Here is a 57,256-nt window from a genome sequence, read left to right on the forward strand (position 1 = left end):
GATCGGCACAGGAGAGGAGGCGAGACCCCATGATGATCCAGCGAATCCAGTCGCCCACTCGCGCGGCGGTCGCCTTCCTCGGCGCACCGTTCGCGGCCTGCTGACTCGCGCCCTACCGCGCTGACCGCGAAGCCATGACGGCTCGCAGCAGGCCTACCGCCTGACGAGGCACGCCCGCGACGCGGGCCAACGCCCGTCCAATCGGCATCCGGTCCCCGGATCACGCGTCCCCGACGGATGCGAGCAGCTCGCCGATCCTCTCCCGCCACGCCTTCCGCGTCTCGCACCGTGTCGCCTCATCGGCGACGGATGCCGCGACGCGACGTTCCGGGAGCCACCACCACGTCACCTCCCGGCGCGTCGCACCCGCGCGCGCCATCCGCCCCACCCGATGAAGGAACACACCGTGAACACCACACTCACCGCCCGCCGTTCGACCTCGCAACAGGTCGCGGCCGGAGCCGGCCGCCTGCAGGAACGCCTCGCACGCCGAGCCGGCCTGGCGCTGCTCGCCTGGAGCCGCGCCGAATCGGAGCGCCGAGCGAGCGCCGAGCGAGCCCTCGCCGGCGAACTCGAGCGAATGTCCGAGCTCCGCAGGGAGGCCGATCGCCTCCGCGACGGGAACTTCAGCACCCTCGCACTCGTGGCCCGGACGCTCTGATCGTCATGAACGCCGCATCCGGACCGATCTCGACGGCCTCGTCCGCTCGCCGGGCGGGGCCGTCGCCCGTCTCCGGTGCCGGCGTCGCTCAGGCGCGCGACGGCGCGCCGTCCGCCGGCTCCTCCGAGTTCATCCGAAGCGCGATCTCGAGCAGGCTCACGCGCTTCAGCGAGGCGACCTCGCCGAGCGGGAACCACCTCGCCTCGTCGCTGGAACCGTCGACCTCGTTCGCCAACTGCCCGCCGACGACGTGCGCGCGGTACACGATGCGCATCGCGTACAACGGCGCCGACCCGTGGTGGCGCTTCGCCGCCGGCACCACCATCGTGTCGATCCCGAGCAGCTTGTCGATCTCGGCGTCGTAGCCGGTCTCCTCACGGATCTCCCGCCGGGCCGCCTCGAGCGGATGCTCCGCCCCCTCGATCCCGCCGCCGGGCAGCGTCCAGGCCGACCGGCCGTGCTCGTTCCAGTGGGAGAGCAGGATCTCGCCGTCCCGGATGATGACCCCGTACGCGGCGATGCGGATGTCCATCCCGCCACTGTATTACCCGGCGATGAGCTCGAGCACTCCCGTCCGCGACTCCGTCGGGGGATGCACCCGAGTGCGCCACCCCGCGCGGCGGGCCTCCGTGGCCGCGACGGGGAGTTGCGCGGCGTGCAGTTCGACGAGCACGGACCCGCCGCGCGCCATCCACCCTCGAGCGGTGCCGATGAGCCGGCGGACCTGGTCGAGGCCGTCGGGTCCGCCCCCGATGAGCGCCTCGGCCGGCTCGTGCTCTCGCGCCTCGCGCGGCATGAGCGCCAGCTCCGGCTCCGGGACGTACGGGGGCACGGCGGCGATCACGGTGCACCTGCCGAGCAGCCGCTCCGGCAGCCCGTCGAGTCCGTCCGAAACGTGCACGCCCGCGCCGGCCGGCAGGTTGCCTCGGGCGATGACGAGCGCGGTCGGCTCCCGGTCCGCCGCGTGCACCTCGACCCCGCCCACGGACGCCGCGACCATCGCCGCGAGGGGCGCGACGCCGCAGTACGCCTCGACCATCACGGGTGTGCGAGCCGCGCGCACACGCCGCACCGCCAGACGGGCGAGCCGCAGGCTGCGCTGGCGCGGGACGAAGACCCCCGATCCGACCGCGAGCCGGAGCCGGCCGAACCGGACCCATCCGACGATCGGCTCCAGCGGCTCGCCCGACGCGCGACGACGCACGAACTGCTCGAGCTCGGCGTCATCCGTCGCGGCATCGACCAGGATCGCCGCCTCGTCCTCGGCGAAGACGCTGCCGGCCGCCCGGAGTCGCGACGCGATGAGGTCGATCCGCGGATCGGAGCGAGGAGGCACTCCCCCAGTCTGGCGCGTCCGGTCGCCGTCCGTGCGAGCGTGGCCGGGGACGCAGGCGGCGGCCCGGAACCGGGTTCCGGGCCGCCGCCGACGGTGCTGAGAAGCCCCGGGCGTCAGTCGCCGCAGAGGCCGCGAGCGATCTCGTTCTTCATCTGCCCGCCGACCGCCTTGACGACCTCGCCGACTCCGGAGAAGCCGAGGGCGCCCTCGGTGTTGATGGTCTTGTGGATCTGGCCGAAGCACGCGGCGTCGTTGGGCGCGGCGTTCGCGGGCGCTGCAGCGAGACCGACCGCTGCGAGACCGACGATGAATCCGGTGGCGAGAATGCGCTTCATTGGACTTCCCCTTCTGTCTGCGGGTGTTCCACCCGATATCCGTTACTTCCGGGATCGGAGCGCGATCGGATGCAGCATCGCCGAAATTCTTCCGACGGGGGGCGACGACAGGGGGAGCGGCCGACGATCGGCGTACCGATCAGGGGACTTGACTGTGGAGCCTAGGAGATTCGAACTCCTGACATCCTGCTTGCAAAGCAGGCGCTCTACCAACTGAGCTAAGGCCCCGTGTCGGATGCCGTGGGCACCCGGTTGTGGAGTTATCGGAGTGGGGATACGAGGACTTGAACCTCGGACCTCTTCGTTATCAGCGAAGCGCTCTAACCGCCTGAGCTATATCCCCGAATTTCGGCCGAAGGACAGACTACCCGAAGGGTTCGGGATCGTGAAATCGAGCCGAGGACGACGTCAGTTGTTGGTGAAACCGACGAGGATGCCGCCCGTGATCTTGACGCTGAGGTTGTACAGCACGGCCACCACCGCGCCGAGCGCGGTGGTCACGACGAGGTTCAGCAGCGACGCCACCACGGCGAAGCCCATGACGTTGCCGACCGACAGGATCGAGCGCAGGTCGGTGCCCGCACCGGCGACGTCCTGCACCAGGCTGTTGAGGTTCTCGAAGAGGCCGGTCGACTGAACGATCGTGAAGACGAGGAACGTCGCGACGATGTTCACGACCGAGAGGCACACGGCCACCAGGAAGGACAGCTTCACCGCCGACCAGAAGTCGATGTACACCAGGCGCAGGCGCACCTGCTTGGCCGGCGGCTTCCGGTTGGACTTGCCGGCAAGTTTCTCGGCGACACTGCTCATGACGCTCACTCCTCTCCCGCGGTCTCCGCCGCTTCGGACTCAGCGGCCTCTTCCACCAGGTTCCGCTCGGAATTCTTCGCGATCGCGATGATGCGATCGTCCGCGACGAACTTCGCGAACACGACGCCCATCGTGTCCCTGCCCTTGGCCGGGACCTCGGCGACGTCAGAGCGTACCACCTTGCCGCTGGCAAGAACCACGAGGACCTCGTCCTCCCGCGCGACGGTCAGTGCGCCCGCGAGGTCGCCGCGATCGTCGCTCAGCTTGGCCACCTTGATGCCGAGACCGCCCCGCTGCTGCTTGCGGTACTCCTCGATCCGGGTGCGCTTGGCGTACCCGCCCTCGGTCACGATGAAGACGTACGTGTTCGCCGCGCTGTGCTTCTGCCCAGACTCGTCCGCCGTCGCATCGGCTGCGTCGTCGCCGTTCGAATGGGGCACGACGGATGCCGCGAGCAGCTCGTCTCCGGATCGGAAGCTCATGCCCTTCACGCCCGAGGTCGAGCGCCCCATCGGGCGGAGCGCGTCATCCGTCGCCTCGAAGCGGAGCGACATGCCCTTCTTCGAGACGAGGAGGATCTCGTCGTGCTCGTCGACCAGCATCGCGGAGACGAGCTCGTCGCCCTCGCGGAGGTTGATCGCGATGACGCCGCGCGAGCGGTTGGTGTCGTATGCGGTGAGCTCGGTCTTCTTCACCAGGCCGTCTCGCGTGGCGAGCACCAGGTAGCGCGCGACCTCGTAGTCACGGATGTCGAGGATCTCGGCGATCTCCTCGTCGGGCTGCAGTTCGAGGAGGTTCGCGACGTGCTGGCCCTTCGCGTCGCGGCCGGCCTCCTGGATCTCGTAGGCCTTCGCGCGGTACACGCGGCCCATGTTCGTGAAGAAGAGGAGCCAGTGGTGCGTGGTCGTCACGAAGAAGTGGTCGACCACGTCGTCGGCGCGCAACTGCGCGCCCTTCACGCCCTTGCCGCCGCGGTGCTGCGAACGGTAGTTGTCGCTGCGCGTGCGCTTGATGTACCCGCCGCGCGTGACGGTGACGACCATCTCCTCCTCCGGGATCAGGTCCTCCACCGACATGTCGCCGTCGAAGCCGGGCACGATGTGCGTGCGGCGCTCGTCGCCGAACTTGTCGACGATCTCGCGGAGCTCGTCGGCGATGATCGTGCGTTGGCGCTCCGGCGTCGCGAGGATGTCGCGGTAGTCGGCGATCTGGCGCTCGAGCTCGGCGGCCTCGTCCATGATCTTCTGGCGCTCGAGTGCGGCGAGGCGGCGCAGCTGCAGCTCGAGGATGGCGCGAGCCTGGAGCTCGTCGATGTCGAGGAGTTCGATGAGGCCGTCGCGCGCGTCTTCCGCGGTCGCGGAACGGCGGATCAGCGCGATGACCTCGTCGAGCGCGTCGAGCGCCTTGAGGTAGGCGCGCAGGATGTGCATCCGCTCCTCGGCCTTGCGCAGCCGGAACTCCGTGCGGCGCACGATGACCTCGACCTGGTGGTCGACCCAGTGCGAGATGAACCCGTCGATCGACAGCGTGCGAGGCACCCCGTCGACGATCGCGAGCATGTTCGCGCCGAAGTTGTCCTGCAGCTGCGTGTGCTTGTACAGGTTGTTCAGCACGACCTTGGCGACGGCGTCGCGCTTCAGCACGATCACGAGGCGCTGGCCGGTGCGGCCCGACGACTCGTCGCGGATGTCGGCGATGCCCGCGAGCTTCCCGTCCTTCACGAGGTCGGCGATCTTGATCGCGAGGTTGTCGGGGTTCACCTGGTACGGCAGCTCGGTGACGACGAGGCAGGTCCGACCCTGGATCTCCTCGACGTTCACGACCGCGCGCATCGTGATCGAGCCGCGGCCCGTCCGGTACGCGTCGTGGATGCCCTTGACGCCGAGGATCTGCGCGGCCGTCGGGAAGTCGGGACCCTTGATGCGCTGGATCAGCGCGTCCTGCAGCTCCTCCCGGGTGGCATCCGGGTTCTCCAGCGCCCACAGTGCGCCGTCGGCGACCTCGCGCAGGTTGTGCGGAGGGATGTTGGTGGCCATGCCCACCGCGATGCCCACCGAGCCGTTGACGAGCAGGTTCGGGAACCGGCTCGGGAGGACCGTGGGCTCCTGCGTGCGGCCGTCGTAGTTGTCCTGGAAGTCGACGGTCTCTTCCTCGATGTCGCGCACCATCTCCATGGCGAGCGGCGACATCTTCGTCTCGGTGTACCGGTGGGCGGCCGCGCCGTCGTTGCCGGGCGAGCCGAAGTTGCCCTGGCCGAGCGCGAGCGGGTACCGCATCGACCACGGCTGCACGAGACGGACGAGCGAGTCGTACACGGCACTGTCGCCGTGCGGGTGGAACTGGCCCATGACGTCGCCGATGACGCGCGTGCACTTCGAGAAGGCACGGTCGGGGCGGTACCCGCCGTCGTACATCGTGTAGATCACACGGCGGTGCACCGGCTTGAGGCCGTCGCGGACGTCGGGCAGCGCGCGACCGATGATGACGCTCATCGCGTAGTCGAGGTACGAGCGCTGCATCTCGAGGTGCAGGTCGACCTGGTCGATGCGTCCGTGGATGCCGAAGCCCTCGCCGTCGCCGATGCCCGGGTCGATGGTGTCAGATGTCAAGGAAACGCACGTCCTTCGCGTTCTTCTGGATGAATGCGCGGCGCGACTCGACGTCGTCGCCCATCAGGGTGGAGAAGATCTCGTCGGCCGCAGCGGCGTCGTCCATCGTGACCTGGAGCAGCGTGCGGGACTCGGGGTTCATCGTCGTGTCCCAGAGCTCCTGGTGGTTCATCTCGCCGAGTCCCTTGTAGCGCTGGACGCCGTTCTCCTTCGGCAGCCGACGCCCGGCCGCCTGCCCGTCGGAGATCACCGCATCGCGCTCGCGATCGGAGTACACGTAGTCGTGCTCGGCGTTGGACCACTTGATTCGGTACAGCGGCGGCTGCGCGAGGTAGACGTAGCCCATCTCGATGAGCGGCCGCATGTAGCGGAACAGCAGCGTGAGCAGCAGCGTGGTGATGTGCTGGCCGTCGACGTCGGCGTCGGCCATGAGCACGATCTTGTGGTACCTGGCCTTCTCGGGGTTGAAGTCCTCGCCGATGCCGGTGCCGAACGCGGTGATCATCGCCTGGATCTCGGCGTTGCCGAGCGCCCGGTCGAGGCGGGCCTTCTCGACGTTCAGGATCTTGCCGCGGAGCGGCAGGATCGCCTGCGTCTCCGGGTTCCGCCCGGTCTTGGCCGAACCGCCTGCCGAGTCGCCCTCCACGAGGAAGATCTCCGACACCGTCGGGTCCTTGCTCGTGCAGTCGCTGAGCTTGCCGGGCATGCCGCTGGACTCGAGGAAGCCCTTCCGCCTCGTCGCCTCGCGCGCCTTGCGCGCGGCGATCCGCGCGGTGGCGGCCTGTTGCGCTTTCCGGATGATGTCGCGGCCCTGGTTCGGGTTGCGGTCGAACCAATCGCCGAGCTGGTCGCCGACGACCCGCTGAACGAACGACTTCGCCTCGGTGTTGCCGAGCTTCGTCTTCGTCTGGCCCTCGAACTGCGGTTCGGAGAGCTTGACCGAGATGACGGCGGTGAGGCCCTCGCGCACGTCGTCGCCCGAGAGGTTGTCGTCCTTCTCCTTGAGGATCCCCTTCTCGCGCGCGTACCGGTTCACGAGCGTCGTGAGCGCCGCGCGGAAGCCCTCTTCGTGGGTGCCGCCCTCATGCGTGTTGATGGTGTTCGCGTAGGTGTGGACCGACTCGGTGTACGCGGTCGTCCACTGCATCGCGACCTCGAGGGCGATGTTTCGCTCGGTGTCCTCGGCCTCGAACGAGATGATCTCGTCGTTGACGAGTTCGGCCTTCTTCGACTTGTTGAGGTACTCGACGTAGTCGACGAGCCCGCGCTCGTAGAGGAAGGTGTCCGTGCGCTGGACCGGGATGGCGATGGCGCCCGTCGTCGGCGTGTCCTCCGGGTCGATCTCGACGTGTCCGGCGCGCAGGTCGGTCAGCGTGATGCGGAGGCCCTTGTTGAGGAAGGCCATCTGCTGGAACCGTGCGCGGAGGGTCTCGTAGTCGAATTCGACCGTCTCGAAGATCTCGGCACTCGGCCAGAAGATCGTGGTGGTCCCGGTCTCGGTCTCGGGGATCGCCTCGCCCTGGGCGAGCGGTGCGTCGGGCACGCCGACCGTATAGGTCTGACGCCAGACGTGGCCCTGTCGCTTCACCGCGACGTCGAACCGACTCGAGAGCGCGTTCACGACGGACGCGCCGACGCCGTGCAGGCCGCCCGAGACCGCGTACCCGCCGCCGCCGAACTTGCCGCCGGCGTGGAGGACGGTGTGCACGACCTCGACCGTCGACCGGCCCTCGGTGCGGTGCACGTCGACCGGGATGCCGCGGCCGTCGTCGACGACGCGGACGGCGCCGTCGTCGAGGATCGTCACGTCGATGTTCGTCGCGTAGCCCGCGAGGGCTTCGTCGACCGAGTTGTCGACGATCTCGTAGACGAGGTGGTGGAGTCCGCGTGGCCCGGTCGAGCCGATGTACATGCCGGGGCGCTTCCGAACCGCTTCGAGGCCCTCGAGAACCTGGATCGCGTCGGCGCCGTATTCAGGCGCACCCTGGGCCTTCGTCGGTTCCGCTGTCATGGGTGAATCGGGCTCCAAACCGTCGTTCTGGCGACTCTCGATCCTATCAAGGTCCGGTCGTCGCCCGAGCCGCTCCGCGCCGATCTGAGGCCTCGAGAGAGGCGAAGTGACCGATTTTGCCGTCTCAGCCGTAGGTGTCGCGCGGACCGCGCCCTGGAACCGATCTGGGACCCTTTTTCCAGGTGGGGGCATCCGGGCCTTGGAAACGGATGGTGTCGACCCCCGCCCTCGGGTGCCGTTCGAGGATGGCGCGGATCAGCTCCTCGCGCATCATGCGCAGCTGCGTCGCCCACGCCGTCGATTCGCATCGGACCTGGAGCACGCCGCCCTCGATCGCGATGGGCTCGGAGTGGCGGGCGATGTCCTCGCCGGCGATCTCGGGCCAGGCGGAGAGCAGTTCCTGTTGCGACAGCGCGCCCGTCCAGCCGAGCTGGGCGGTAAGCGCGTCGATCGCGGCGCCGAGGGGCTTGGGGTCGCGGCCGGGCGTGAACGGCTCGCTGCCCTCGACGTCGCGGACGCGCGTGCGAGCCCGCCCGGGGCGGATCCGCGGCTCTCCGCCGAAGATCTCGCGGAAGTGCTGGTAGGTGCGGGCGGCCTCAGACACCGGATGCCTCCGACGGCACGGGTTCGACGGATGCGCCCGATCGCCCGGCGCCCCGGGGATCGCCCGTCGATCCAGGCGCGTCGACCACCTCGCCCGCCGCGATGCGGATCACGCGGTGCGAGAGCGGTTCGGGGACGTCCTCGAGGACGGCGGCGGTGATGAGGACCTGCTCGTACCCGCCGACGGCGGCCGACAGCCGCTCGCGACGCAGGCGGTCGAGTTCGGCGAACACGTCGTCGAGGAGCAGGACCGGATCGCCCGTCGTCGAGTCTCGGCGGAGGAGCTCGGCCGAGGCCAGTCGCAGCGCCAGCGCGAACGACCAGGACTCGCCATGGCTCGCGTATCCCTTCGCCGGCAGGCCGTTCAGCAACAGCAGCACGTCGTCGCGGTGCGGCCCGGCGAGGGTGACGCCCCGCTCGAGCTCCTTGCGACGGAGCGAAGCGAGCGCCGTCGCGAACCGCTCGGCCGTCGGTACGCGGCCGGCCGTCGCCACGCCCGACTCGCCGCTGCCGGGAGCGGATGCGGCATCCGTCGACTCGTCATCGGGATCGGCACCGTCGATCGAGAGGACGGACCGGAGCTCCGGCCGATGGTCGTCATCGACGATCGAGCGGTACGCGGCCGCGAGCGGTTCGCGGAGCTCGGCCACGAGTTCCTCCCGACGGTCGACGATTTCGGCGCCGAGTTCGACGAGTCGTTCGTCCCAGATGTCGAGCGTGGTCAACTGCGATACGGCGAGCCCGCGCGCCCGGGCGCTCTTCAGCAGCGAGTTGCGTTGCTTGAGCACCCGGTCGTAGTCGGCCATCACGCCCGCGAGCCTCGGGATCCGCTGCACGAGCAGCCCGTCGAGCAGGCGGCGCCGCACCGAGGGCTCGCCGCGCACGATGGCCAGGTCTTCGGGCGCGAAGAGGACCGTGTGCGCGTAACGGGGCAGATCGCGGGGCTTCGCCGCGGCACGGTTCACCTGGGCTCGATTCGCACCCTGCCGGTTCAGTTGGAGCTCGAGGAGCACCTCGCGACCGCCCGATGAGAGCAGGGTCCGGACGATCGCGGCATCGGCACCGGCGCGGATCAGGGCCTGATCGCTCGAGACCCGGTGCGATGAGAGCGTGGCGAGGTAGCCGATCGCCTCGACGAGGTTCGTCTTGCCCTGCCCGTTCCGGCCGACGATGACCGTCGCACCGGGCTCGAACGACAACTCGGCGGACCGGTAGTTCCGGAAATCGGTGAGCGAGAGCCTCGCGACGTGCACGGTGCGGCTCCCTTCTCGCGAACCACCACGGTACCCGCCCGCGCCGACATCGCGGCGCGGTGCGACGGCCTACCGGAGGAGCAGGTTCGGCTGCAGGAGGTAGCGGTAGGTGTCGGCCCCCGCCTGCTCGCGCGAGGTCTGGCTCGTGATGAGCACGGGACCCGGCTTGTTCGGGTTCTCGGTCTTGGTGAACGAGATGCGCACGAACTCGCTCGGCACCGCCTGCAGGCCGTCGAGCAGGAACTGCGGCTTCAGGGAGACGACGGTCTCGTCGCCCGTGAGGATCGCGTCGATCGACTCCGAGGCCTGGGCCTGCTCGCTGCCGATGGCCTCCAGCGTGAGCCCGTCGGCCGTGAAGGAGTACCGCAGCGCGGCCTCGCGCTCGAGCACGAGCGCCACGCGCCGGGTCGCCTCGATGAGCTCGGCGGTGTTCATGACGGCGTAGTTGTCGACGGTCTCGGGGAAGAGCCGGCGGACGGGCGGGAAGTTGCCCTTGATCAGCAGGCTCGTCACGGTCTTGCGGTCTGCCGAGAAGGCGATGAGCTCCCGGTCGTCACGACTCGTGATCGCCACCGAGATCGTGCCCGAGTGACCGAAGGTCTTGCCGACCTCCTGCAGTGTGCGCGCCGGCACGAGCGCGGTGCTCGCCGCATCGCCCTCGCCCGCGACGCCGCCGCCGTCCCAGTCGATCTCGCGGATCGCGACGCGATAGCGATCGGTGGCGACGAGGCTCAGGTTGGTCTCGCGGACCTCCAGCTGCACGCCGGTGATGACCGGGGTCACGTCGTCGCGGGACGCCGCGACCGCGACCTGCGCGACGGCCGACGCGAACTCCTCGGCGGGGACGACCCCGGTCTGCTCCCCGATCTCGGGGATCGACGGGTACTCCTCGACCGGCATCGAGAGCAGCGTGAAGCTGGCCGAGCCGCAGGTCACCGAGATGCGCGACTCCTCGGTCGAGACGCGCACGGGCGCGTTCGGCAACCGGCCGGCGATCTCGGCGAGGAGTCGACCCGACACGAGCACCGTGCCCGGTTCCTCCACGTCGGCCTGGATCTCGGTGCGCGAGGACACCTCGTAGTCGAAGGAGGAGAGCACGAGGCCGTCGCCCTCGGCCTGGATCAGCACCCCGGAGAGGATCGGGAGGGTGGTGCGCTGCGGCAGCAGCTTGACGGCGAAGGACACGGCCTCACTGAAGACGTCGCGATTGACCTGGAACTTCACGGTTCTCCCGTCGTGGAGGTGCTGGGTGGCTCCCATGCTATCCGGACGCCCGTTTCCGACGCGGTGTTTTCGCGTGCTCCGATGCGCCGTCGCCGCCCGCCCGGCCCGACCGAATCCAGGTTGCCGAACGCCGTGGGTTAATCCATCTATCTCTTAACGGTGTTAACCGGTGTGGAAACTGTGGATGGCGTGCGGAGATCCGCGAGATGGCGCCGATCGGAGGCCGTCGAGGCTGTGCACGGTGTGTGGAAACCCGTGGGGGCGGCATCCGTCGCCATCGAGCGCCGTTCGGAGTTGTACACAGGCCGATCGGCCGTCTCAACAGTCGTGGCGCGGTTGCTCGTTAACAATCCACAGATTTTCCACACCTGTGCGGAATCGTGTCGGCGGGCTCTCAGGAACGGTCGGCCGGCCGCCACGACGCGCGCTGATGGGCCGCGCGGGATCCGTCACCTGCCGGGCTCAGCGATAGCGTGCGGTCTGCTTGATCCGCGCCGTCAGCTCGGTGACCTGGTTGTAGATCGAGCGGCGCTCCTTCATGAGCTCCGAGATCTTCTTGTTCGCGTACATCACGGTCGTGTGGTCGCGGTTGCCGAAGAGCTGCCCGATCTTCGGCAGCGAGAGGCTCGTCAGCTCGCGGCAGAGGTACATCGCGATCTGGCGCGCCGTCGCGACCGCCTGCGACCGGCTCGACCCGTACAGGTCGTCGACGGTCAGCTTGAAGTAGTCGGCCGTCGCCGTGATGATGTCGACCGGCGCCACGACGTTGTCGGTGTCATCCGTGATGAGGTCCTTCAGGACCGTCTGCACGAGCGGCATGTCGACCGGCGTGCGGTTCAGGCTGGCGAAGGCGGTGACGCGGATCAGCGTGCCCTCGAGCTCGCGGATGTTGCTCGAGACCTTCGACGCCATGTACTCGAGGATGTCGTCGGGCACCTGGAGGTGCTCGTTCTGCGCCTTCTTGCGGAGGATCGCGATGCGCGTCTCGAGGTCGGGCGCCTGCACGTCGGTGATCAGGCCCCATTCGAACCGGCTGCGCATCCGGTCCTCGAACCCGGTCAGGTGCTTCGGCGGCACGTCGCTCGTGATCACGACCTGCTTGTTGTGGTCGTGGAGCGTGTTGAAGGTGTGGAAGAACGCCTCCTGCGTCTCCGCCTTGCCCTGCAGGAACTGGATGTCGTCGATCAGCAGGATGTCGATATTGCGGTAGCGCTGCTGGAACAGCGAGCCGCGGTTGTTCGCGATCGAGTTGATGAAGTCGTTCGTGAACTCCTCGGAGCTCACGTACCGGACGCGGATGCCGGGATACAGGCTCATCGCGTAGTGGCCGATGGCGTGCAGGAGGTGGGTCTTGCCGAGCCCGGAGTCGCCGTAGATGAAGAGGGGGTTGTACGCCTTCGCCGGCGCCTCGGCCACGGCGACCGCCGCGGCGTGCGCGAAGCGGTTGGACTGGCCGATGACGAAGCTGTCGAACGAGTACTTCGGATTGAGTCGCGCGTCTCGCGGCCGGTCGACGCTGCCGCTGCCGCTGTCGAAGATCGGCTGCGGACCGGCCGGAACGTCGTCGCCGTCGAGGCCCATCGGCCCGGCGGCCATGCCGACGCCGCCCATTCCGGGTGCGGTCGTGCCGACGGATGCCGCGGCGCCCATGGGCCCGCCCGCGTCGGGTTCGGCCGGGCGCAGCTGCTCGAGTTCGGGGTTCACGACCACGTAGAAGGAGGTCACCGGCGACGGTGCCTCGATCGCGCTCATCGCGGAGAGCAGCGACACCCGCATGCGCTGGTTCAGCATGCTGGCCGTGAAGTCGTTCGGCACCTCCAGGTAGAAGGTGCCCGCCGCGATCCCCTTGGGCTCGACCAGGCTGAGGAAGCCCTGGAGCATCGGCGTGATCGCCTCGTCGTCGGAGAGTCGCTCGAGGACCGTCGCCCACGTCTCGCTGATGGGCTGTTCCGTCATCGCTCCCCGCAATCTCTCGCACCGTTCGCCGGCCGCTCGTCGCTCCCCCGAGCGATTCGGTGGAGCGGCCCGAAGGCGTCTGTTCACAACGTTCTCCACCGCCTGTGGGCAGACTTGCGAGAACCGCGGGATTCCGCCGCACAGGCTGGGGATAACTGGTGTCACACGCTAGCGAATCGGACCTGCTCGGACAAATGCCCATCCGAGGATCCGGCACGCCGTCGGCGTGTCGTTCCGCCCGGGAACCTGTGGATCGGTGGAGAATGTCCCTTCCGTGGTCCGCTCGGTTTGACCGTGGCATCCGCAGGCCGTAGTTTTAATCAGTTGACCGCAGCCCTTTCGGGCACCGAGTTCTCCCCGCCGGCGCACCTGTGACGCGTCCGTGCGCGGAATTTCCCAGCCGGAGAAGAAGATGAGCAAGCGTACGTTCCAGCCCAACAACCGCCGTCGCGCCAAGAAGCACGGCTTCCGCGCCCGCATGCGCACGCGTGCCGGCCGCGCCATCCTCTCGGCCCGCCGCTCCAAGGGCCGCACCGAGCTCTCCGCGTAAGTTCCTCGGTGCTCGCCAAAGCCAACCGCATCACGAGCGCCGATGACTACCGGTTCATCGTGCGCCGTGGTGCGAAGGTCGCCGGTGCCCACACCGTGAGCTACATCCGCTCGCGGGAGGCGGGTACCGACGCGCGCTTCGGCTTCATCGTGTCCAAGAAGGTCGGCACGGCCGTACGCCGCAACCTCGTCCGCCGACGGTTGAAGGCGGCCGGTCGCGAATTCGTCGACGGCGGCGCGTCCGCCGTCGACGTCGTCGTCCGTGCGCTGCCCTCGGCCTCGCTCGCCGGGTTCGCGGAACTCCGCGACGAGCTCGGCGAGGCCCTGGTCGCTCGAACCGGCCGGCGTCGTCCGGCCGATGCCTCAGCCGCTGAATCGTCGAGCCCAGGCTCCGGCGCCTCGGTCACCGCCGGTCCACTGGAAGAGCGCTGACGTGGAGAACCTCGCCTGGTTCGTCTGGCTCCTGCCCCGCAACGCGGGAGTGCTGCTCATTCGCGCCTACCGGGCCGTGATCTCCCCGCTCTACGGCGACGTCTGCCGGTACTACCCCTCATGCTCGGCCTACGGACTCGGCGCGGTGCAACACCGCGGTCTCGTGGTCGGATCAGTGCTCACAGCGTGGCGCATCGTCCGGTGCAACCCATGGTCGGCCGGTGGCATAGACGACGTGCCCCTGCCTCGTGTCCGCCGGTTCCGGGTGACCCGATTCGGCCTCGTGATCCCCGCCGGCTGGGCCGGAGCAGAGGAATCCCGCGACCGGGCTCAGGCACGCAGTGGTCGTCGACGGGTCGGCGTCCCGATCGCGGCCGACGCCGATGGCGGGCACACCCACGTGTCGCATCACGAGACCGAGGCGCACACGCACGACCACTCCCGGCCCGTCGACTCCGCGGCATCCGTGCCACTCCGCCTCGCGGAACCCGATTTCTCTGCAATCACGTCCCGGAAGGACTGACCCGCCCCAATGGACATCTTCAGCATTCTCCTGTGGCCCATCAAATGGGTCATCGAGCTGATCCTCGTCGCGTTCCACTCGCTCTGGACGTTCCTCGGTCTGCCCTTCGACGCCGGCGTGACGTGGGTCCTCTCCATCGTCGGCCTCGTCGTGGTCGTCCGTGCCGCGCTGATCCCGATCTTCGTCCGCCAGATCAAGAGCCAGCGGCGGATGCTCGAGGTCGCTCCGCAGCTGAAGAAGATCCAGGACAAGTACAAGGGCAAGAAGGACCAGTTCTCGCGCGAGGCGATGTCGCGCGAGACCATGGAGCTCTACAAGCGGACCGGCACCAACCCGCTCTCGTCGTGCCTGCCGCTCCTGCTCCAGATGCCGATCTTCTTCGGGCTCTTCTCGGTACTGAACGATGCGTCCCGCAACGCGGAACGCGGCGGTGTGGGCGTCCTCACCCCGGCACTCGCCGAGTCGTTCTCGAACGCCACGTTCCTCGGAGCCCCGCTGAACTCGACCTTCATCGGCGAGTGGAATGCGATGATCGCCGGCGACCCGTTCAGCGCTTCGACGATGTTCGTGGCCATCACGATGATCATCCTGATGACCGCATCGCAGTTCATCACCCAACTCCAGATCGTCTCGAAGAACATGTCGCCCGAGACCAAGGCGAGCCCGATGTTCCGCCAGCAGCGGATCCTCCTCTACCTGCTCCCGCTGGTCTTCGCGTTCTCCGGTGTCGCGTTCCCCCTCGGCGTGATGTTCTACTGGCTCGTCTCGAACTTCTGGACCATGGGGCAGCAGTTCATCGTCATCCGCAACATGCCCACCCCCGGCAGCGAAGCGGCGAAGGCCCGCGAGGCGCGCCTCGCCCGCAAGGGGAAGCTGGTCGTCGAGTCGAAGGACGACGCCGAGGACGGGCAGCCGCCGAAGCCCGTGACGACCCAGCGCCAGCAGCCGGTCAGCAAGAACCGCGCGAAGAAGCAGAACAGGAAGTGACCCCGATGACGGACGTCCAGCACGACGCCGCGACCCGATCCCTCGCGCAGCTCGAGGAGGAGGGCGACATCGCGGCCGACTACATCGAGGAGCTCCTCGACATCTGCGACCTCGACGGCGACATCGACATCGATGCTCGCAACGGCCGCGCATACGTCTCGGTCCACGCGGCCGATGCCGCGAACCTCGCCGTGCTCTCCCGGCCCGACACCGTTACGGCGCTGCAGGAACTCACGCGCCTCGCAGTGCAGACGAAGACCGGGGCGTTCTCGCGCCTCATCCTCGACGTGGGCGGGTCCCGCGATGCGCGTCGCGAGGAACTCGGTCGACTCGTCACGCGAGCCGCCGAGCGCATCGAGTCGGGCGCGGCAGAGGCCGCATTGCCGCCGATGTCGTCGTACGAGCGGAAGCTCGTGCACGACCTGGTCGCCGAGCGCGGCCTGCATTCCGAGTCGCGCGGTGAGGGCGCGGACCGTCATACGGTGATCACCCGCGCCGGCTGAGCGCCCGCCGCCGTTTCACGTGAAACATGACTGACCCTGTCGACCGCCCGGCCGGTCTCGAGCCGGAGCCCGCATCCGCTGCGGTCGTGTTCGGCGAACGCCTGGAGGTCGCGCGCGCGTACACCGAGAACCTCGCCACGCACGGCGAGGAACTCGGGTTGATCGGACCCCTCGAGCTCCCGAGGCTGTGGTCCCGGCACGTCGTGAACTCCGGACTCGTCGCTCCCCTGCTCCGTGCAGGGCGCGTCGGCGACGTCGGATCCGGAGCCGGCCTCCCGGGCCTGGTGCTCGCGATCGCACGCCCGGACGTCCACCTGACGCTGATCGAGCCGATGGAACGTCGTGTCGCATGGCTTCGACGACAGGTCGCCGAACTCGAGCTCGGAAACGTCGACGTCGTGCGTGCCCGAGCGGAAGAGGTCAAGCTGAAGGGCCAGCTCGACCAGGTGACGGCGCGCGCGGTCAGCGCCTTGCGCACGCTGATCCCGATCACCGCCCCCCTGCTCCGCCCCGGCGGCGAGCTCGTGCTCATGAAGGGCAGCGGCGTGGAGGGCGAGATCGGCGCCGCTGAGAAGGCGATCCGCAGGTTCCGGCTGACCGACGTCGAGGTCATCGTGCTCGGGGAGGGCGTGGTCGACGACGTCACCCGCGTGTTCCGGGCTCGGGTTCCTTCGGCGTAGGCACGCACCCCCCCCCGCGTTCCGGAGACCCGCGACGTCGCGGACCGATGTAGGTGCCGCCCGACGGCGTGGCGCACCTCGCGGTGGTGCGAGATGATCTGCGGATGGCGCCGCACCGAGTGACCCAGCCCCCCAAGGCACGACCGGGCGATCGAGTCGCGGTGCTCTCGCCGGCGTGGGCAGCACCGGCTCACTTCCCCGCGATCCACGAACAGGCGATGCGGCGCCTCACGGAACTCACAGGCCTCGTCCCGGTCGAGTACCCGACCACCCGGCGCGCGGATGCATCCGCGGCAGACCGCGCTGCCGACCTCATGTCGGCATTCGCCGACCGGTCCATCCGAGGCGTGCTGGCCACGATCGGCGGCGACGATCAGATCCTCGTGATCCCCCACCTCGACGCCGCGGAGATCAGGTCCGATCCGAAGCCCTTCGTCGGCTACAGCGACAACACGAACCTCCACAACTGGCTCTGGGCGAACGGAATCGCCAGCTTCTACGGGGGCAGCACCCAGGTACACCTCGGGGCGGGTCCACGTGTGGACGAGGTGCATGCGCGGTCGTTGCGCGCGGCCCTGCTCGACGGCGGTGTGCTCGAGGTCGTCGATCCGGGCGAGTCGGAGGACTTCGGGCTGCCCTGGGACGACGTGCGTTCGTTGACCGAGTGGGGTCGGCGCGAGCCCACCGAACCGTGGGTGTGGGCCGGCGGTTCGAGGCGGGTGACCGGCCCGACATGGGGCGGATGCCTCGAGGTCATCGAGCAGATCTTGGTGGCCGACCGGTTTCGGTTCTCGCCGCAGGCGCTGGAGGGCGCCGTGCTCATGATCGAGACGAGCGAGTTGCTGCCCCCGGCCGACTGGGTCTCGCGGCTCCTGCGTGCGATCGGCGAACGTGGCCTCCTCGAGCCGCTCGCCGCGGTGATCGCGGCACGTGCCCCGACGAGTTCCCACGAGGAGATGTCCCCACCAGCTGAGCGGATTGCTCGTCGAGCGGCGCAGCGGGACGCCATCGTCACCGAAATGGCTCGGTACAACCCGCAGGCCGTGGTCTGCGTGGGCCCGCCGTTCGGACACACACGCCCGCAGTGGATCCTGCCGCACGGCGGTCTGCTGACGCTCGATCCGACGAACGGGTCGATCATCGCCGACTACGGTCCGGCCGCCGCCCGGTAGCCCGGACGTTCTCGATGTTTCACGTGGAACATCGGGGCGAGACATCGACGATTCGGTTGACGGCGGTCCTTCGAGTTCTCCTCCGCCGCAGGGGGGCGACCGAGGCTCCTCTTGCACGTGAGCACCGACCCCATGGACCCGACGATGGGGTGTTCCCGATCGCGACACGGATTCCGGCCGCGACATCGACCGCGTGCCGGCAGACCTGCCCAATCTTCAACGTCGGACTCCCCCGAACCCCCCTCCGGGTCGGCTGGAGTCGACTGATCGACGTGTTGTGCCCAGGCCGTGCCTGGGCTTGCCTGGAGTCCTCCTCCACGCCGAGGCTCCACGCCCCGGGCTCTCGTGCTGCACCGCCCGGCTGGGGACCTGTTCGCGGCGTTCCCGTGAGCTGAACGAGGCCTCGCCGCCGTGCGTGGAACTCCGAGCCGCTGCGTCGCCTCACCGATGCATTCCGAGAGGCCGTTCCACGTGAAACATGCTCGGCGAGGCGCGTGCCTCGGTCAGGTCGGACCGAGCGGGAACGGCGCGCAGGTCGCCGTTGATCGGCCCGGGCAGATCGACGATCGCCAACGAGCGCGCTGATCGCCACACGAGGCCGGGACCTCTTCTGCGGTGCTGCGGGGAGGGCCCCGGCACCAACGGTGCGGTGGGGCCCGGATGGCGAACACCGGATTGCTCGGTCGGACCGATATTCGTCCGATGACTGGTGCGCCCACGTGTCAGCCACCAGCGCCGCGACTCGCATGTGCGGATCGACTGGGCGTTTCACGTGAAACATCACACGGCGACCTCGGGCGAAGTGGACGAAGCGGACGAGGCGGTCGGAGCGACGCAGGTGAATGATCGGGTGGCGTCTCTTGCGGACGGGTCGGTGCACCCAGCGACTGCGCGGACGTGCCGCCGGCGTAATCGCCGGCCCGTCGCCCGATTCACTTCTGCCGAACCCGTCGGCTGAGACATTCGTCGCTTCGATCCGACGTCTCCCTCGCCTGTCGACACCGCCGAAGACGTTCCGAACCTGGTCGAATCACGGCCAGGGGTGGGGAACGAATGCCGAGGAGCTTCACTGGCCCATCGCCGCAGTGTCCGGATGGATCACGGTGGCGATCGCACGACCGTGGAGCGCGGTCGCCGTTCGCTCGCGGACCGCGCGCCCGAGCCGCCGTCGGCCGGGCCTCGCTCCGTGCACGACTCCCCACCTGTCCGGGAGCCAGGTCGACAGGGCGACGGAGAGCGAAGCGCGCTCGAGTGGATGGCCCGCCCGCGGCTGGGAGAGCGTTGGAACGCGATGACGTCGGACCTCGTGTCCTTGCGGCCTGGACGCTCGGTGAGCGCGGTCGACGACGTCCTCTCGTCGTCGCGCCGCATGATCGCGAGCGCTGCGACCAGCGAGCCTGCAGTCGGCACGAGTTCCGAGCCTGCAGCCGGCACGAGTTCTCGGGGCGCGCCGATGTGCATCGATGCACGGTCGGTCGGATCGGATACCCCGTCGCGCTCGCAACTGGTCGCACCGCGATTCCGTCGGAGCGCGGATCGTCGCCGGTATCGGAGCGCGCGGTCTTGGCGCGCCTCGAGTGCCGCTGTGGACCACCCGCAGCGACCAGAACGAAGACTTGGCCACGACCACATCCCCGACGGTGCCACGACGGCCGACACGAGACGCAGCTCTCGGGTGTACCGGGGCCGCGGTGTCCGTGCTCGACCGACCGTCAGATTGCGCGTGGACCTCGGAAAGGCAGCTCGCCCGAACACTGGGACACTGCCCGTGGTCGCACTGCTCGAGAAGATGAACCCGCCGAAGCCATGGCCCGTGAGGAGCGCGGCCGACTGCACGCGCCCGGTCGGATCGAGCAAGTTGCCACCGCGAGCGACGCCCGTGGACACGATCACTCGATCGATCAGAAGCTCGTGCAGGTCACCCGACCGATAGAGGTGTTTCACGTGAAACGGGGCATCTTCCTGAATGCCTGACTCGGTACCGTCGAGTTCGTCGATCCTCGGCGGGACGCTGCTTCGGCGTCGGTCCCGACGATTAGGCTGGGGGTTCGAAGCGATCGCAGGACGATGCACAGAAGGCGATCTCGCGACTGGTCAGGAGTGGGGCATGGCGAACGGTGGCCGGGGCTGGTTTCAGCGGAGGAAGCCGCAGTCCGACCCGATGCAGCCAACGCCCGAGAAGCGGGTGACCGAACCCACTCGTATCGAAGCCCATGAGGCACAGCGCCGTGCCGAGGCAGCGCGGAACCAGACGTCGCTGGATGGACAACCCGACTTCGATTCGCTCCTGCGACCGACCGCGCCGACCGCGCCGACTCCCCCGAACAACGCGGCACCCGCGAACCGAGCGCCATCACCGCCGGCTCAGGGAGATCCGAGGCGAGCATCTCGCGAAGCATCCGTTGCCGAGTCCGACCAGCGCTGGGCCCCGCCGGCATCGGCGCCGCAGGCCGCCGACGATTCCGGGCCGACGTCGACGGTCGACGCTTCGACGACCGGGCAGGAGTCGTCTCGCCCGGACCCCGCCCCGCAAGTCGCGGAGATCGCACCGGATCCGGGCGGGCAATCCTCGGGCCGGAGCGCGGCAGGGGGCGAACCGAGCGGGCGACCCGCGACCGCACGATACGACTGGGATGCGGCGACCGCCGCCGCACTGTCCGACGAGTCGGCACCACAGGCCAGCCCATCGAGCCATCCGCTCCCCCACAGCGACCCGGACAAGCTGCTCGAGGACATCATCCGCGAGATCGTGGGCGACGCGACCGCGGAGACGGTCTCGAGCCTGCATCAGCCGCGAACCGCGACCGAGAGCGAAGCCAGGACATCCGTCGTGGATGCGAACGGATCCGAACCTCGCTCGGCACCGGAAGCCGAGCGATCACCGGCTCCGGACGCTGCAGAGGCGATCGCGGAATCCGTCGAGAACTCCGGGAACGTCAGGGTGGGTGATGACCTCGCCGAGCCCGCTTCAGATGGGGGTCTCGAATGGGGATCAGCGCGTGCGGAGACGTATGCTGTCGGGGCGGGTGATGAGCAGCCTGACGAGTTCCGTGCGGTCGGCGCCGGACGAGCCGAGTCGGCCTTCCATCCGTACGCTGCTGCGACGAGTCACGCCGTCGCCGCCGGTCCGCAAGGGTCGGTTTCACGTGAAACATCAGAATCACACGGAGGAACTCCACTGGCCGATCAGCTTGCCGACGAGACCCGGCGCCGTCTCGCTCTCGACCAGGCCGTGCTCCCGCTCCCAGACAGCACGCGCGTCTTCACGATCTCCAACCAGAAGGGCGGAGTCGGCAAGACGACCTCGGCCGTCAACCTTGCGGCGGCGCTCGCCCGGGGTGGAGCGCACGTGCTGGTCATCGACCTCGACCCGCAGGGCAACGCATCGACGGCCCTCGGCGTCGACCACCGGTCGGATCTCCAGAGCGTGTACGAGGTGCTCGTCTCCGACCTCCCGATCGCCGAGGTCGTGCAGCCGTCAACGGAACACGAGAACCTCGACTGCGTGCCGGCGACCATCCACCTCGCGGGTGCCGAGATCGAGCTGGTCTCCCTCGTGGCCCGCGAGCAGCGCCTGCGCCGCGCGCTCGACGTACACCTGGCCGCGATGGAGCATCCCTACGACTACGTCTTCATCGACTGCCCGCCGTCGCTCGGCCTCCTCACCATCAACGCGTTCGTCGCCGCGCGTGAGGTCCTGATCCCGATCCAATGCGAGTACTACGCACTCGAGGGCTTGTCGCAGCTGCTGAGCAACATCGAGCTCATCGAACGTCACCTGAATCCCGAGCTGCGCCTCACCACCATCCTGCTCACGATGTACGACTCGCGGACGAACCTCGCCCAGCAGGTGGCCCAGGAGGTGCGCGACCACTTCCCCGCTCAGACCCTCGACACGATCATCCCTCGCTCGGTCCGCGTCTCGGAGGCACCGAGCTACGGGCAGAGCGTGATCAGCTACGATTTCGCGTCCACCGGCTCGCTCTCCTACCGCGAGGCCGCGGCGGAGATCGCATGGCGCGGGACGCGGGACGCGTCCGAACAGAAGGAGTCCGACTGATGGCGACGAAGCGCACTGGACTCGGCCGAGGAATCGGCGCCCTGATCCCGACGACGGAGGATGCGGCGCCGAGGGCGACGCGACCCGTCGACGTGTTCTTCGCGGACAGCGAGGCGCCGAAGACCGCGGTCGCCGCCGTCGAGAACGCCGTCGAAGCGAACCTCGTGACGGTCCCGGGTGCCCATCTCGCTCGGCTGAACCCCGACGACATCGTCCCGAACGCGCAGCAGCCGCGGTCGGTGTTCGACCCGGAGGACCTCGAGGAACTCGTCCACTCGGTCCGCGAGTTCGGCGTCCTCCAGCCGATCGTCGTCCGCCCGCATCCCGACGAGCCCGGCAAGTACGAGCTCGTCATGGGCGAGCGCCGCCTTCGGGCGACGAAGGCCGCCGGCCTGGACACCATCCCCGCCGTCGTCAAGGACACGGCGAACGAGGCGATGCTCCGAGACGCGCTCCTCGAGAACCTCCACCGCTCGCAGCTGAACCCGCTCGAGGAGGCATCCGCCTACCAGCAGCTGCTCGCCGACTTCGGAATCACCCAGGAGGAACTCGCGTCGCGGATCGGGCGGTCGCGGCCCCAGATCTCGAACACGCTGAGACTCCTGAAGCTCCCCGAGCCGGTCCAGGTGCGGGTGGCTGCCGGGGTGCTGAGCGCAGGGCACGCCCGCGCGATCCTCGCAGCGGGCGACCCGGCGGCGATGCAACGGCTCGCGGACAAGATCGTGAACGAGGACCTCTCGGTGCGCGCTGCAGAGGCGATCGTCTCCGCAGCGCCGAAGGCCGCACGAGTGAAGCCGGCCGCAGGCAAGCGCCAGGAATTCCTCGACGACCTGTCGACACGACTGGGCGACCGGCTCGACACCCGCGTGAAGATCTCGCTCGGTGCTCGGAAAGGCCAGATCAACATCGATTTCGCAACGGTTCAGGACCTGCGCAGGATCTTGTCGGAGCTCGGCGAGAACCTCGAAGGGCTCTGAACGTCCGAGTCGACCGGGCCGATCCGCCCGGTAGCGGGTGTCGCCGCGTCGGGAACTCAGGCGCCGCGGCGCACCGCCGTGCGCACCAGCCCGTCGTAGACCGACGCCGCATCGGTGTCAGAGGCCTCGATCGCGAGGGGGACGAGCGAGGTCTCGGTGAGTCCGGGGAGCACGTTCGCCTCGAGGAACCACGGGGTCCCCTCGTCGTCCACGATGAGGTCGACGCGCGAGATGTCGCGGAGTCCGAGCGTGCGGTGCGCCGCGAGCGCCGCGGCCGTCGCACGCTCGACGGCTTCCTGGGGCAGCCGGCACGGCGAGAAGAACGTGGTTTCCCCCGCGTTGTACCTCGCCTGGAACGAGTACACGCCGGCGGACGGCACGATCTCGACCGCCGTGAGCGCGCGCGGCGCGCCATCCGTCTCGACGACCCCGATCGCCAACTCGGTGCCGACCACGCGCCGTTCCACGACGGCGGTGTCGGCGTAGGTGAAGGCGTCGACCATCGCGCGCGGGAGGTCGGCCGGCGCTTCGACGATGGTCACGCCCTGGGCCGAACCGCCCGAGCCGGGCTTGACGACGAGGTCGCCGGGCAGCGCGTCGCGGACGACGCGGAGCACGCTTGCTGCGCCGAGTTCCCGGAACGCCTCGTGCGAGAGCACGATGGAGTCGGGGACGGCACCGCCGGCAGAGGCCACGAGGGAACTCGCCACCGGCTTCGACCACGCCCGTCGCGCCGCCGCGCCGGTTGAGCCGACGGTCGGGATCCCGAGCGCGGCGAGCAGTTCGAGCAGCGTCCCGTCCTCGCCGCTCGAGCCGTGCAGTGCGGGGAACACGACGTCGGGACGGTGCTCGGCGAGGTACGGCAGGAGGGCGGCGTCGGGATCGCGCAGTTCGACGCGATGACCGGCTTCGGTCAGGGCGTCGGCGACGCGTCGGCCGGAACGCAGCGAGACATCGCGCTCGTGGGAGATGCCCCCGGCGAGCACGACGACGGAGAGGCCGGTGGAATCGCTCATGATCAGGGGTTCTCCACTACTTGAGGTCGGTGGGCGGGGCGAGCTCGATGCCGGGGCGATCGGGGAGTTGGAGGGTTCCGGTGCCGGCGAACGTGTCGAGGAGGTCGAGTTCGCCGTTGACGACCGTCGCGAGGCGACGGATGCCGAGACGGATGGCCTCGGGCGTCGGATAGCAGAAGGAGAGCCGCATCGCGTGCCGGCCGCGGCCGTCGGCGAAGAAGGCCGTGCCGGGCGTGTAGGCGACGAGCTCGCGGACGGCGCGTGGAAGCATCTGCTTCGAGTCGAGCATGTCGGGCAGCGTCACCCAGACGTAGAACCCGCCGTTGGGGTTGGTCCACGAGAGCTGTGGCAGGTACTCCCCCAGTGCCTCGATCATCGCGTCCTTGCGTTCGCGGTAGACGCCGCGGAATGCGTCGATCTGCCCGCGCCAGTCGGCTTGGGACAGGTACTCCGACACGACGAGCTGGCTGAACGACGACGGGGAGAGGATGGCCGACTCGGCCGCCAGGATCAGCTTCTCGCGGATCGCGTGCGGTGCGAGCGCCCAGCCGACCCGGAAGCCGGGAGCGAGCGTCTTCGAGAACGAGCCGAGGTAGACGACACCCTCGGGATCCATCGATCGGAGCGCATCGGGCGCCGGCTCGTCGAAGTGCAGGAGGCCGTACGGGTTGTCCTCGAGCACCAGGATCTCATTGGCCCGGCAGATCTCGAGGATCTCGGGTCGTCGCGCCGCGGACAGCGTGACGCCGGCGGGGTTGTGGAAGTTGGGGATCGTGTAGAGGAACTTGATGCGTCGACCCTGGCCCCGCAGATGCGCGATGGTCTCGCGCAGCGCCTCGGGGATGAGGCCCTCGTCGTCCATCGCGACGTGCACGACGGACGCCTGGTACGAGCGGAAGACACCCAACGCACCGACGTATGACGGCGCTTCGGCGAGCACCACGTCGCCGGGGTCGAGGAAGAGCTTGGCGACGAAGTCGAGGGCCTGCTGCGATCCGGTCGAGGTGACCACGTTGTCGACCGAGGCGCGGATGCCCTCGAGCGACATGACCTCGAGGATGTGCTCGCGGAGCGAGGGGACGCCCTGCCCGGAGCCGTACTGCAGGGCGACCGGCCCCTGCTCGCGCATCGTCCGCTCGAACGCCGAAGTGATGAGCTCCTGCGGCAGCGCCGAGACGAACGGCATGCCGCCCGCGAGCGACACGACCTCGGGCCGGGATGCGACGGCGAACAGGGCGCGCACCTCGGAGGCGGCGAAGCCGGCGGCTCGTTCGGCGTAGTTCGCGTACCACGGATCGAGGTTGTTGCCGGCCCGCTCGGGCGCTCCGTCAGAGGTCACTGCTGGATTCCGTTCTGCTCAGGCTCTCCATGCTAGCCAGCCGCGTCGGGGCGCCCGAACCGGATGCCGCACCGTGACGACCCGCGGAAGCGGGACGACGACGAAGGCCCGTAACCGTTAGATACAGTTACGGGCCCTCGGGTCGATCGGGTGGCGCTCAGCCGATGAACTCCGCCAGGTCCTGCTCGAGGATCGGCTTCGGCTTCGCACCGATGACGGTGCGGACGACCTCGCCGCCCTTGAAGACCTTCATCGCCGGAATGGCGGTGATCTGGTACTTCATCGCGAGGCCCGGGTTCTCGTCGACGTTCAGCTTGACGATGTCGAGCTTGTCGGAGTGCTCGGTCGCGATCTGGTCGAGGATCGGGCTCACCGCGCGACACGGGCCGCACCACTCGGCCCAGAAGTCGACGAGGACGGCCTTGTCGTTCTGCAGCACCTCCTGCTCGAAGGTGGCCTCGGACACTGCACGTGCAGTCATGGATATCTCCTTTGGTGGAAGCGATGGGTCGGAGCGGCCGCCGTCATATGTCGATGCCGGCATCCGATCCGGAAAGCGCGGGTCAGCGGGCGGCGTCGGCGAGGTCGACGGCGACGAAATCGTCCACCTCGGCGGCCTCCTCCGCCGCCGCGGCGGGCTCGCCGTGGGTGTCCTCGAGCGCCGCGAGGTAGTGCTCGGCGTCGAGTGCGGCGACCGTGCCGGAACCGGCGGCGGTCACGGCCTGGCGGTAGGTCGGGTCGATGACGTCGCCCGCGGCGAACACGCCGGGCACCGACGTGCGCGATGAGCGTCCGTCGACGGCGATGGTGCCCTCGGAGGTCAGGTCGAGCTTGCCGTGCACCAGGTGGGTGCGGGGGTCGTTGCCGATCGCGACGAACAGGCCGTCGAGGTCGAGGGCGCTGACCTCGCCCGAGACGGTGTCGCGCAGCGTGACACCGGTCACGGCGGTGTCGCCGTGGATGGCGTCGACCGCGGCGTTCCAGACGAACTCGATCTTCGGGTTGTCGAAGGCGCGCTGCTGCATGATCTTCGACGCCTTGAGCTGGTCGCGCCGGTGGATCACGTAGACCTTCTCGGCGAAGCGGGTGAGGAACGTCGCCTCCTCCATCGCCGAGTCGCCGCCGCCGACGACCGCGATGGTCTTCTCGCGGAAGAAGAAGCCGTCGCAGGTCGCGCACCACGAGAGTCCGTGGCCCGAGAGGCGCTCCTCCTCGGGCAGGCCGAGCTTGCGGTAGGCCGAGCCCGTCGCGAAGATGATCGACTTCGCCTCGTGCTCCCCGCCGTTGCCGAGCTTGACGCGCTTGACCGGGCCGTCGACATCGAGTTCCACGACGTCGTCGTAGACGACCTCGGTACCGAAGCGCTCGGCCTGGGCCTGCAACTTGCCCATGAGGTCGGGACCCATGATCCCCTCGGGGAAGCCCGGGAAGTTCTCGACCTCGGTCGTGTTCATGAGCTCGCCGCCGATCTCGACGGAGCTGGCGATGAGCAGCGGCTTCAACTCGGCGCGGGCCGCATAGATTGCGGCGGTGAATCCCGCCGGACCTGACCCGATGATGATGATGTCGCGCAAACCCGCTCCTGTCGTTCCGTGCGATGCCGCGGCACCCTACTCACGGGATGCCACGACATGGTGAACACAGTCTAAGCGGCGCCTATTCCGGCCCCGACGGCGCTCACGGGCGGGTCACAGGCTGGACAGCGACCGGGCGGATGCCGCAGGCGCGAGCCCCGCGTCATCCGCCGTCATCGGCGCCGGAGACGGGCGAGCACGGGCCCGGCGAATCCGCGCAGCTCGGGCGAGCGGAGCAGCCACAGGATGCCGCCGTACAGCAGGGCCATCACGGTGGCCGCGAGGGCCATGACGAGGATCGCCCCCCAGCGGTCGGCGATCGCGAAGCCGCCCTCGGCGAAGGCGCCGAACGCCCAGACGATCGCGAAGCCGGCGACGACGGGCACGATGACCGCGGCGATGTCGCGCGCGAGGCTCGCGAGCACTCGCGTGGCGTCGAGTCGTCCGAGCTTCGGCCGCAGCAGCAGCAGGGCGAGGCCGAGCTGGACCGTGCTGGAGATCGTGGTCGCCAGTGCGACGCCGACGGCGGTCCACTCCACCGGGAGCAGGAGGGCGGTCAGCGCGAGGGCCGTGAACACGACCACCTGGACGAGCGTGAACACGAAGGGCGTGCGCGTGTCGCCGAGGGCGTAGAAGGTCCGTTGCACCACGAAGAGGATGCTGAAGCCGACCAAGCCGATCGCGAACGCGACGATGACGTTGCCGAGCGCCGCCGCGTTGGCGAGGTTGCCGGGCTGGAAGACGGCCGCGAACGGATACGCGACGACGACCAGCACGGCCGACGCGAGCACCAGGATCAGCGCGACGGCCCGGACCGCACCCGAGAGGTCGTCGCGCACGCGGTCGAGGAATCCGTCGCGTGCGTGCTCGCTCATCCGGGTGAAGTAAGCGGTCGCGATCGAGACCGTGATCACCGAGTGCGGGAGCATGAAGATGAGCCAGGCGTTCTCGATGGCGGCGACCGACGCCCCCTGCTCGGAGGCGGTCGCGGCGACCCGGGTCTGCACGATCCCGGCGAAGGTCGTGAGCAGCAGCATCCCGAACGTCCACGCCGCCATGCGGCCCGCCGAGCCCAGCCCGACACCCCGCCAGCGGAAGTCGGGGCGGTACCGCAGGCCGATCCGGCGCCAGAACCAGAAGAGCACGACGGCCTGCGCGGCGATGCCGAGCGTCGCCGAACCGGCGAGCAGGGCGATCATTCCGGGCGTCCAGTCGGAGGCCGCGCGCGTGCCGTCGGGGTCGAAGCCGAACAGCAGGCCGAAGGCGACGAGGCCAGCGAGGGCGACCACGTTGTTGAGGACCGGTACCCAGGTGAAGGGTCCGAAGCTGCGGCGCGCGTTCAGGACCTCGCCGAGCAGCGTGTACAGGCCGTAGAAGAAGATCTGCGGGAGGCACCAGAACGCGAACGCCGTCGCGAGCGCGAGCGTGTCGGGCGGGAAGCTCCCGCCGTAGATCCACGCGAGCACCGGCGCGAGCGCCGTCGCGACGATCGTCGCCGCCCCGATCACGACCAGCGCGAGCGTGACGAGCTTGTTGATGTACGCGCTGCCGCCGTCGACGTGGGCGCTCGCGCGCACGATCTGCGGGACCAGCACCGCCGAGAGGACTCCACCGGCGACGATCACGTACACCGTGTTCGGGAGGCCGTTGGCGACGGCGAAGGCGTCGGCGCTCGCCGAGCCCACGACGCCGATGGTCGCGGCGAGGACGATCGCCTTCAGGAACCCGAGGATGCGCGAGACGATCGTGCCCGACGCGAGGAACAGGCTCGCGCGGGCGATGCGGTCGTCAGCCATTCGGGGGATCCTCCGGTCGGGATGGGGTGTCGGACTCACGGTCGCTCGCGTCGGCGGGCGCCGCGTCGGGGTGCGGCGCGTCGTGCGGCGCCGCGACGCCGGACCCGGCCACCGGGGCGGCATCCGTCGTCGCATCGGCCTCGGCCCGCTGGCGGCGACGGCGGAGGATGGTGCGCAGGATGCCCGCGCCGAAGACGCCCACCGCGAGCACCGCGAGGATCGTGGCCCCCACGCCCTCCCAGTCGGCGTGCACGTTCGCCGGGATCCGGACGACCGAGCCGAGCGGGGTGCCGCCCGGCGATGCGAGCGAGACCTCGAGGGTGACCTCGCCGCTGCCGACGCCGGCCGCGACGGGCACCTGCACCGTGCGGCGGCTCACGCCCTCGACGGTCGCCTCGACGGTGTCCTCGACGAGCAGTCGTCCGTTGGACGGGTCGACCGTGAGGACGACGTTGACGGCGTACGGCAGATCGTTCTCGATCGTGATCGGGATGCCGGTCTCGCTCGCGACCACCAGCACGCTGCTCGTGGGGACGACCGAGACGGACCCGGTGATCGCGCGCTGGTCGATGAGCCAGCGACCGACCGCCTCGCTCCACTCCGTGGGAAGGTCCAGCCACCCGACGGCGAGCAGCCCGAGCAGGTCGCGCCGAGTCGGCGCGGTGAGCACGAGCGGGTCGTCGAGCACGTCGGAGAACTCGCCCACGGCCGACTCGGCGCTCAGCAGGCGGTCGACGTTGTCGAGGCGCTGGGCGTCTTCGGGGAGCGAGACGAGGGTCCGCGACACCGGCGGCGCACCCACGGCCTCGGTGAGCGTCGCGGTGCGCGACCACTGCGAGCCGTCGAGCGCGGCGAGCGTCTCGCCGATGCGCTCGGCGTCCGCGCCGGCCGAGCGCGCGAACGAGCCGAGGAACGTCGTGGAGCCCTCGCCCGGGCCGACCGCCAGTTCGGCGAGCAGGCGGGAGGCGGCGCTGCGCCACTCGGCGTCCGTCTGGGCGGCGGCCGCGAGGCGCAGCGGGACCTGGAGTCGGGCGTCGGCCACGACGGCCCCGCGCCCGTCGACCGTGGCCGCCGCGTTCGACGCGCCACCCGCCCCCTCGACGTTGCCGGGAGCGAGGATCGCCGTGGTGAGTCCGCCCGCCGCGAAGCGGTCGAGGTCGCCGGACGCCACGGTGTCGTCGGCCGGCCATGCGAGGTCGGTCCGCGTGAAGTCCCAGTCGGCCAAGTCGGCATCGGTCGGCGCCTCGCCCGGGGTGTTCGTCGCTCCGGCGGGGTTCTGGCCGTCGGCGAAGTCGGCGTCGTCGACGACGTCGCCGAACCCGAGCGGCTCGAGGGGCGCGTCGAGTCCGGCCTGCGCCTGGACGGCGAGGTCGGCGTCCGCATAGGCCAGGGGGAACACCTCGTTCGGCATCTTGGCGAGGGCCTCGAGCCACGCCACCGCGGACTCGGGCGCCGATGAACCGAGGGCGCGGATCGAGACGGGGATCCGCGGATCGATGCCGATGGCGACGCCGGCGCCCGAGACCGCATCGAGCTGGCGGGTGAGCAGGCCCGTCGGCCCGGTCCAGGACGCCAGTCGCTCGGCGGGCAGCACGCCGCCCTCGTTCACCGGGACCGTGAGCGGGTACACCAGCGCGAGGCCCGGACCGTCGCCGTCGGTGACGAGCGCGTTCGCGACGGCGGTGGTTCCCCACGCGACATCCGCCCCGCCCGATTCGAGTGACGCGGCGAGGCCGACCGCCGGATCGGCCGCGTCGGTCGCGCCGGCCGGCAGCGTGAACTCGAGCGTCGCGACCGCGCCGATGGGGAGCGCGGCGGTCGCGCGCTCGAACACGGTGCGTGCCGATGCCGGCAGGCCGCTGTCGCTCGTCCACGAGTCGAGGTCGTCGACGTCGTCGAGCCCCGACGCGGCCACCCCGAGCGAGAGCGTGCCCGCCTCGATCGCGGCGTCGCTGCCGTTGACGATCTCGACGACCACGCCGATGGGCGCACCGGCCGTCACCGAGGTGCCGTCGGCCGGGGCGACGCTCACGCTGACTCCGGCCACGGGCTCGGCCGCGCGGGCGGCCGGGGCGCCTGTCGGACCGTCGAACGGCGCGACCGCGCCCGCGACCCCGAGGGCCACGGACGCGGCCCCTGCGGACAGGAAGGCGAGGAGTCGGCGCAGGCGTCGAGGAGTGGTCGACTCGGCCGGCATGGAGGCGATTCTACGGGGACCGACCCGGGAGGTCGCGGGGCGTCGCCGGGGTGCCGACGGGAGGTCGCCGGGCCGCCGGCGCCGTCGCGGGCGGCGCCGCTCGCGGTGGCCTGCCTAACATGGAGCAATGCAGAGTGTCGCGGAGGCCCTCGACCGGCTCGCGGGTCTGGCGGCCTCGCCGACGGTCGCCACGCTCGCCGACGCCTTCGAGGCGGCCGGCTTCGAGCTCGCCCTCGTCGGCGGTCCGGTCCGCGACGCGTTCCTCGGCCGGTCGACCAACGACCTGGACTTCACCACCGACGCCACGCCCGACGAGATCCTCGCCGTCGTGAAGCCCGTCGCCGAGGCGCACTGGGACATCGGGCGCGCCTTCGGAACGATCGGCGCGATCGTCCAGGGGCACACCGTCGAGATCACCACCTACCGCGCCGACGCCTACGACGGCACGTCGCGCAAGCCCGAGGTGGTCTTCGGCACGTCGCTCGAGGACGACCTCGTGCGCCGCGACTTCACCGTGAACGCGCTCGCGCTCCGCCTGCCCCAACGAACGCTCCTCGACCCCTCGGGCGGCGTCGAGGACCTCATCGCGAAGGTGCTGCGCACGCCCGCGGCGCCCGAGGTCTCGTTCGGCGACGACCCGTTGCGGATGATGCGCGCCGCGCGCTTCTCGGCGCAGCTCGGGTTCGAGGTCGAGCCGGGCACCCTCGCGGCGATGTCCGCGCTGGCGCCCGAGATCGACCGGATCTCGGCCGAGCGCGTGCGCGACGAGCTGTCGAAGCTCCTGTGCACGGAGGCGGCGAGCCGCGGCATCCGCCTGCTCGTCGACAGCGGGATCGCCGCGCGGGTGCTTCCCGAGATCCCGGCGCTGCGCCTCGAGATCGACGAGCACCACCATCACAAGGACGTCTACGAGCACAGCCTGACCGTGCTCGACCAGGCGATCGACTACGAGGTGTCGCGCGGGGTACTCGACTCCCCCGACCTCGTCGTGCGCCTCGCGGCGCTGCTGCACGACATCGGCAAGCCCGCGACCCGGCGGCTCGAATCGGGCGGTGCGGTCTCGTTCCACCACCACGACATGGTCGGCGCGAAGCTCGCGCGCAAGCGACTTCGGGCGCTTCGCTTCGACAACGACACCATCAAGGCCGTGTCGCGGCTCATCGAGCTGCACCTGCGCTTCTTCGGGTACACGGACGGCGCGTGGTCCGACTCGGCGGTGCGCCGCTACGTGCGCGACGCCGGCGACCAGCTTGAACGCCTGCACATCCTGACCCGGGCGGATGTCACGACCCGCAACCGGCGCAAGGCCGACCGCCTCGGCTTCGCGTACGACGACCTCGAGGAGCGCGTCGCGCGCCTCGCCGAGGAGGAGGAGCTCGCGGCGGTGCGCCCCGAGCTCGACGGGCAGGAGATCATGGCGGCCCTCGGCATCCGCCCCGGGCCCGTGGTGGGAGAGGCGTACAAGTACCTGCTCGACGTGCGGCTCGACGAGGGCCCGATCGGGCCGGATGCCGCGCGCGAGCGCCTGCTCGCCTGGTGGGCCGCCCGCGGCGAGGCCTGACTCCCGCAACCCCCGCCGCGCCGTATCGCGCCCGACCGCGGCCGGCACCGTTCCGATCAACTGGTCGGGCGGCGGCGGCGGCGGTGCCACGGAGCGGTTCATCGTCACCCTCGGACCGGTGATGTCGAACACCGAGTTCGTCCGGGGGATCGCGTCCGCGTGGATCACCGCGTTCTCGTTCGTGTCGGGCGACCCGACGATGGCCGGCGCGAACGTCGGGCTCTCGGGGGTCGAGTCCTCGTGGCGCATCACGGACGTGGATGCCAGCCACGACGACGACACCGGCCGCGTCCGGCTCGCATTCGAGCTCTGGGCGATGGCCTCATTCGGGAACGCCCAGGTCTCGGCCGTCTCGTTCGAGGTCACGATCCTCGCCGCGATCTGACACCGCGCCGCCGATGTGCGCTGCCGCGAGGCATCCGTTACACTTGGCAGGTTGTCTGCGTGCCCGATTCCGGGCCTCCGCAGTACGACGCATGAACACCCTCCTGTCACAGACCGTCTGTGACCGCCGAGTCCGAAGGAGGTGGGTCTGTCATGCACCAGTACGAGCTGATGGTCATCCTCGATCCGTCGATCGACGAGCGCACCGTTGCTCCGAGCCTCGACAAGTTCCTCAACGTCATCCGCAACGATGGCGGCACCGTCGACAACGTCGACATCTGGGGCAAGCGTCGCCTGGCGTACGAGATCGACAAGAAGTCCGAGGGCATCTACGCCGTCGTCGACTTCACCGCCGAGTCCGCGACCACCAACGAGCTCGACCGCCAGCTGAACCTCAGCGAGGCCGTCATGCGCACCAAGGTGCTCCGTGCCGAGGAGGCGATCGCCCAGGTCGCCGCCCACAAGAAGGCCGAGGAGGCGAAGGCCGCGAAGAAGGCCGCCGCCGCCGCGAAGGCCCCCGCCAAGAAGGACGCCTAGTCCCCATGGCCGGCGAGACCGTCATCACCGTGGTGGGCAACCTCACCGCCGACCCCGAGCTGCGCTACACGCAGAGCGGGCTGGCTGTCGCGAACTTCACGATCGCGTCGACGCCCCGCACGTTCGACCGTCAGGCGAACGAGTGGAAGGACGGCGAGGCCCTCTTCCTGCGTGCGAGCTGCTGGCGTGAATTCGCCGAGCACGTCGCGGGATCGCTCACCAAGGGCACCCGGGTCATCGCTTCCGGTCGTCTCAAGCAGCGCTCCTACGAGACGAAGGAAGGCGAGAAGCGCACCAGCATCGAGCTCGAGGTCGATGAGATCGGCCCGAGCCTGCGCTATGCCACCGCGTCCGTGACGCGCGCCCAGTCCAACCGCGGCGTCGGCGGAGGCGGCTCCTTCGGGGGCGGCAGCCAGTCCGATGACGCGTGGGCGCCCAGCGCCCCCGCCCAGTCCTCGGGCGGCGGCGACGTCTGGAACACCCCGGGCACCAACTACGGCGACGAGACGCCCTTCTAGGCCTTCAGGCCGGCGGCGGATGCCACGCGGCATCCGCTCGCACCCGAAACTCACACACGATTAGGAAAGAACCATGGCTGGAAAGAGCAGCGGCGACCGCCGCAAGCCTCGCGGCGGCAAGGGCGCGAAGAACGCCGCCCCCGCGAAGTCCGTCAAGGTCGGCGTCATCGACTACAAGGATGTCGCGACCCTTCGGAAGTTCATCTCGGAGCGCGGCAAGATCCGCGCCCGTCGCATCACCGGTGTCTCCGTGCAGGAGCAGCGCCTCATCGCCCGCGCCGTGAAGAACGCGCGCGAGATGGCGCTCCTGCCCTACTCGGGCTCCGGCCGCTAAGGAGCACGGAAATGGCAAAGATCATCCTCACGCACGAGGTCTCCGGTCTCGGCGAGGCCGGCGACGTGGTCGAGGTCAAGAACGGGTACGCCCGCAACTACCTCGTCCCCCAGGGCTTCGCGACCCCGTGGACCCGTGGCGGCCAGAAGCAGGTCGACCAGATCAAGGCCGCGCGCGCCGCGCGCGAGCTGCACTCCCTCGAGGACGCGCAGGCCCTGAAGGCCAAGCTCGAGTCGGCCAAGGTCAAGCTGGCCGTCAAGGCCGGCCTCGGCGGTCGTCTCTTCGGCTCGGTCAAGCCCGCGGATGTCGCGTCGGCCGTCGCCGACGCCGGCCTCGGCGAGATCGACAAGCGCAAGGTCGAGTTCACCGCACCGGTGAAGTCGGTCGGCGACCACGAGGTCACCGTCAAGCTGCGCGACGAGGTCACCGCGACGATCACCCTCCAGGTGGTCGCGGCGAAGTAATCGCTTCCGACGCAACGACGACGCGGCGGTGGGCTGAGGCCCCCGCCGCGTCGTCGTTTCCGGGTGTCGGGACGGGCTGTATTACACCCGCCGACGCGGGCGCCGCAAGTCCACACTTTGGGGTGCTGTCCTCAGGTTTGTACACAGGACCCGCCGAGGCCCGGTCGAGAAACGGAAGAATTTTCCCCCCACAGGTGTGGATTCGCGAAGGCCCAGTTCAGGGCCGAATTCAGGCCATGTCATTCACAACATTTCCACAGTTCTCCACAGGGTCTGTGCACATGTTGGACGGCGTTTCGCCCACGTCTTCCACAGAGTTATCCACAGGCTGGCTTGTGCTGTGGGAACCCCTTCCTTATGGTGAGTCAGTCTCCTTCGGAATGACGCCGTGAACGGGCCCCGCCAACGCCGTTCGACGAGGTGTCGGGGGGTCCGGCGAGACTGGTCGCGGGGCGATGGAACATGCCCGGCGGGCGAGCGGAGGTAGCAAGTGTCGATCGCGCACATCGGGATCGCCGACCCCGTCGACGAGTCCGAGGCCCGCCGAGGCGAGCGCACCCCTCCGCACGACCTCCTCGCGGAGCAGAGCGCGCTCGGCGGCATGATGCTCTCGAAGGACGCGGTCGCCGACGTCATCGAGACGCTCCGCGGCATCGATTTCTACGTGCCCAAGCACGAGGTCGTGTTCAATGCGATCCTCGCGCTGTACTCGCACGGCGAGCCGACCGACGTCATCGCGGTCACCGACGAGCTCACGAAGAACGGCGAGCTGCAGCGAGCCGGCGGCGTCGAGTACCTGCACACGCTGACGAGCCTGGTGCCGACCGCGGCGAACGCCGGCTACTACGCATCCATCGTGGCCGAGCGGGCGCTCCTGCGCCGCCTCGTCGAAGCCGGCACGCGCATCGTGCAGATGGGCTATGCGGGCGAGGGCGAGGTCGTCGAGCTCGTCAACAACGCCCAGGCCGAGATCTACTCGGTGACGGGGTCCGTCGAGAGCGAGGACTACGTCCCGCTGACGGACGCCATCGGCACCGCGATCGACGAGATCGAGGCCGCGAAGCACACCGACGGCAAGATGACGGGCGTGCCGACCGGCTTCGCCGATCTCGACGACCTGACGAACGGCTTCCACCCCGGGCAGATGATCATCGTCGCCGCCCGCCCCGCCATGGGCAAGTCGACGCTCGCGCTCGACTTCGCGCGCTCGGCCGCGATCACGCACGACCTGCCCACCATCTTCTTCTCGCTCGAGATGGGGCGAAGCGAGATCGCGATGCGCCTGCTCTCGGCCGAGGCATCCGTGCCACTGCAGAACATGCGCAAGGGCACCGTCGACACCCGCGACTGGACGACCATCGCCTCGACCCGGGGCCGCATCAACGACGCGCCGCTCTACATCGACGACTCCCCCAACATGACGCTCGTCGAGATCCGCGCGAAGTGCCGGCGGCTCAAGCAGCGGGTCGGCCTCAAGATGGTCGTCATCGACTACCTGCAGCTCATGACGAGCGGCAAGCGCGTCGAGAGCCGGCAGCAGGAGGTCTCGGAGTTCTCGCGTGCGCTGAAGCTGCTGGCCAAGGAGCTCCAGGTTCCGGTGCTCGCGCTGTCGCAGCTGAACCGTGGTCCCGAGCAGCGCGCCGACAAGATGCCCGCCCTCTCCGACCTCCGCGAGTCGGGCTCGATCGAGCAGGACGCCGACATGGTGATCCTGCTGCACCGCGAGTCGGCGTACGAGCGCGACAGCCCGCGCGCCGGCGAGGCCGACCTCATCGTCGCCAAGCACCGCAACGGTCCGACCCGCACCGTGACCGTGGCGTTCCACGGCCACTTCTCGCGGTTCGCCGACATGGTGCAGGTGTAGCCGAGCTGCCCCCACTGCGCGCGGCCCGTCCCCCGACGGGCCGCGCGCGTCACGGATTCGCTTCCGCCAGAGTCGTGCTCCGTTGGATTCATCGGCTCACGGGCTCTCCTCTGTAGAGCCAGCTGATGAGGAGGTCCGGATCTCGAGTGAGCCCGAGGATCGATCCCCAGAGAACTGCTGCTCTCGCGGGCTGCCCATCTCGGAGTGCGAGGTTGAAAAGGTCCACATGGCGCAGGGTCGTGCGGTATGCCTCGACGACTCCGCGACGCACTTCGGCAGTCCACGCGGCCTCGGACACCATGTAGTCGAGCCCGGGATTCTCGAGGAGCGAGGGGGGCAGGCCGCGGTGTTGGAGCGCATGGTCCATGACGAGGCGGGTGACGCGCCCGTTGCCGTCGACGAATGGGTGGATCGAGATGAGCTCGCGTTGTGCTGCCGCCGCGAAGGTGGTCGGATCGCCTGACGATCGTTCTCGTGCGAACCAGCTGAAGAACTCGTCGAGCTTCGCCTGAACCGACGCGCCTTCCGGGTACCTGATGTGTGCGGTCTCGAACCGCTGCGCGATCTGCTCAGGTGTGAGGGAGGCGTTCAGCATTCCTCGCAACTCGAGGCGAAGATGCGGATTCCGCTCGAGGACCGCGACCTGTTCGGCTGAGAGGACGGTGAAAATACCGTTCGGCCCCAGACTTCCTCCGGCCCAGACGTCCTGTCCCGCCCTGCGTGCTTGACCGGCCTCACCGGGGAGGTTCCGGGCTGCGGCTCCGTGCGCGGCCTCGACCTCGGCTTGCGAGAGTGGCCGCCCTGTCCGAGCGTGCGCGTCAAGCATCGCCGCAGCCTCGCTCCAGTTGCGATAGTTCGGCGCACCGTATCGATGGGCGGGCGGCATCGAGGATGCCCCGGACTCATGCGCGGCCGCTGCCGGTTCGTAGTGCTGACGATCGATGAATCGTCGGCCCCGCATCTCGGTGTCCCAGGCAGCTCGCTGTTCCGGCGTCAGGCCCTCGACCAGGGTGCGATAGCGGCGGGCGAATTCGTCGGGCTCTGAGACGAGGATCGACTGCAGTTCGGATATCTCCGCAGCAAGGCGCGCCTTGGTTCGTCCTTCGAACGCGCCGCCGGCTCCGCCGAGGACCGTGCCGGCCAGTCCTCCCAACTCGAAGCCCTGGAGCATCGCGGCCTGCACCTCGACCATGGTCTTGCCCTCGAGCGCTGCCTTGATGCCAGCGTCGAGCGCTCCGATGACGGAGCCCGACGCCCCCCCGGTGATGGCTCGGTTCAACGAGGTGCGAAGGACCTGCGCAAGGGTGCTAGCCCCCTCCTGGCCTAGGACTCTGGTCAATGCGACACTCGTGCCTTTCGCGAGGATTTTGTCGAATCCGAGCGCCGCGTACGCCAGGACGCCGTCGACGAACCCGCGCTTTATCCCTTCCCACGTGTTGTTCTCGACCACCGACCAGTCGAAGCCGGCCGCCGCATCTCGCCAGGTACGGCCCTCGACGATCAGGTCGTTCAGGAGACCCACGCTCTCGACGACGAGCGCTGGCAGGGCCTGACCGCCACCTTCGATCGCCGATCCCATCGCACCCATCGTGAGAGCGGTGCCGCCGTACGTGGCGACCGTGGCTGCGGTGCCCGTTAGACCGACACCCGCTGCCACGGCGCCGGCGGATGCTGCGACGGCGGGCGCCGCGAGCACCACCGCGACGGCGACGGCGGCGGCGAAGGAGACATCACGAACGACGACGGCAACGGTGTACACGCCTTCGGCCGAGTGACTGAATCCCTGGAGGTATCGGGCGAACTCCTCGCGCGTGCGTTGATCCAGCTGATACACGCGGTCGAAGTGCTCGAGGCTCTCGTGACTGCGGGTCCCTGCGTCGCGAATGGTACCCGAGGAGATCGGGAGGCGGAGGACGCGATCGAAGTCGGCTCGCACGTCCTCCCACTGACCCGGAATCGTGTCCCAACGGGTGGGATCGGTCCGTGGGGCGCTGTTGAAGAGGTCGATGAATCGGCCTGCCAGGTCGAGACCGCCGTACCACTCCGTTTCTTGGAGCTTGGAGTCCTCGCTCATGCGCTTGAAGGAGTCGAGTCGCGATCTGTAGCGTCCGACTCGCGCTCGAAGGTCCTGGCCGACCTCGCCCACCCCTCGGCCGTTCACGGCAGGGTCAGGGGAGGACAACACTGGCTCGACCCGCGAGGCGGTCGCTCCACCTCGAGTCGCCGTCGTGGATGCCGGCGGAGCGGCTCCGGGGTGGTGCTGGCGTTGCGCCGTGATCGCCTGACTAACTGCGGCATTGCCGGCGGATGACTGCAACTGCAGGACTCCGACCGTCCCTCCAGGCGGCTTCGGACTCGTCGGAGCCAGCGGCGACGGCGGACCGGTACGCCGCTCGACCCGCACACCTACGGAGGGGTGGCGAACGCGCTCCATGAGTGCAACATAGACGGAGCGACGACACCGGCGTTGCCCGCACGGGCAGGAATCAGGGCAGGCTCACCGAACTGCGGCGCCGGTCCGTCAGTCGATGTTGCGGATGATCTCGACGAGCTCGTCGAGCCGGTAGCCGTGGCGGCGCGCGTACTCGACGAGCTCGCGCGAGCGGCGCACGACCTCGCCTCGCTCGGGCGACGCGGCCACCGAGATGCCGCGACCCCTGCGGAACTCGAGCAGGCCCTCGTCCCGCAGGGTCCGGAGCGCGCGCAGGACGGTGTTGACGTTGACGTCGAGGACGGCGGCGAGGTCCTTGGCGGGCGGAAGCCGATCCCCGGGCCGCGCCTCGCCGTCGGCGATCGCGCGCCGGATCTCGCCGGCAACCTGCTCGTGCAGGTCGACCGGGCCCGCTTTATCGACTTCGAGATACATCATGGTGATAGTGATGCTATCATCATCGGGGAAGGGGCAGAGATCCTCGCATTCAGTGCGCCGCCGCGTAGGTCACCGTGTTCTCGCTGGGGTCCACGCGACCGTCCGCCGCGGACGAGCCACTGGGCGGACGACGGCGTCGCGGCCATCGACCGCGCCATCCTCAGCCTGGCCGGCCGCGACCGCCTTCCGCCCGGCCGCCGCTCGCGGGGCGGCCGGCCGGTGCGGGTCAGCGGAGGCCGCGGAAGCGCGCCGCGCCGACGATCAGCGCCAGCGCGCCTCCGATCGCCGAGACGAGCGGCACGGCCGCCACCGCGAGGGCGATCGTGTTCGGCCGGAACCGAAGGCCGTCGGGCCCGTTGATGTACGCGCCGATCGGCACGGCGAAGCCGCCGCCGCCTCCCCCGCTGCCCTCGCCGTGTCCCGCGAGCGACGTGCCGCCCTCCGGCATGTCGCCCGAGCCTTCACCGGCTCCGAAGCCGAAGACGACGAAGGCGACGGGCACGGCCTCCTGCCCGTCGATCGTCGTCTTCTCGGCATAGGCCACGCGCGCACCCCACGCAGGCACCGATTCCGCCAGGTTCTCGATGAGCTTCCCCATGCGATCGACCGTACGCGCGATCCCGCCACGCGACCAGAGCCGGCGGACGATCGCGGTGCTCCGATGCAAACCGTCGCGGCGACGGCGCCGAACCCCACATGACGGCCCGCCGGGGCCGACGAACCGAAAGGGGAGATCCATGCGATCCATCCGCAGCATCCGTTCCGCCGGGACGGCACTCTCGATCACGGCCGTCCTCGCGCTGGGCCTGACCGCCTGCAGCAGCGGCAGCACCGACGAGGCGTCCGACCAGATGTCCGACGAGCCGACGATGAGCGAGGAATCCGAGTCGATGGAGGCGGACCCGGCCGCCGACCTGGTGGGGCCGGGCTGCGCCGCCTACGCCGAGGCGGTCCCGGACGGTCCCGGGTCCGTGGCCGGGATGTCGGAGGACCCCGTCGCGGTCGCGGCATCGAACAACCCCATGCTGACCACCCTCGTCGCGGCGGTCTCCGGCGGGCTGAACCCCGACGTCGACCTCGTCGACACGCTGAACGGCGACGAGTTCACGGTGTTCGCGCCGGTCGACGACGCGTTCGCCGCGATCGACGCGGCCACGATCGAGTCGCTGAAGACCGACTCGGAGACCCTCACCTCGATCCTCACCTACCACGTCGTGCCGGGGCAGCTCTCGCCCGACGAGGTGGTGGGCACGTTGACGACCGTCCAGGGCGGCACCGTCGAGGTCAGCGGCTCGGGCGACGAGCTCATGGTGAACGACGCCGAGGTGATCTGCGGCGGCGTCCACACGGCGAACGCGACCGTCTACCTGATCGACGGCGTGCTCATGCCCATGTGACGAGTGAACTGCTCCGGCGGCGGCGCCGACGGGTACGGAGGACCGTGCCCGTCGCCGCCGCCGCCGTCCCGTTCAAGCCCGCGCGTGCCTCAGGCGACGCCGTCTCCAGATGTCGCGAGACCGAGGTCGTGCACGACGGCGCGGCCCACCCGATCGCCCGACACGAGCGCGCCCTGGATCGACGCGGTGTCGCGGTGGTCGCCGGCGACGTAGCGGCCCTCCGCCACTCGCGCCGGTCGGCGCGTCCGCAACGGCGGAAGCTGCGCCGGCAGGGCGTCGTGCAGGTCGTCGCGACGGAGCAGGCGCCAGCGGGCGGCATCCGTCGACCAGACCTCGGAGAGCTGACGTCGCACCTCGGCCTCCTGCGGTGCAGCGGCCGGGTCGGAGCGCGCTGCGGGCGGGAGGAGGGCGGTGGCCTCGACGAGGTGCTGCCCCGACGGCGCGGAGCGCGGCACGGTGTGCGAGAGCACCACGGCGTTGACGACCGGTCCGCGTCGGCGGCCGTCGACGGCGAGCATCGCCGAGGCGGTGGGCGGGTCGTCGGCCGCGAACCACCAGGTCTGGAGGCCGCGGGTCGTGGGAGCCGGCACGTCGAGGAGGCCGGCGACGGACTCGGGGCCGACCGCGACGACGACCGCGGATGCCGCGACGCGGCCCCCGTCGGAGAGGTCGACGTGCACCCGGCCCGACGACCCGCGCGGTCCGATCCGCTCGACGACCGCCCCCGTGCGCACCACGACGCCGGCTGCGCGCGCCGCGCCCGCGAGCTGGGCCGGCAGCGCGCCGATGCCCTCGGAGGGCAGGCCGGGCGCCCCGAGCGCGAACATCCGCATCAGGAGGCGGACGAAGGCGTCCGACGTGTCGCCGCGGTCGTCGGCGAGCACGCCTGCGAGGAACGGTTCGAGCACCTCCGTGCGCAGCGGACCGCGCAGCCCGGCACGGTCCCAGGCATCGCGGAGCGGGCGATCGGCGCCGGAGATGACCGAGCGGGGTCGGAGCATCACGGGCGCGAGCCAGCGTGCCATGGCGGCCAGGTCGCGCGCCGGGACCAGCCCGCTGCCCAGGGTGGCGGGCAGTGCGCCGGGGTGCCGGAGCGGGTGCGCCAGACGCACGAGCCGATCGTCCCGCCGGACCTGCATGCCGACCGGGAAGCGCCGGAGGTCGAGCGCGTCGACGTCCACCCATCGTCGGACCGCCGGGTAGGCGGGGTTGAGCACCTGGAAGCCGCGGTCGAGCCGGAAGCCGTCGACCTCGTCGGTCCTCTGCCGACCGCCGACGACGTCGGCCGCCTCGAGCACGGTCACGGCGAGGCCGGAGGCCGCCACCCGGCAGGCGCACCGCAGCCCGGCGAGCCCGGCGCCGACGACGACGACGTCCGTCTCGTCGTCGGTCCCCTCCGTCACCTCGATCCTCCCGTCGCGGTCGGGCTCAGCCGAGCAGGCGCCGGCCGTCCTCGGTCTCGACCCAGCTGCCCTCGGCGCGCACGATGACCTCGGGCGTGAAGCTCGCGCCGTAGCGCACGAGGTGCCGGTCGACGTCCGACCAGAACGCGTCGTCGGCGGCCCGAGGGCGCGGACGGGAGGATTCGGCGAGCGACATGACGCGACGCTAACGCACCGGCCTCGGGGCATCCAGAGTCCGTGCCGAACCGGCGCGCTTGTGTCCCGCCGGATCCCGGCCTACCATGTCTCCGCGCGATAATAGAAAGTCGCATTCGATTATCGAACGCATCGACTTGCACCACGACGACGTGAGGAGCACCACGTGCAGTTCCACCACCACGGCTACGTGTCCGGCGATCCCCGGGTGAAGCCGGCTGCCGGCGTCGGCATCGACCGCCCCGAGGACTTGCCCGACGAGGTCGACGTGCTCGTCGTCGGCTCGGGCCCGGCCGGCATGCTGCTCGGCGCGCAGCTCTCGCAGTACCCCGACGTCGTCACCCGGGTCATCGAACGCCGTGACGGGCGACTCGTGCTCGGCCAGGCCGACGGCATCCAGCCGCGCAGCGTCGAGACGTTCCAGGCGTTCGGGTTCGCCGAACGCATCATCGCCGAGGCCTACAACATCGGCTACATGAACTTCTGGGGCCCCGACCCGGCCGACCCGACGAAGATCATCCGGACCTCCCGCACCGAGGACTACGGATTCAAGATCAGCGAGTTCCCGCACCTCATCGTCAACCAGGCGCGCGTGCTCGACTACTTCGCCGAGGCCGCTGCGAACGGGCCGGGGCGGATCGTGCCCGACTACGGCGTCGAGTTCATCGGACTCACCGTGCACGACGTCGGCTCCGAGGCCGCCGGCGAGCACCCCGTCGAGGTGCGCGTGCGCTACACCGCCGGCGCGCGCGCGGGCGAGGAGCGCACCGTGCGCGCCAAGTACGTCGTGGGCAGCGACGGTGCCCGCAGCGGAGTCCGCGAGGCGATCGGCCGCAAGCACGTCGGGGGCATCTCCGCTCACGCCTGGGGCGTCATGGACGTGGTCGTGAACACCGACTTCCCCGACTGGCGCACGAAGTGCGCGATCAACTCCGCCGCGGGCAACATCCTGCACATCCCCCGCGAGGGCGGGTACCTCTGCCGCATGTACATCGACCTCGGCGAGGTGGCCGACGACACCCACGAGGTGCGCAAGACGCCGATCGAGACGATCATCGCCAAGGCGAACGACATCCTGAACCCGTACACGCTCGACGTGCGCAACGTCGCCTGGTCCAGCGTCTACGAGGTCGGCCATCGGGTCACCGACCACTTCGACGACCGCGACGAGGGCACGGATGCCGCTCCGCGGGTGTTCCTCACCGGCGACGCGTGCCACACGCACAGCGCCAAGGCCGGGCAGGGCATGAACGTCTCGATGCAGGACGGCTTCAACCTCGGGTGGAAGCTCGGCTCGGTCGTCACCGGCCTGGCACCCGCCTCCCTGCTCGCGACCTACTCGTCGGAGCGGCAGCCGGTGGCGCAGCAGCTGATCGACTTCGACCGCGAATGGTCGTCGCTCATGGCGCGCAAGCCGGAGGAGATCTCGGACCCCCAGGAACTGGCGAAGCACTACCTCGGCACCGCCGAGTTCCCGTCGGGGTTCATGACGCACTACGGCCCGTCGATGATCACCGGCGACAACGAGCACCAGGCGCTCGCGACCGGGTTCCCCATCGGCATGCGCTTCAAGTCGTCGCCGGTGTCGCTCGTGTGCGACGGGAACGTCGTGCACCTCGGCCACCACGCGAGGGCCGACGGGCGGTGGCGGATCTACGCGTTCGCCGACGCGCCCGCCGCCGGCGAGGCATCCGCCCTCTCGGACTGGGCCGAGTGGATGGCGTCGCCCGACGCCCCGCTGGCGCGGTACACGCCGGACGGGGTCGACGTCGACGCGGTCTTCGACGTCAAGGTGGTCTACCAGCAGCCGCACGAGGACGTCGACATCATGGCCGCGCCGGAGGTGTTCCGACCGAGGACCGGGCCGTTCGCGCTCATGGACTGGGAGAAGGTGTTCGCGGCCGGGCCGAGCACGTGGTGCCCCACCGACATCTTCGACGAGCGGGGCATCTCACGCGACGGCGTCGTCGTCGTGGTGCGTCCCGACCAGTACGTCGCCCACATCCTGCCCCTGACGGCCACCGACGAGCTCGCGGCGTTCTTCGCGCAGCACCTGCTGCCGCAGCGGACGACGGCGGATGCCGCGGCCGATACGAGCGTCGAAGGCGACCTGGTCAGCCGCTGACCACGGGCCGCGAGCAGTCGACCCACTGCCGCTCGCGGCGCGCTCAGGCCCCGTAGCTGCGCGACACCGCGCGCGCCGCAGCGGTGAGCCGCGCGGCGATCTCGGCCTCGGGGCGCGGCATCGACACGTGGATCACCGCGATCGCCGCGGGCGGCTGTCCCGGCAGCGTGAGCGGCACGGCGACCGACCGCAGGGACGGCACGACCTCGTCGTGGCTCAGCGCGTAGCCGCGGGCGCGGCTCTTGGCGATCTCGGCGCGCAGCTCGTCGGAGACATCGACGGGCCACGAGCTCTCGGGCATGGCGAGCAGGATCGCCTTGCCCGGCCCGCCGCGCGTGATCGGATGCCGGTGCCCCGGCCGGTAGGAGACGACCGTCATGGTCTGGCGGGGCGCCGCGCTCAGCAGCGTGACCGCCTCCTCGTCGTCGGCGAGCACGGCGATGAGGCAGGTCATGCCGAGCTCGTTCGCGACCTCGGTGAGCTCGGGCAGGGCGACCTGCTGCAGGTCGCGCGCGACTCCGGCCGCGAGCGCCGCGAGGCCGGTCCCGAGCGCGAGACGGCCACCGGCGTCGCGGGTCACGAGCCGGTGCTCCTCGAGGGTGCGGACGAGCCGGTACGCGACGGATCGGTGGACCCCCAGCCCGGCCGCGACCTCGTCGATCGTGAGGTTCCGGTCGGCGTCGGCGAGCACCTCGAGCACGCGGATGCCGCGGCTCAGCGTCTGCGAGCCCGTCGGCGCGGCCGCCTTCGGTGCGTCCACGGCGGTCCTCCGTCAGCTGCGGGCCCGAGCGGATGCCGCGGGCACTCGGTCGATAGTAGAACGCATCGCACGGAATCCGAACACGCTCGGGTCGGGACACGCGAGTAGGCTGACCGGCGTGAGCGGGTTCTCGCGCACGGAAGCGGCCGAGCGCGCCGGGGTCGACGTGACCTACGTCGATCACCTGGTGCGGCTCGGCATCGTGGTGCCCGATCGCGACCGATTCTCGGCGGGCGACGTGCGCCGCATGCTGATGGCGCGTTCGCTCGAGGAGGCCGCCATCCCGCTCGAGCGCCTCGCCGTCGCGATCGAGCACGGTGCGCTCTCGCTCGGGTTCTTCGACGCCGAGGCGTACGAGCGCTTCTCCCCGCTCTCCGGCGAGACGTTCCGGCAGGTCAGCGAGCGCACCGGGGTGCCGTTGGACCTCCTCACGACGGTCCGCGAGGCGATCGGGTCGCCGCTGCCGTCGCCCGACGACCTGGTCCGCGAGGACGAGATGGCCGTCGTGCCGTTCCTCGAGCTGCAGATCGCCGAGGGCTTCCGGCCGGCCGCCATCGAGCGACTGCTCCGCGTGCAGGGCGAGAGCACCCGGCGGATGGCCGAGGCCGAGGGGGCGTGGTGGAACTCCGAGGTCGTGGAGCCGGCGATGGCCGCCGGCAGCTCGGTCGACGACATCGCCAACCCGGAGTTCGCCGACCGCAGCACTCCGCTCGCCGAGCAGGCGATGCTCGGGCTCTACCACGCGCAGCAGGCGAGGGCGTGGACCTCGAACATCATCGAGGGCTTCGAGGTGCTCATGGCGAAGGCCGGGATCCACAGCCACCTCGACCGCCCGCCCGCGATCTGCTTCTTCGACATCACGGGCTACACGCGGCTCACCCAGGAGCGCGGTGACGAGGCGGCCGCCGACCTGGCCGCCACGCTCGCGCGGCTCGTGCAGCGCGGTTCGGTGCGCCACGGCGGCAAGCCCATCAAGTGGCTCGGTGACGGCGTCATGTTCCACTTCCGCGATCCCGGTCCGGCCGTCCGGGCCGGACTGGAGATGGTCGACGAGCTGACCACGGCGGGACTCCCGCCGGCGCACGTGGGACTGCATACCGGACCGGTGCTGTACCAGCAGGGCGACTACTTCGGCCAGACCGTGAACCTCGCGTCGCGCATCGCCGACTACGCCAGGCCGGGCGAGGTACTCGTCACCCAGGCGGTCGCCGACGCGGACGACGAGGAGGGGATCGTCTTCCGCGATGTCGGCCCGGCGGAACTCAAGGGCGTCCCCGGGCCCATGCACCTGTTCCGGGCGGAATTCGCCTGAGCTCGTCACCACGTGCGACTCGAGCATCGCGGGCGCGACCCGCGCTTTCCGATTCGCGAAAGAATGGCCGGTCTTTCCCGGTCATCGAGCGCGAAACATGGAGTCACCGCCATCCGTGGACCTAAAGTGATCGCGTGCAGCACCGTCGCCGCTCCGGCCCCCACCGGACGACGGGCTCGCACGGACCCGTCCACGAGGTGCCGCATCGCATCGACTGACGGTCGAGCGATGAGAGGGAGAACGCATGACGCGCATCGGCGTCGTCACCGAGCAGGGCTCGGAGACCCGGGTCGCCGCCACGCCGGCGACCGTGAAGCAGTTGATCGGCCTCGGCTACGAGGTCGTCGTCGAGACCGGGGCGGGTGCCCGCTCGTCGTTCCCCGACGACGCCTACGACGCCGCCGGAGCGCGACTCGTCTCACGCGAGGCGGCGTTCGCGAGCGACATCGTCCTGAAGGTGAACCAGCCGACGCCCGACGAGATCGCAGCGCTCTCGCCCGGCACGACCCTCATCGGCCTGCTCAGTCCGGCCCTGCGCCCCGACCTCATCGAGGCGCTCTCGGCGCAGGGGGTCACGGCGATCGCGCTCGATGCCGTGCCGCGCATCTCGCGCGCGCAGTCGATGGACGTGCTGAGCTCGATGGCGAACATCTCGGGCTATCGCGCGGTGGTCGAGGCGGCGCACGAGTTCGGCCGGTTCTTCACGGGCCAGGTGACCGCGGCGGGCAAGGTGCCGCCCGCGAAGGTGCTCGTGGCCGGCGCCGGCGTCGCCGGGCTCGCGGCCATCGGCGCAGCATCCAGCCTCGGCGCCATCGTGCGCGCGACCGACCCGCGTCCCGAGGTCGCCGACCAGGTGAAGTCGATCGGCGGCGAGTACCTGAAGGTCGAGGTCGCCGTCGAGCAGTCGACCGACGGGTACGCGAAGGCGACCAGCGAGGCCTACGACCGGCGAGCGGCCGAGATCTACTCGGAGCAGGCGGCGGACGTCGACATCATCATCACGACCGCGCTCATCCCCGGCCGCGCGGCCCCGCGGCTCATCACGGCGGCGGATGTCGCGAGCATGAAGCCCGGCAGCGTGATCGTCGACATGGCCGCGGGCCAGGGAGGCAACGTCGAGGGCTCGGTCGCGGGGGAGCGGACCGTCACGCCGAACGGCGTCATCATCCTGGGCTACACCGACCTCGCCTCGCGCCTGCCCGCCCAGGCGTCGCAGCTCTACGGCACGAACCTCGTGAACCTCGTCAAGCTCCTCACGCCCGGCAAGGACGGCGAGCTCGTCATCGACTTCGACGACGTCGTGCAGCGCGCGGTGACGGTCGTGCGCGACGGCGAGACGGCGTGGCCGCCGCCGCCCGTGCAGGTGTCGGCCGCCCCGGCTCCCGCGGGCGCGGGCGCGACGGATGCCGCGGCATCCGCCGCAGGCCCGAAGCCGAAGCGCACGCTCTCGAAGGGCGGCCGCGCCGCCCTCGTCGGCGTCGGCATCGCGGCGCTGTTCCTCGTCAACGCGATCGCGCCGGCGCCGCTGCCGCAGCACTTCACGGTGCTCGCGCTGTCGATCGTCGTCGGCTTCTACGTCATCGGCAAGGTCGCGCACGCGCTGCACACGCCGCTCATGAGCGTCACGAACGCGATCTCGGGCATCATCATCGTCGGTGCGATCCTGCAGGTGACGAGTGACGTCCCGGTCGTGCAGGTGCTCTCGGCGATCGCCATCCTGCTGGCGAGCATCAACATCTTCGGCGGCTTCGCCGTCACGCGGCGAATGCTCGGCATGTTCTCCAAGGGCGACCGGACGACGACGTGAGTGCGATCTCCCGGCCCGGCCCGGCTGCCGCACACGCGGCCCCCGCGCCCGCCACCGCGACCCTGACGACGACGTTCCCGAGGAGCCCCCAGCGTGCCTGAGACCCTGATCACCCCCGCCTCCGTGGCGGGCGCCGCATACCTCGTCGCGGCCCTGCTGTTCATCCTGAGCCTCGCCGGCCTGAGCAAGCACGAAACCGCACGAGCCGGTGTCGGCTACGGCATCGGCGGTATGGCGATCGCGCTGGCCGCGACCATCTGGGTCACCGTGCAGGGTGCCTGGGGAGACCCCGCCGCCACCGTCGGCCTCGTCCTCCTCGCCGTCGCCGTGCTCATCGGCGCCGCGATCGGCCTGTGGCGGGCCCGGGTCGTCGAGATGACCGGAATGCCGCAGCTCATCGCCCTCCTGCACAGCTTCGTCGGCCTCGCGGCCGTGCTCGTCGGCTGGAACGGCGCGCTCGCCGAGCCGCACCTCGAGGGTGCGCTGCTCGACATCCACCACGCCGAGGTGTTCATCGGCGTCTTCATCGGCGCGGTGACCTTCACCGGATCGATCGTGGCGTTCCTGAAGCTCTCGGCGCGCATGAAGTCGGCGCCCCTCGTGCTGCCCGGCAAGAACGTGATGAACCTCGGCGCCCTGGTCGCGTTCGTGGTGCTGACCGTCTGGTACGTGATCACGCCGGAGCTGTGGCTCCTCGTCGTCGTGACCGCGCTCGCCCTCGCGCTCGGCTGGCATCTCGTGGCCTCCATCGGCGGCGGCGACATGCCCGTCGTCGTGTCGATGCTCAACAGCTACTCGGGCTGGGCGGCCGCGGCCGCGGGCTTCCTGCTGAACAACGACCTGCTCATCGTCACCGGCGCGCTCGTCGGCTCTTCAGGTGCGTACCTGTCGTACATCATGTGCCGTGCGATGAACCGCTCCTTCATCTCGGTCATCGCGGGCGGGTTCGGCATCGAGGCACCGTCGAAGTCCGACGACGACCTCGGCGAGCACCGCGAGATCGTGGCCGAGGATGCCGCCGAGATGCTGAAGAACGCCTCGAGCGTGGTCATCACGCCCGGGTACGGGATGGCGGTCGCCCAGGCGCAGTACCCCGTCGCCGAGCTGACGGCGAAGCTGCGCGAGCGCGGCATCGACGTGCGCTTCGGCATCCACCCCGTCGCGGGCCGCCTGCCCGGCCACATGAACGTGCTGCTCGCCGAGGCGAAGGTGCCCTACGACATCGTCGAGGAGATGGACGAGATCAACGACGACCTCGCCGAGACGTCCGTCGTGCTCGTCATCGGCGCGAACGACACCGTGAACCCGGCCGCGGCGGAGGACCCGGGCAGCCCGATCGCCGGCATGCCGGTGCTGCGGGTCTGGGAGGCCGACAACGTGATCGTGTTCAAGCGGTCGATGGCGTCCGGCTACGCCGGCGTGCAGAACCCGTTGTTCTTCCGCGACAACGCGCAGATGCTCTTCGGCGACGCCAAGGAGCGCGTGGAGGACATCCTGAAGTCGCTCTGAGGCCTCGGACCGGTCGGTGACCGGCTGAGACGGTGACGGATGCCGCGGCGCGCGCCGCGGCATCCGTCGTCGTCCTGCGTGATCGCGCTCGGCGCCCAGCATCCTCTCGATGAGCGCCCGCGTAGGATTGAACGGTTCCCCAGTCGAAAGAGGTCGCCGTGGCCGATGCCCGCGATGCCGCGCCCGAGCGCGCAGGCGCCTGGCTGCTCCCGGTCACCCGTGGAGCGCTCGCCCTCGTGCCGTCCGTGGTGATCACGTTCTCGCAGGACCACTCGGCGGCCCTCGGCCTCACGGTGTTCGGCTGGTGGGCGCTCGCGTCGGGCGTCGTCGTCGGTGCGCTCTCCGCGCGACTCGTCGTGGACCGCACGGCTCGCTGGACCTTCGTCGCGAACGGGGTCATCACCGCCGCCGCCGGCCTGATCGCGCTCCCGCTGGCCGGAACCGGCTCTGCCGGTGTCGCGACGTTCACCTACACGGTGGCGGTCTGGGCGGCCGTCACCGGCATCCTCGAGCTCTTCGCGGGCATCCGCGCCCGCGGCCGCGTGGCCGCAGCGCGCGACTGGCTGGCCGTCGGCGGACTCACCGCCGTGCTGGCCCTCGCATTCGTCCTCCTCCCGCTCGATCCCGTCACCGCGGTCGGCCTCTTCGGCGCCTACCTCGTCGTGGCGGGCGTGCTGCTCGTGATCGGCGGGTTGTCGTTGAAGTGGGCCGCGGCCGAGCGAACGGGCTCCGGCGACGCGGCATCCGGATCGGAGCGATCGTGACCAACTCCCCCGACGGCGGCTACCGGCCGAGCCGACGCGACGTGCTCCGGCCCGTCGAGTACGTGGGCGGTGCCGCCATCGCCGCCGTCTTCACCGCCGTGATCGTGCTGTTCGGCACGCGCGACTGGACCATCACGCTCATCACGCTCGGCGGGGTGTTCATCATCGTGCTGATGGTGCTCGCGCTGCTGTCGATGGCCGTGAAGCCGAACGCCGGCGAGCACGGCGACGGCACGGGCGGCGACCCCGAGCGGCGCGAGGGCCGCGACTCGGCGCACTGAGCGCTCGCCCGCAGCCGCCGCGCTCGCCCGCCCACGCGCGGCGCCCGTGCACGGTTCGAGTGCGATTTCCGGGGTGGAGTGCCGTTTGAAACGGCGCTCCACCCCAGAAATCGTTCGTGAACGTCAAGCGGGCGTGAGCGGCCGGAGCGCGGGCGCGGGCGCTCCTAGCCCTGCAGGCGGTCCACCAACTCGTCGGCGATTCCCGTGTAGGTCGCGGGCGTCAACGCGAGCAGGCGCTGCTTCGCCTCGTCGGAGATGTCGAGGCCGCCGACGAACTCGGCGAGCTCGGCCGCGCCGACGCGCTTGCCGCGCGTCAGCTCCTTGAGCAGAGCGTACGGGTCGGCGATCGACGAGTCGCCGGCCGCCACCTCGGCGCGGATGACGGTCTGGATCGCCTCGCCCAGCACCTCCCAGTTGCCGTCGAGGTCGGCCAGCAGGAGGGCGCGGTCGAGGTCGATCTCGCCGAGGCCGCGGAGGATGTTGTCCAGCGCGAGCAGCGAGTGGCCGACGCCGACGCCGATGTTGCGCTGCGCGCTCGAGTCGGTGAGGTCGCGCTGCAGGCGGCTCGTCACGAGCGTCGCGGCGAGCGAGTCGAGGATCGCGCTCGAGAGCTCGAGGTTCGCCTCGGCGTTCTCGAAGCGGATCGGGTTCACCTTGTGCGGCATGGTCGACGAGCCCGTCGCTCCCGCCGCGGGGATCTGGCGGAAATAGCCGAGCGAGATGTAGGTCCAGACGTCGGTCGCGAGGTTGTGCAGCACGCGGTTCGCGTGCGAGATGCGTCCGTAGAGCTCGGCCTGCCAGTCGTGCGACTCGATCTGGGTCGTGAGCGGGTTCCACGTGAGCCCGAGCGACTCGACGAACTCGCGCGACACGGTGGGCCAGTCGACGCCGGGTGCCGCGACGACGTGCGCCGAGAACGTGCCGGTCGCACCGGAGAACTTGCCGAGGTACTCGGTCGCCTCGACCTGGCGCAGGATCCGCTCGAGGCGGTACGCCACGACCGCGAGCTCCTTGCCCATCGTGGTGGGGGTCGCGGGCTGTCCGTGCGTGCGCGAGAGCATCGCGGCGTCGCGGTGCTCCTCGGCGAGGCCGATCAGCTTGGCGATGACGGCCCGGTACTTCGGCAGCCACACCTGTGCGACGGCGTCGCGCACGGTCAGCGCATACGAGAGGTTGTTGATGTCCTCGCTCGTGCACGCGAAGTGCGTCAGCTCGGCGAGGTTCGAGAGCCCGAGCTCGTCGAGCTTGCCGCGGACGAAGTACTCGACGGCCTTCACGTCGTGACGCGTGGTCGCCTCGAATCGGGCGAGCTCGTCGATGTCGGCCTGGCCGAAGTCGGTGACGACCGCGCGCAGCGCCTGCTTCGCGTCATCCGTCAGCGGGGTCGTGCCGAAGAAGCCGCGGTCGGTCTGCGCGATGAGCCACTCGATCTCGACGTGCACGCGCGCCCGGTTCAGCCCCGCCTCGGACAGGTGCTCGCCGAGTTCGCCGACGGCGGCGCGGTAGCGCCCGTCGAGCGGGCTGAGCGGCTGGGGAGGCAGCGAAGTCATCGGTTTCCTTGTCTGAGAGCCGGCGCGAGTTGCCGGAAGAGCGCCTGAGTCGACCGCTCTATCATCCCAAGAACCCGGTCGAAGGTCGCATCGTCGCTGTAGTACGGGTCGGGCACGTCCTGCAACGGAGCCAGCTCCGGGTCGAACTCGAGCAGCAGTCGCACCTTGTGCGCGTCGACCGGGGTGCGCGCCCAGTTCCGCAGCACGCGCGACTGGCCGCGGTCGAACGCGACCACCAGGTCGAGGACCGGGAAGTCCTCGGGGTCGAACTGGCGCGCCCGATGGCGGCTGCCGTCGTATCCGGCACGCTCGAGTGCTTCGAGCGTGCGATGGTCGGCCTGCTCGCCCACGTGCCAGTCTCCGGTCGCCGCGGACACGATGTCGAGGCGGTCGGCGATCCCCGCACGTTCGGCGAGGGCGCGCAGCACGACCTCCGCCATCGGAGACCGGCAGATGTTGCCAGTGCACACGAAGGAGACTCGGAATCGCTGCGCGGAATCCCCGGCGGGCTCCGCAGGCGTCATGGAACCCTATTCTGGACCGAATCGGGGCGTTCCGAACAGAGCGGGATCGGGTGCGGGTATCGACGCCGCGATCACCGACGAGGGGAGGCGGCGCCGATGGATGCTCCGCCGCCCGACTTCCACGTGGACGAGACCCTCGCCGAGCGGCTCCTGGCCGAGCAGCACCCCGACCTCGCGGGCCGGATCCGCCTGGCGGCGAACGGCTGGGACAACGTGATGTTCCGCCTCGGCGAGGAACTGGCGATACGGATGCCGCGGCGCCGCGATGCGGTCGGACTCATGTGGAACGAGCAGCGCTGGCTTCCCCGGCTCGCCCCGCACCTGCCCGTCGCCGTGCCCGCACCCGTGCGCATCGGCCGGCCGGCGCCCGAGCTCGGGTACGACGTGCCCTGGAGCATCGTGCCGTGGTTCCGCGGCGCGAGCGGTCTCGCGTTCGACGCCGAGGCGCGCGGGGTCGCCGTGCACGGTCTGGCGGCGTTCGTCGCCGAGCTCGGCGCGACGCCGGCACCGGCGGATGCCCCACGCAGCGCCTGGCGCGGGGTGCCGCTCCAGCGTCGCGACGACACCGTGCGCATCCGTCTCGCGAGCGGACGGATCCCCGACGCCGAGCTGCTGCTGCCGGTGTGGGAGCGCGCGCTCGCGGCACCCGCATGGACGGGCCCGCCGGTCTGGCTGCACGGCGACCTGCACCCGCACAACCTCCTGCTCGCGCCGTCCGGTTCGCTCGCGGCGGTGGTCGACTTCGGCGACGTCACCGCCGGCGACCCGGCCACGGACCTCGCGACGGCGTGGCTGACGTTCGACGCCCGAGCCCGCCGCGTCTTCCGCGCCGAGCTCGAGGCCCGCCGCGGGGTCGACGAGGGGACGTGGGACCGGGCTCGCGGCTGGGCGCTCGTGATCGCATCCGCAGTCGTCGAGCACCTGGGTCCGTGCGGGACCTTCGGGCGAGTGGCGTCATTCGCGCTCGAACAGGTGCGGCTCGACTGACGGAGGCTCCCGGTCGGTCACCCGCGGTGGGTGCGGCGCCGGATTCGCGATGGTCCGAGGTCGCGGGACGGAATGCGGTCGCGCGGTTCCCTCCTCCCCCGCGCCGAACCAGGACGATCCGCCCACGCGATCGCGGTGGCGGACGCCTCGGAGCCGTCGGACGGCGGAGCCTCGTGGGGTGATCCCGCCGACGTCCCTCTCCCCCGCCTCTGCCGAGCTCCGGCTCGGCACGATCGAGCAGGCGCTCCTCGCCCTCCGACGGCTTCGGGTCGAGGTCGAGCAGGTCGCCCCGGGTCTCGTGCTCGAACGTCTCGACGGATGGCACGACGACGCCGCCGATCTCTACGCCGACCGTGCCCGTGAACTCCGGCTCGCACTCGCCGGCGCCGGACGGGCGCTGTTCGAGGCCGAGCACGGGCTCGTCGCCGAACGCGAGCGGGCGCTCGAGCTGCAGGCGGCCGCGCTCTCCATCGCGACACCTGAGCGACCGGTGTCCGGTGCCGGCGGCCGCTGGTGACCGGCCTCGAGGTACGCGTCCGCGGACCGCACTCGGTCGAGACGGGGGCGCTGATCGCGGAGGCCGTCCGCCTGGCTGCGGTCGCGCACCTGATCGAGGGATGGGCCGGTCGTGCGACCGCATTGCGGGTCGAGGCGGAGTCGATCGCGACGAACGACCCGGCGGATCGCGCATGGGTCGCGGCGATCGACCTCGACACCGTACAGGCCGGTTTCGCGTCGGCCGGGCGCGCGGCAACCGATCTCTCCGTCGCGCTCGGACTGAGCGCGACGCGCTACGTGATGGCCGAGGGCGTCGTGGCCGGACTCGCCGAGGCCGGGCGGCGCGTGGGTGCAGGGCTGCTCGGGCTGGCCGCGTCTGGGATGGCGCTGCCGCTCGCCTCGGCGGCGTCGATCACGCTCGGCCCGATCGCAGTGGCGAGCATCCTGCCGCTCGTCTTCGACCAGGACCGTTACGTCCGGGCGATCGGCGCGCTGGTCTCGGAGCACGGCCTGCCGATCCTGTCCGATCCCGCCTTCGTCGGATTCGTGCGATCCGCAGCCGACCAGGCCGATGAGTTCCTGGCGGGGCTCTTCCGATCACAGGGGCTGTTCGCGGTCGGATCGGAGATCGGCGCGCCCGAGAACGCGAGCCTGCTGCTCGGGGCCGCGGGCGTGGCCGGGCTCGCATCCGGCGCGCACGGGCTGCGCGAGACGGCGATCTCGGAGCCGACCCGCACGGCTGCGCCCCAGACGGCCGCACCGGAGGGCCGAGGTGCCGGCGCCGGATCGGGCGGGGGCGACCACGCCCGCCCGGTCCAGGGGATCGCCGACCTGGCCGATCGGATCCCACCGTCCGAGGCGGGCGGGCCGCAGGTGCGGATCGAGCGCTACGACACCGCCGGCGGACCGCGCTGGATCGTCTACTCGGCGGGCACGGCCGACTTCGGCACGACGCCCGCAGGAGAGCCCTACGACATGACGGCCAACCTGCACGGGGTGGCCGGGGCATCCGTGCTGCACGACCTCATCGGCCTGCCCTCGGAGGCCGCCGCGTCGGAGCGTGCGCTCCGCGCGTCGATGGCGGAGGCCGGGGTCAGGGCGGGCGACCCCGTGATCGTGGTCGGCCATTCGGCGGGCGGCATGGTCGCGGCGAACCTGGCCGCCGACCCCGACCCCGACCTCGACGTGGTCGCCGCGGTCAGCCTCGGCGGCCCCGTCGCGCAGGCGGCGACCGGTGACGTACCTGTGCTCTCGGTCGCCCACGCCGAGGATCTCGTGCCGGCGACCGGGGGATCCGGTGTCGCGGCGACCGGTCGCGTGGAGGTCGGCCGGAGCCTCGGTGCGATCGCCCCTTCGCCCGGCGAGAGCGTCCCGGCGCACGCGATCGAGCGCTACCGCGAAACCGCACGCCTGATCGATCGCGACGACGAGCCCCGGCTCGTGGAGTTCCGCGGGCTGGTGGCCGACTTCACCGGTGGATCGCTTCCCGCCGACGTGTCGTACTGGCGGACCGAACGGGTGCCGGGTTGACCGGTCCGCCCGAGCGGCATCCGCCCGACGCCGTCGCCGTTCAGTCGGCGGGCCGGACCACCAGTCCGATCAGCCAGCTGATCAGGCCGAGCACCAACGCACCGAGGACGCCCCACCAGAATCCGTCGACCTCGAGCCCGAAGCCCATCAGGCCGCTGATCCAGTCGACGAGCAGCAGCAGCAGGCCGTTCACGATGAACGAGATGAGCCCGAGGGTCAGCACGTAGAGGGGGAACCCGACGATGCGGACGAACGTGCCGATGGTCGCGTTGACGATGCCGAAGATCGCCGCGACGAGGAGGTAGGTGAGCACGGTCGCGATGTCGGTGTCCTCGTACGGGACGACGCTGACGCCGGCCACGATGAGGGTCGTCAGCCAGAGTGCGAACGCGACGACGATGACCTTCAGGAGGAAGCGCATCCCCCAACTATGGCAGCGGGACGCGTGCGGGCGAAGGGGTACGGTGGATGCCGTGACCGCATCGGAGCCCACGCCCCCGCAGGTGCGCCTGCGCCCGGAGATCGCCGCGCTTCCCCCGTATCGCCAGGGCCGGCCGGCCCCGGCCGACGGCTTCAAGCTGTCGAGCAACGAGAACCCGTGGCCTCCCGTCGCGGCCGTCGAGGCGGCCATCTCGGCCGCCGCTTCGGGGGTCCACCGGTACCCGGACGCGACCGCCCTGGCGCTCCGCGAGCGGCTGGCCGAGCGCTTCGGCGTGGCCGTCGACGAGGTGCTCGTCGGAGCCGGTTCCGTCTCCCTGCTCGCCCAGTTCGTCCTCGCCGCGGCAGGACCCGGAGACGAGGTCGTCTACTCGTGGCGCTCGTTCGAGGCCTACCCGGGGCTCGTCACGATCGCCGGCGCCACGAGCGTGCAGGTCCCGAACCGAGCCGACCACGGCCACGACCTCGATGCCATGGCGTCCGCCGTGACCGACCGCACCCGCGTACTGATCGTCTGCTCCCCCAACAACCCCACCGGGGTCGCGGTGACCGCCGACGAGTTCGAGCGCTTCATGGCGGGCGTGCCGGCCGACCGGCTCGTGCTGCTCGACGAGGCGTATGCGGAGTTCGTCCGGGACGAGGCATCCGTCGACGGCAGCTCGCTCATCGGGCGCTACCCGAACCTCGTCGTGCTCCGCACCTTCTCGAAGGCGTACGGGCTCGCGGGCGTCCGGATCGGCTACGCGATCGGGCCCGTGCCGATCCTCGACGCCGCGCGCGCGACGGCGATCCCGCTCGGCGTCACCGCCGTCGCCACCTCCGGCGCGCTGGCCGCACTGGAGCCCGAGAACGAGGCCGAATTGCTCGCTCGGGTCGACGCCCTCGCCGAGCGGCGCGAGGCCCTGCGCGAGGCGCTGATCGCCCAGGGCTGGGAGATTCCGGCCGCGCAGGGCAACTTCGTGTGGCTGCCGACCGGTGACCGCACCGTCGAGGTCGCCGAGGCGCTCTTCGCTGGTGGAGTGGTGGCGCGGGCGTTCCC

General features: G+C 70.3%; 52 protein-coding genes, 2 tRNA genes and 1 pseudogene (1 of these 55 only partly in view). 28 read left to right on the forward strand and 27 right to left on the reverse strand.

What is annotated here, in order from left to right; genetic code table 11:
• The first annotated feature begins 406 nt into the window (after positions 1-406).
• Complete coding sequence (locus ACSJD1_RS00515) at positions 407-661, forward strand: hypothetical protein (RefSeq protein ID WP_438853372.1); 255 nt, start codon at positions 407-409, stop codon at positions 659-661.
• A gap of 88 nt (positions 662-749) precedes the next feature.
• Here the strand turns inward: ACSJD1_RS00515 and ACSJD1_RS00520 are convergent, their stop codons facing one another.
• The 12 genes from ACSJD1_RS00520 to dnaA all read right to left on the reverse strand — a co-directional run bounded on the left by ACSJD1_RS00520 (position 750) and on the right by dnaA (position 12,801).
• Complete coding sequence (locus ACSJD1_RS00520; RefSeq protein ID WP_438853373.1) at positions 750-1,193, reverse strand: NUDIX hydrolase; 444 nt, start codon at positions 1,191-1,193, stop codon at positions 750-752.
• 12 nt (positions 1,194-1,205) lie between these two features.
• A complete protein-coding gene (locus tag ACSJD1_RS00525) occupies positions 1,206-1,997 on the reverse strand; it encodes a class I SAM-dependent methyltransferase (RefSeq protein ID WP_438853374.1) in 792 nt (263 codons plus the stop codon).
• A 113-nt stretch (positions 1,998-2,110) separates the two neighbouring features.
• Entirely contained in the window at positions 2,111-2,332 is a 222-nt protein-coding gene (locus ACSJD1_RS00530) for a hypothetical protein (protein ID WP_438853375.1), read from the reverse strand.
• A 155-nt stretch (positions 2,333-2,487) separates the two neighbouring features.
• A tRNA-Ala gene (locus ACSJD1_RS00535) sits at positions 2,488-2,560 on the reverse strand.
• Between the two features lie 41 nt (positions 2,561-2,601).
• Positions 2,602-2,675, reverse strand: a tRNA-Ile gene (locus tag ACSJD1_RS00540).
• Between the two features lie 65 nt (positions 2,676-2,740).
• Entirely contained in the window at positions 2,741-3,145 is a 405-nt protein-coding gene (locus ACSJD1_RS00545; RefSeq protein WP_129233062.1) for a DUF3566 domain-containing protein, read from the reverse strand.
• A 5-nt stretch (positions 3,146-3,150) separates the two neighbouring features.
• Complete coding sequence (gene gyrA, locus ACSJD1_RS00550) at positions 3,151-5,739, reverse strand: DNA gyrase subunit A (protein WP_438854095.1); 2,589 nt, start codon at positions 5,737-5,739, stop codon at positions 3,151-3,153.
• A 4-nt stretch (positions 5,740-5,743) separates the two neighbouring features.
• On the reverse strand, positions 5,744-7,765 hold the full coding sequence (gene gyrB, locus ACSJD1_RS00555) for a DNA topoisomerase (ATP-hydrolyzing) subunit B (RefSeq protein ID WP_438853376.1): 2,022 nt from the start codon (positions 7,763-7,765) through the stop codon (positions 5,744-5,746).
• A 124-nt stretch (positions 7,766-7,889) separates the two neighbouring features.
• Positions 7,890-8,369, reverse strand: coding sequence for a DciA family protein (locus ACSJD1_RS00560; protein ID WP_438853377.1), 480 nt, complete (start codon positions 8,367-8,369; stop codon positions 7,890-7,892).
• The gene (gene recF / locus ACSJD1_RS00565; protein WP_438853378.1) at positions 8,362-9,621 is read right to left on the reverse strand and encodes a DNA replication/repair protein RecF; all 1,260 of its coding nucleotides are present in this window, start codon (positions 9,619-9,621) and stop codon (positions 8,362-8,364) included. The genes ACSJD1_RS00560 and recF overlap by 8 nt, the downstream gene beginning before the upstream one ends.
• A gap of 69 nt (positions 9,622-9,690) precedes the next feature.
• Positions 9,691-10,845, reverse strand: a complete 1,155-nt coding sequence (gene dnaN, locus ACSJD1_RS00570; RefSeq protein ID WP_438854096.1) for a DNA polymerase III subunit beta — start codon at positions 10,843-10,845, stop codon at positions 9,691-9,693.
• 462 nt (positions 10,846-11,307) lie between these two features.
• Positions 11,308-12,801, reverse strand: coding sequence for a chromosomal replication initiator protein DnaA (gene dnaA, locus ACSJD1_RS00575; RefSeq protein ID WP_438853379.1), 1,494 nt, complete (start codon positions 12,799-12,801; stop codon positions 11,308-11,310).
• Between the two features lie 412 nt (positions 12,802-13,213).
• Between dnaA and rpmH the strand changes: the two genes are divergently transcribed.
• From rpmH to ACSJD1_RS00620, 9 genes and pseudogenes are all read left to right on the forward strand, one after another.
• Positions 13,214-13,351, forward strand: coding sequence for a 50S ribosomal protein L34 (rpmH, locus tag ACSJD1_RS00580; protein ID WP_064002918.1), 138 nt, complete (start codon positions 13,214-13,216; stop codon positions 13,349-13,351).
• Positions 13,352-13,359: 8 nt separating this feature from the next.
• The gene (gene rnpA, locus ACSJD1_RS00585; RefSeq protein WP_438853380.1) at positions 13,360-13,782 is read left to right on the forward strand and encodes a ribonuclease P protein component; all 423 of its coding nucleotides are present in this window, start codon (positions 13,360-13,362) and stop codon (positions 13,780-13,782) included.
• Positions 13,709-14,071, forward strand: a pseudogene (yidD, locus tag ACSJD1_RS00590) (membrane protein insertion efficiency factor YidD); the annotation flags it as partial. The gene rnpA and the pseudogene yidD, both read left to right, overlap by 74 nt.
• Before the next feature lie 243 nt (positions 14,072-14,314).
• Positions 14,315-15,292 (forward strand): membrane protein insertase YidC, encoded by a 978-nt coding sequence (gene yidC, locus ACSJD1_RS00595; protein WP_438853381.1) that lies wholly within the window; start codon positions 14,315-14,317, stop codon positions 15,290-15,292.
• A gap of 5 nt (positions 15,293-15,297) precedes the next feature.
• Positions 15,298-15,795, forward strand: a complete 498-nt coding sequence (locus tag ACSJD1_RS00600; protein ID WP_438853382.1) for a Jag family protein — start codon at positions 15,298-15,300, stop codon at positions 15,793-15,795.
• Positions 15,796-15,821: 26 nt separating this feature from the next.
• Positions 15,822-16,475 (forward strand): 16S rRNA (guanine(527)-N(7))-methyltransferase RsmG, encoded by a 654-nt coding sequence (gene rsmG / locus ACSJD1_RS00605; protein WP_438853383.1) that lies wholly within the window; start codon positions 15,822-15,824, stop codon positions 16,473-16,475.
• Positions 16,476-16,579: 104 nt separating this feature from the next.
• Positions 16,580-17,647 (forward strand): LD-carboxypeptidase, encoded by a 1,068-nt coding sequence (locus ACSJD1_RS00610; protein ID WP_438853384.1) that lies wholly within the window; start codon positions 16,580-16,582, stop codon positions 17,645-17,647.
• A 3,178-nt stretch (positions 17,648-20,825) separates the two neighbouring features.
• Positions 20,826-21,707 carry a ParA family protein gene (locus ACSJD1_RS00615; protein ID WP_438854097.1) on the forward strand — a complete coding sequence of 294 codons (882 nt, stop codon included), beginning with the start codon at positions 20,826-20,828 and terminating at the stop codon, positions 21,705-21,707.
• Positions 21,707-22,684, forward strand: a complete 978-nt coding sequence (locus ACSJD1_RS00620) for a ParB/RepB/Spo0J family partition protein (protein WP_438853385.1) — start codon at positions 21,707-21,709, stop codon at positions 22,682-22,684. The genes ACSJD1_RS00615 and ACSJD1_RS00620 overlap by 1 nt, the downstream gene beginning before the upstream one ends.
• A gap of 56 nt (positions 22,685-22,740) precedes the next feature.
• Here ACSJD1_RS00620 and ACSJD1_RS00625 read toward each other — a convergent pair whose 3' ends face one another.
• From ACSJD1_RS00625 to ACSJD1_RS00650, 6 genes are all read right to left on the reverse strand, one after another.
• The gene (locus ACSJD1_RS00625) at positions 22,741-23,700 is read right to left on the reverse strand and encodes a D-alanine--D-alanine ligase family protein (protein ID WP_438853386.1); all 960 of its coding nucleotides are present in this window, start codon (positions 23,698-23,700) and stop codon (positions 22,741-22,743) included.
• Positions 23,701-23,716: 16 nt separating this feature from the next.
• Positions 23,717-25,039 carry an aminotransferase-like domain-containing protein gene (locus ACSJD1_RS00630; protein WP_438853387.1) on the reverse strand — a complete coding sequence of 441 codons (1,323 nt, stop codon included), beginning with the start codon at positions 25,037-25,039 and terminating at the stop codon, positions 23,717-23,719.
• Between the two features lie 157 nt (positions 25,040-25,196).
• Positions 25,197-25,520, reverse strand: a complete 324-nt coding sequence (gene trxA, locus ACSJD1_RS00635) for a thioredoxin (protein WP_401000532.1) — start codon at positions 25,518-25,520, stop codon at positions 25,197-25,199.
• Positions 25,521-25,602: 82 nt separating this feature from the next.
• Positions 25,603-26,613 carry a thioredoxin-disulfide reductase gene (gene trxB, locus ACSJD1_RS00640; RefSeq protein WP_438853388.1) on the reverse strand — a complete coding sequence of 337 codons (1,011 nt, stop codon included), beginning with the start codon at positions 26,611-26,613 and terminating at the stop codon, positions 25,603-25,605.
• A 173-nt stretch (positions 26,614-26,786) separates the two neighbouring features.
• On the reverse strand, positions 26,787-28,409 hold the full coding sequence (murJ, locus tag ACSJD1_RS00645; RefSeq protein WP_438853389.1) for a murein biosynthesis integral membrane protein MurJ: 1,623 nt from the start codon (positions 28,407-28,409) through the stop codon (positions 26,787-26,789).
• Positions 28,402-30,606: a DUF6049 family protein gene (locus ACSJD1_RS00650; protein ID WP_438853390.1), complete on the reverse strand. Its 2,205-nt coding sequence runs from the start codon at positions 30,604-30,606 to the stop codon at positions 28,402-28,404. The genes murJ and ACSJD1_RS00650 overlap by 8 nt, the downstream gene beginning before the upstream one ends.
• A gap of 127 nt (positions 30,607-30,733) precedes the next feature.
• On the opposite strand from ACSJD1_RS00650, the gene ACSJD1_RS00655 reads away from it, so the two are divergent.
• The 7 genes from ACSJD1_RS00655 to dnaB all read left to right on the forward strand — a co-directional run bounded on the left by ACSJD1_RS00655 (position 30,734) and on the right by dnaB (position 36,268).
• The gene (locus ACSJD1_RS00655) at positions 30,734-32,167 is read left to right on the forward strand and encodes a CCA tRNA nucleotidyltransferase (RefSeq protein ID WP_438853391.1); all 1,434 of its coding nucleotides are present in this window, start codon (positions 30,734-30,736) and stop codon (positions 32,165-32,167) included.
• A 118-nt stretch (positions 32,168-32,285) separates the two neighbouring features.
• A complete protein-coding gene (locus tag ACSJD1_RS00660) occupies positions 32,286-32,552 on the forward strand; it encodes a hypothetical protein (RefSeq protein WP_438853392.1) in 267 nt (88 codons plus the stop codon).
• A gap of 152 nt (positions 32,553-32,704) precedes the next feature.
• Positions 32,705-33,088, forward strand: coding sequence for a 30S ribosomal protein S6 (gene rpsF / locus ACSJD1_RS00665; RefSeq protein WP_438853393.1), 384 nt, complete (start codon positions 32,705-32,707; stop codon positions 33,086-33,088).
• 5 nt (positions 33,089-33,093) lie between these two features.
• Positions 33,094-33,606, forward strand: coding sequence for a single-stranded DNA-binding protein (locus ACSJD1_RS00670; RefSeq protein ID WP_438853394.1), 513 nt, complete (start codon positions 33,094-33,096; stop codon positions 33,604-33,606).
• A 73-nt stretch (positions 33,607-33,679) separates the two neighbouring features.
• Entirely contained in the window at positions 33,680-33,940 is a 261-nt protein-coding gene (rpsR, locus tag ACSJD1_RS00675) for a 30S ribosomal protein S18 (RefSeq protein WP_067947514.1), read from the forward strand.
• A gap of 11 nt (positions 33,941-33,951) precedes the next feature.
• The gene (gene rplI, locus ACSJD1_RS00680; RefSeq protein WP_438853395.1) at positions 33,952-34,404 is read left to right on the forward strand and encodes a 50S ribosomal protein L9; all 453 of its coding nucleotides are present in this window, start codon (positions 33,952-33,954) and stop codon (positions 34,402-34,404) included.
• 490 nt (positions 34,405-34,894) lie between these two features.
• On the forward strand, positions 34,895-36,268 hold the full coding sequence (gene dnaB, locus ACSJD1_RS00685; protein ID WP_438853396.1) for a replicative DNA helicase: 1,374 nt from the start codon (positions 34,895-34,897) through the stop codon (positions 36,266-36,268).
• Between the two features lie 88 nt (positions 36,269-36,356).
• Here the strand turns inward: dnaB and ACSJD1_RS00690 are convergent, their stop codons facing one another.
• The 3 genes from ACSJD1_RS00690 to ACSJD1_RS00700 form a co-directional block, all read right to left on the reverse strand.
• Complete coding sequence (locus ACSJD1_RS00690) at positions 36,357-38,342, reverse strand: Fic family protein (protein WP_438853397.1); 1,986 nt, start codon at positions 38,340-38,342, stop codon at positions 36,357-36,359.
• A 447-nt stretch (positions 38,343-38,789) separates the two neighbouring features.
• Positions 38,790-39,137, reverse strand: coding sequence for a GntR family transcriptional regulator (locus ACSJD1_RS00695; protein WP_438853398.1), 348 nt, complete (start codon positions 39,135-39,137; stop codon positions 38,790-38,792).
• Between the two features lie 226 nt (positions 39,138-39,363).
• Positions 39,364-39,735, reverse strand: coding sequence for a hypothetical protein (locus tag ACSJD1_RS00700; protein WP_438853399.1), 372 nt, complete (start codon positions 39,733-39,735; stop codon positions 39,364-39,366).
• Between the two features lie 139 nt (positions 39,736-39,874).
• Here ACSJD1_RS00700 and ACSJD1_RS00705 point away from each other — a divergent pair, with 139 nt between their 5' ends.
• Complete coding sequence (locus ACSJD1_RS00705) at positions 39,875-40,534, forward strand: fasciclin domain-containing protein (RefSeq protein ID WP_438853400.1); 660 nt, start codon at positions 39,875-39,877, stop codon at positions 40,532-40,534.
• An 89-nt stretch (positions 40,535-40,623) separates the two neighbouring features.
• Here the strand turns inward: ACSJD1_RS00705 and ACSJD1_RS00710 are convergent, their stop codons facing one another.
• Positions 40,624-41,937 carry an FAD-dependent oxidoreductase gene (locus ACSJD1_RS00710; RefSeq protein WP_438853401.1) on the reverse strand — a complete coding sequence of 438 codons (1,314 nt, stop codon included), beginning with the start codon at positions 41,935-41,937 and terminating at the stop codon, positions 40,624-40,626.
• 25 nt (positions 41,938-41,962) lie between these two features.
• On the reverse strand, positions 41,963-42,133 hold the full coding sequence (locus tag ACSJD1_RS00715) for a hypothetical protein (protein WP_438853402.1): 171 nt from the start codon (positions 42,131-42,133) through the stop codon (positions 41,963-41,965).
• Between the two features lie 165 nt (positions 42,134-42,298).
• On the opposite strand from ACSJD1_RS00715, the gene ACSJD1_RS00720 reads away from it, so the two are divergent.
• Complete coding sequence (locus ACSJD1_RS00720) at positions 42,299-44,257, forward strand: FAD-dependent monooxygenase (RefSeq protein WP_438853403.1); 1,959 nt, start codon at positions 42,299-42,301, stop codon at positions 44,255-44,257.
• A gap of 43 nt (positions 44,258-44,300) precedes the next feature.
• Here ACSJD1_RS00720 and ACSJD1_RS00725 read toward each other — a convergent pair whose 3' ends face one another.
• Positions 44,301-45,017, reverse strand: coding sequence for an IclR family transcriptional regulator (locus ACSJD1_RS00725; RefSeq protein WP_438853404.1), 717 nt, complete (start codon positions 45,015-45,017; stop codon positions 44,301-44,303).
• Between the two features lie 118 nt (positions 45,018-45,135).
• Here ACSJD1_RS00725 and ACSJD1_RS00730 point away from each other — a divergent pair, with 118 nt between their 5' ends.
• From ACSJD1_RS00730 to ACSJD1_RS00750, 5 genes are all read left to right on the forward strand, one after another.
• Positions 45,136-46,329 (forward strand): adenylate/guanylate cyclase domain-containing protein, encoded by a 1,194-nt coding sequence (locus tag ACSJD1_RS00730; protein ID WP_438853405.1) that lies wholly within the window; start codon positions 45,136-45,138, stop codon positions 46,327-46,329.
• A gap of 244 nt (positions 46,330-46,573) precedes the next feature.
• Entirely contained in the window at positions 46,574-48,136 is a 1,563-nt protein-coding gene (locus ACSJD1_RS00735; protein WP_438853406.1) for a Re/Si-specific NAD(P)(+) transhydrogenase subunit alpha, read from the forward strand.
• 93 nt (positions 48,137-48,229) lie between these two features.
• The gene (gene pntB, locus ACSJD1_RS00740) at positions 48,230-49,645 is read left to right on the forward strand and encodes a Re/Si-specific NAD(P)(+) transhydrogenase subunit beta (protein WP_438853407.1); all 1,416 of its coding nucleotides are present in this window, start codon (positions 48,230-48,232) and stop codon (positions 49,643-49,645) included.
• A gap of 158 nt (positions 49,646-49,803) precedes the next feature.
• Positions 49,804-50,409, forward strand: coding sequence for a DUF308 domain-containing protein (locus ACSJD1_RS00745; protein WP_438853408.1), 606 nt, complete (start codon positions 49,804-49,806; stop codon positions 50,407-50,409).
• Entirely contained in the window at positions 50,406-50,690 is a 285-nt protein-coding gene (locus tag ACSJD1_RS00750) for a hypothetical protein (RefSeq protein ID WP_438853409.1), read from the forward strand. The genes ACSJD1_RS00745 and ACSJD1_RS00750 overlap by 4 nt, the downstream gene beginning before the upstream one ends.
• Positions 50,691-50,854: 164 nt before the next feature.
• Here the strand turns inward: ACSJD1_RS00750 and purB are convergent, their stop codons facing one another.
• Positions 50,855-52,240, reverse strand: a complete 1,386-nt coding sequence (gene purB / locus ACSJD1_RS00755) for an adenylosuccinate lyase (RefSeq protein ID WP_438853410.1) — start codon at positions 52,238-52,240, stop codon at positions 50,855-50,857.
• Positions 52,237-52,764: a low molecular weight protein-tyrosine-phosphatase gene (locus ACSJD1_RS00760; protein WP_438853411.1), complete on the reverse strand. Its 528-nt coding sequence runs from the start codon at positions 52,762-52,764 to the stop codon at positions 52,237-52,239. Before ACSJD1_RS00760 ends, purB begins: the two co-directional genes overlap by 4 nt.
• 96 nt (positions 52,765-52,860) lie before the next feature.
• Here ACSJD1_RS00760 and ACSJD1_RS00765 point away from each other — a divergent pair, with 96 nt between their 5' ends.
• The 3 genes from ACSJD1_RS00765 to ACSJD1_RS00775 all read left to right on the forward strand — a co-directional run bounded on the left by ACSJD1_RS00765 (position 52,861) and on the right by ACSJD1_RS00775 (position 55,779).
• Complete coding sequence (locus ACSJD1_RS00765; RefSeq protein ID WP_438853412.1) at positions 52,861-53,751, forward strand: aminoglycoside phosphotransferase family protein; 891 nt, start codon at positions 52,861-52,863, stop codon at positions 53,749-53,751.
• 178 nt (positions 53,752-53,929) lie between these two features.
• Positions 53,930-54,268 carry a hypothetical protein gene (locus tag ACSJD1_RS00770; RefSeq protein ID WP_438853413.1) on the forward strand — a complete coding sequence of 113 codons (339 nt, stop codon included), beginning with the start codon at positions 53,930-53,932 and terminating at the stop codon, positions 54,266-54,268.
• On the forward strand, positions 54,265-55,779 hold the full coding sequence (locus ACSJD1_RS00775) for an alpha/beta fold hydrolase (protein WP_438853414.1): 1,515 nt from the start codon (positions 54,265-54,267) through the stop codon (positions 55,777-55,779). Before ACSJD1_RS00770 ends, ACSJD1_RS00775 begins: the two co-directional genes overlap by 4 nt.
• Positions 55,780-55,819: 40 nt before the next feature.
• On the opposite strand, the gene ACSJD1_RS00780 is transcribed toward ACSJD1_RS00775, so the two are convergent.
• Positions 55,820-56,200, reverse strand: coding sequence for a phage holin family protein (locus ACSJD1_RS00780; protein WP_155052994.1), 381 nt, complete (start codon positions 56,198-56,200; stop codon positions 55,820-55,822).
• A gap of 52 nt (positions 56,201-56,252) precedes the next feature.
• On the opposite strand from ACSJD1_RS00780, the gene ACSJD1_RS00785 reads away from it, so the two are divergent.
• Positions 56,253-57,256 carry the 5' portion of a histidinol-phosphate transaminase gene (locus tag ACSJD1_RS00785; protein WP_438853415.1) on the forward strand. 79 nt of this gene lie beyond the right edge of the window, so only the first 1,004 of its 1,083 coding nucleotides appear in the window; the start codon lies at positions 56,253-56,255; its stop codon lies beyond the right edge, outside the window.

Source organism: Agromyces excoecariae (assembly GCF_051715505.1).
In the GTDB taxonomy this organism is placed as follows: Bacteria; Actinomycetota; Actinomycetes; order Actinomycetales; family Microbacteriaceae; genus Agromyces.

Excerpts from the sequence above, each read along its gene's own strand:
- ACSJD1_RS00520 (WP_438853373.1), bottom strand. The coding sequence starts at position 1,193 with ATGGACATCCGCATCGCCGCGTACGGGGTCATCATCCGGGACGGCGAG.
- ACSJD1_RS00530 (WP_438853375.1), bottom strand. The coding sequence starts at position 2,332 with ATGAAGCGCATTCTCGCCACCGGATTCATCGTCGGTCTCGCAGCGGTC.
- ACSJD1_RS00545 (WP_129233062.1), bottom strand. The coding sequence starts at position 3,145 with ATGAGCAGTGTCGCCGAGAAACTTGCCGGCAAGTCCAACCGGAAGCCG.
- gyrB (WP_438853376.1), bottom strand. The coding sequence starts at position 7,765 with ATGACAGCGGAACCGACGAAGGCCCAGGGTGCGCCTGAATACGGCGCC.
- dnaA (WP_438853379.1), bottom strand. The coding sequence starts at position 12,801 with ATGACGGAACAGCCCATCAGCGAGACGTGGGCGACGGTCCTCGAGCGA.
- rpmH (WP_064002918.1), top strand. The coding sequence starts at position 13,214 with ATGAGCAAGCGTACGTTCCAGCCCAACAACCGCCGTCGCGCCAAGAAG.
- yidC (WP_438853381.1), top strand. The coding sequence starts at position 14,315 with ATGGACATCTTCAGCATTCTCCTGTGGCCCATCAAATGGGTCATCGAG.
- ACSJD1_RS00600 (WP_438853382.1), top strand. The coding sequence starts at position 15,298 with ATGACGGACGTCCAGCACGACGCCGCGACCCGATCCCTCGCGCAGCTC.
- rsmG (WP_438853383.1), top strand. The coding sequence starts at position 15,822 with ATGACTGACCCTGTCGACCGCCCGGCCGGTCTCGAGCCGGAGCCCGCA.
- ACSJD1_RS00610 (WP_438853384.1), top strand. The coding sequence starts at position 16,580 with ATGGCGCCGCACCGAGTGACCCAGCCCCCCAAGGCACGACCGGGCGAT.
- ACSJD1_RS00620 (WP_438853385.1), top strand. The coding sequence starts at position 21,707 with ATGGCGACGAAGCGCACTGGACTCGGCCGAGGAATCGGCGCCCTGATC.
- ACSJD1_RS00625 (WP_438853386.1), bottom strand. The coding sequence starts at position 23,700 with ATGAGCGATTCCACCGGCCTCTCCGTCGTCGTGCTCGCCGGGGGCATC.
- trxA (WP_401000532.1), bottom strand. The coding sequence starts at position 25,520 with ATGACTGCACGTGCAGTGTCCGAGGCCACCTTCGAGCAGGAGGTGCTG.
- murJ (WP_438853389.1), bottom strand. The coding sequence starts at position 28,409 with ATGGCTGACGACCGCATCGCCCGCGCGAGCCTGTTCCTCGCGTCGGGC.
- ACSJD1_RS00650 (WP_438853390.1), bottom strand. The coding sequence starts at position 30,606 with ATGCCGGCCGAGTCGACCACTCCTCGACGCCTGCGCCGACTCCTCGCC.
- ACSJD1_RS00655 (WP_438853391.1), top strand. The coding sequence starts at position 30,734 with ATGCAGAGTGTCGCGGAGGCCCTCGACCGGCTCGCGGGTCTGGCGGCC.
- rpsF (WP_438853393.1), top strand. The coding sequence starts at position 32,705 with ATGCACCAGTACGAGCTGATGGTCATCCTCGATCCGTCGATCGACGAG.
- ACSJD1_RS00670 (WP_438853394.1), top strand. The coding sequence starts at position 33,094 with ATGGCCGGCGAGACCGTCATCACCGTGGTGGGCAACCTCACCGCCGAC.
- rpsR (WP_067947514.1), top strand. The coding sequence starts at position 33,680 with ATGGCTGGAAAGAGCAGCGGCGACCGCCGCAAGCCTCGCGGCGGCAAG.
- rplI (WP_438853395.1), top strand. The coding sequence starts at position 33,952 with ATGGCAAAGATCATCCTCACGCACGAGGTCTCCGGTCTCGGCGAGGCC.
- ACSJD1_RS00690 (WP_438853397.1), bottom strand. The coding sequence starts at position 38,342 with ATGAGCGAGGACTCCAAGCTCCAAGAAACGGAGTGGTACGGCGGTCTC.
- ACSJD1_RS00695 (WP_438853398.1), bottom strand. The coding sequence starts at position 39,137 with ATGATGTATCTCGAAGTCGATAAAGCGGGCCCGGTCGACCTGCACGAG.
- ACSJD1_RS00700 (WP_438853399.1), bottom strand. The coding sequence starts at position 39,735 with ATGGGGAAGCTCATCGAGAACCTGGCGGAATCGGTGCCTGCGTGGGGT.
- ACSJD1_RS00705 (WP_438853400.1), top strand. The coding sequence starts at position 39,875 with ATGCGATCCATCCGCAGCATCCGTTCCGCCGGGACGGCACTCTCGATC.
- ACSJD1_RS00715 (WP_438853402.1), bottom strand. The coding sequence starts at position 42,133 with ATGTCGCTCGCCGAATCCTCCCGTCCGCGCCCTCGGGCCGCCGACGAC.
- ACSJD1_RS00735 (WP_438853406.1), top strand. The coding sequence starts at position 46,574 with ATGACGCGCATCGGCGTCGTCACCGAGCAGGGCTCGGAGACCCGGGTC.
- purB (WP_438853410.1), bottom strand. The coding sequence starts at position 52,240 with ATGACTTCGCTGCCTCCCCAGCCGCTCAGCCCGCTCGACGGGCGCTAC.
- ACSJD1_RS00760 (WP_438853411.1), bottom strand. The coding sequence starts at position 52,764 with ATGACGCCTGCGGAGCCCGCCGGGGATTCCGCGCAGCGATTCCGAGTC.
- ACSJD1_RS00765 (WP_438853412.1), top strand. The coding sequence starts at position 52,861 with ATGGATGCTCCGCCGCCCGACTTCCACGTGGACGAGACCCTCGCCGAG.
- ACSJD1_RS00780 (WP_155052994.1), bottom strand. The coding sequence starts at position 56,200 with ATGCGCTTCCTCCTGAAGGTCATCGTCGTCGCGTTCGCACTCTGGCTG.